This window comes from Cupriavidus sp. CP313 (assembly GCF_054072015.1).
This window is the reverse complement of record NZ_JBSVZB010000015.1, coordinates 56,605-113,861: the sequence shown is the minus strand read 5'-3', so window position 1 is coordinate 113,861 and position 57,257 is coordinate 56,605. Positions and strand designations below refer to the sequence as shown.

Here is a 57,257-nt window from a genome sequence, read left to right as displayed (position 1 = left end):
GGCGTCGTGCACCCGATCATGAAATCGATCGCCAACGCATTCGACTCGGACCCGGCCAAGGGCACTGAGGGCAAGGTCGGCACCTACCTGGCGTTGGTCAACTACCACGCCAACCCGATCTCCTCGGCGATGTTCGTGACCGCCACCGCCCCGAACCCGCTGGTGGTGGACTACATCGCCAAGGCGACCAATCAGAATCTGCATCTGAGCTGGACGAGCTGGGCACTTTGCATGTTGGAGCCCGGCCTGCTATGCATGCTGGTGATGCCGCTGGTGATCTTTGTGTTGTCGCCGCCGGAGCTCAAGGCCACACCCAATGCGGTGGAGTATGCGCACGCCGAAATGGCGAAGATGGGTCCAGTGTCGCCGAAGGAAATGGTCATGATATTCACCTTCGCGCTGCTGCTGCTGCTATGGGCTAACGTTCCGGCGATGGTGTTTGGTCCGTCGCTCACGCTGGACCCGACGGTGGTCGCCTTGGTCGGCCTGTTCGTGCTGATCATCACTGGCACCCTCGACTGGGACGACGTGCTGTCCGAGAAGAGCGCCTGGGACACGCTGATATGGTTTGGTGCGCTGATCATGCTGGCCGAGCAACTGAACAAGCAGGGTGTGATCGGGTGGTTCTCGAAGGGCATGAGCGACGCGATCGTGGCCAGTGGCATTGGCTGGGGTGGCACGGCCGCGATCCTGGTGGCGGTCTTCGTGTTCTCGCACTACCTGTTCGCCAGCACGACCGCGCACATCAGTGCGATGATGCTCGCCTTCCTGACGGTCGGAGTCCAACTGATACCGCCAGAGTATGTGGTGCCGTTCATGCTGCTTATGGCGGCCGGCTCGGCGATCATGATGACGTTGACACACTATGCGACAGGCACCTCGCCGATCATCTTCGGCAGCGGCTATGTCACGATGGGAACCTGGTGGCGCGTCGGTTTTGTGATGTGCGTGGTGGAGCTGCTGATCTTCGCCGTGGTCGGGAGCGTCTGGTGGAAGGTGCTTGGCTTCTGGTGAACACGCAGCCGAACGACGCCCGATGAACCGCTCGTGACCCCGCCTGCGTCGCTCTGAACCCGGAGAAGCAAGATGCCATCCGTAACGTCCGACGGTGTTTCGATCCACTACGAGGTCAAGGGCCAGGGTTCGCCCGTGCTTCTCCTGGCGGGGCTGGCGGGAGTGGGCGCATCCTGGGGGCCGCAGATCGACCTGTTCGCCGGGCATCACCAGGTGATCGTGCCGGATCACCGCGGCACCGGTCAGTCCGAGCGCACCGCGCGCGACATGACGATTACGCAGCACGCGCGGGACATGGCGCGGGTCATCGAGGCAGTCGGGTGTGGGCCGGTCCATGTGGTCGGGTCCTCGACCGGAGGCGCCATCGCGCAGTTGCTGGCGATCCATCACCGCGAACGATTGCGCAGCGCGACCATTGTCTCGTCGATTGCTCGCGCGGACGCGTTCTACCGCCGCCAGTTCGACATGCGGCGACGCATGCTGACCGATTCCGGCCTGCGCGCGTCCACCGAGGCGAACGCACTATTCCTGTTCGACCCGAAATTCAGTCGCGAGCACCCGGAGCAGGTGCAGGCGTGGGTGAACGCTGCATCGGCCGGCACATTCGACCCGGAGATCGGCTTTGCCCGGATCGACATGATCGTAGGACACGACGCCTTCGATGATCTTCCATCGATCACGACGCCGACGCTGGTACTGGTGGGCGAGCGCGACTTCTGCTCCCCGCCGTACTTCTCTGCGGAACTTGCAGAGCGGATTCCGGGAGCGGAGTTTGCCACCCTGGACGGTGGCCACTTCATCTTCCTGGAGAAGCCCGTACTCCTGCACGACACTGTGGAAGCCTTCATTGCCAGGCACGAACGATGATCGGTTCGAGGGCACGGCGGGCATGCGCTTTTACTCTGGCACGCCGCCGCCCGCCTCTGGCTGCGCCGGAGCCGCCCCGTCCTCGCGCAGCCAGACAATAAACTCGGCGCCCTGTCCCACCGCGCTCTCCACGGTAATGCGGCCGCCATAGCGCTCCACCAGTGCATAGCTGATGGAAAGCCCGAGGCCCGTCCCCATCTGCTTCTTGGTCGTGAAGAACGGATTGAACAGGTTGGGCAGGTCGTCTTCCCGGATGCCCTGGCCGGTGTCGCGCACATGCAGCGTCACGCCCTGCCCTTCCCAGTCGCGCGTGCCCAGCGTGAGCGTGCCGCCCTCGGGCATGGCGTGGATGGCATTGGTCAGCAGGTTGACCACCACCTGCTGCAACTCGCTGCGGCTGATGCGTACCTGCCGCGTGGCCAGGCAGTCCAGCTCGACCCGGATCGACGCGCCCTTCAGCATGTGCTGGACCAGGTCGACGCAGCCTGCCGCGACCTCGCCCACGTCCAGGCGCTCCATATTGCCGGCGTAGGCCTCTGGCCGGACAAACTGCAGCAGCCGGTTGGTCAGCAGGTGGATACGCCGCACCTGCTCGTCGATCAGCCTCAGCTCGTGCCGGACTGGCTCAGCAGCCGGGCCAAGGATCTCACGGGCCACGTCCAGGTTGCCCTGGATCACCGCGATCGGATTGTTGATCTCATGGGCCACGCCCGCCGTAAGGTGCCCTGCGACGGCGAGCTTCTCCGACGTGATCAGCTGCTGCCGGGTGGCGCGCAGCTCGGCGTTTGCGTCCTCCAGCTCGCGCGTGCGCTCGGCCACCTTGCGATCGAGCGAGTCCGCCCACTCCCTGAGCTGGTCATTGCGCTGCCGCAGAGCCGACAGCAGCTGGTCGAACTGGCTGGCGAGCTGGCCCAGTTCGTCATCGCTGCGCACCGGGCCCACGCGCGCATCGGCATCGCCCGCCTTCAGCGCTTGCATGGTGCCGACCATCCGCGTCATCGGCGTGAACACGCGCCTGGCCCAGAGCAAGGCCAGCAACGACCCCGCCACGCCCAGCAGCAGGAACAGCCCCACCAGCACCTCAAAAGCCAGGTTCTTCAGCTGGCCGATGGGCCTGGCAAGATAGCCAACATACAGCATGCCGATCCGCCCGCCGCGGCTGTCCACGATCGGCTCATAGGCGCTCATGTACCAGTCGCTGACCACGAACGCCAGGTCCAGCCATTTCTCGCCGCGCAGCAGCACCTTGTCGCGCACCTCGCGGGAGACCCGCGTCCCCAGGGCGCGCTCGCCATGGAACAGCCGCACGTTGGTGGCAATGCGCGTGTCGTCCAGGAACAGGGTCGCCGTGCCCTCGCTGCCACGAGGCAGGGATTCAGGCTGGTAGACCAGCGCATTGATCGTGTCGATGAAGCCGAGGTTGTTGTTCAGCAGCGTGCCGCCATGCAGGATCGCCACCAGCGTTCCCGCCTCGTTAAACACCGGTGCGGCTGCGTGCATCACCATGCCGCGGCTTTCCTGTGTCCTGTCGGTCTGCGCTGCGTTGGTGGTGGGGCGTAGCGCCACCTGTGCGCGTCGGGCAAGCTCGCTGGAAACCGCGGCCAGTTGCGTGGCAGACCACGCGTCCGTGGCGGCGTCCGCGCGGCCGGCGGCGGCGCTGGCGACCACGCGCCAGGCTGCGTAATCCGACCCTGCCGCGCCGGCAGGCGCAGCGGCAAGCAGCCGCCCTTGCGGATCGAGCAACTGCAGGAAATCGAGCCCATGCGTGCGCCGCGCGTCAGCCAGGATCCCGGGCATGGCGCCGCGGCGGCGAAGTCCGTCCACCAGCGCATATGACCTCGCCTCCTGCAGGACACGGTCGCCCACGCCGCCCACCATATGCTCGAAGTACTCGTGGGCGACCAGCAGGTCGCTGTTGACCTTGTAGGCCAGCAAGGCCTGGAACGCGCGATTGCCCCACAACCCCATGATCAGCAGCAGTGCCAGCAGCGCCACCAGCAGCGGCGCGACCACGATGGACACAAGCTTGGCCCGCAGCGAGGCGCGATAGCGGCGCAGCAGCGCAGCCGGGCTCAAGGACGCAGGCCCCACTGCAGGCATTTGCGGTCCAGCGTGCGGCGCGAGATGCCAAGCCGGCGCGCCGCTTCCACCCGGTTGCCGCCCTCGGCCGCCAGCACCTGCAGGATGTGCCGCCGCTCCACCGCCTCCAGCAGCGTGCCGTCGTCGGCCGGCATGGCTGCATCCTCGCGCTCCTCTTCCGGCAGGTTGGCTTGAGCGGGATCGGCCTGGTGCGCCAGCAACTCGACCGGGTATTCGCCAAGGATCAACGCTCGCTCCACCAGGTTGCGCAGTTCGCGCGCATTGCCTGGCCAGTCGTAGCCCTTGAGCACCCGGACCAATGAGGGCGACAGCGGCACCGCGGGCAGTCCGAGCTGGGCCGACAGCTGCTCCGAGAAATGGTCGGCCAGCGGCAGGATGTCTTCCGGCCGCGTGCGCAACGGCGGGATGGCGACGGAGACGACGTCGAGCCGGTAGTACAGGTCCTGCCGGAAGCGCCCGGCGGCGACCTCATTGGCCAGATTGCGGTTGCAGGCCGCCACGATGCGCACGTCCACGGCAATCTCTCGCTCGGTGCCGAGCGGCCGGATGCGCCGGTCCTCGATCACCCGCAACAGCTTGGCCTGCATCGGCAGCGGCAGCTCCGAGATCTCGTCCAGGAACAGCGTGCCGCCGTCGGCATAGAGAAACAAGCCATGGCGCCCCCCGCCCGCGCCGGTGAAGGCACCTTTGGCGTGGCCGAACAATTCGCTTTCGATGATGTCGGGCGCCATCGCGCCGCAGTTCAGCGGCACGAACTGGCCCTGCCGTCCGCTCAGGCGATGCAGCTCGCGCGCCACCACTTCCTTGCCGGTACCGGACTCGCCCGTCACCAGTACCGTCGATGGCATCGGTGCCACCCGTGCCACCAGCGCCATGACCTTCTTCATGGCTTCGGACTCGCCGATGAAGTGCTTGTGGATGGTGTACTTGTCCAGCTCGCGGCGCAGCAGGTAGTTCTCACGCGTGAGCCGGGTCCGGTCGAAGCAGCGCCGGATGGCATTGAGCATCTGGTCGACGCGGAACGGCTTGACGACGAAGTCCGCCGCGCCCGAGCGCAGCGCGGCAATCGCCGTGTCCATGTCGGCGAAGGCCGTCATCAGGATCACATCGGCGGGGTTGCCGGCCGCGCGCAGTGCTTTGAGCCACTCCATCCCGCTGGCACCGGGCAGCGCCACGTCGAGCAGGATCAGGTCGAAATGGCGTTGCTCCAGCAGCGCGGCACCCGCTTCGGCGCTGTCGGCCGTCACCACGCTGCCCACCTTGCCTTCGAGCGCGCGGGACAGGAACGAACGCATGCCGGCCTCGTCGTCCACCACCAGGATCGTGCGGCGCTGCCAGTTGTCGGCTTCAGCGGCGTTGCTTTGTCTTTCGTTCATCACTTTAGGGGTTGCGGGGGCAAGGGAAGAGTCTAGCGACAGTGCGCTATCCGCCTGTATTGGGAGTAAACCGAGCCAGCCCCGCAAACCGCTGCCAGGGATGGACAGTTTGGCCTGCGCAAGGGGCCGCCGCCAGGACATTTTGTCCACGGCTGCGCCGGACGGCCCGGTCTGCGCGCGGCAAGCCATTGACGGCAAACGGAATCCGCCATGGGCATGGCTTTTGCTGAACCACGCACTCCAGCCCATCGCATCACGCGCAAGAAGAGGCTGCCACTTCCAGGTAGGAGACAACTTCATGTCATACCCCGCGCAAGCGCAAACGCCCTCGCAGAAGTCCCAACACGCGTCGCCGTCCCGGCCAACGTCACGCCCGTCGGCCTTCTCCAAGGAAGCCATCATCGCCCGCCCCGGCTTCAACCGCTGGATGGTGCCGCCCGCCGCGCTGGCGGTGCACCTGTGCATCGGCCAGGCCTATGCCTTCTCGGTCTTCAACGAGCCGCTGACCCGGATCCTCGGCGTCACGCAGTCCGCGCCGGGCGACTGGCAACTGACCACGCTGGGCTGGGTGTTCTCGCTGGCGATCTTCTTCCTCGGCATCTCTGCCGCCTTTGCCGGCAAGTGGCTGGAGAAGGTCGGGCCGCGGCGCACCATGTTCACGGCAGCGTGCTGCTTCGGCGGCGGCTTCCTGGTGTCGGCGCTGGGCATCTGGCTGCACCAGATCTGGCTGCTGTACCTGGGCTACGGCGTGCTGGGCGGGATCGGGCTCGGGCTGGGCTACGTGTCGCCGGTGTCCACGCTGATCCGCTGGTTCCCCGACCGCCGCGGCATGGCCACCGGCATGGCAATCATGGGCTTCGGCGGCGGCGCGATGATTGGCGCGCCGCTGTCGGTCGCGCTGATGAACACCTTCAAGAGCGCGACCAGCGCGGGCGTGGCACAGACCTTCCTGGTGATGGGCGTGGTCTACTTCATCTCGATGTCGATCGGCGCGCTCGCCATCCGCATCCCGGCCCCGGGCTGGGCGCCCCCGGGATACGTTCCCACCACCACGGCCCGCAAGATGGTCACGCACGCCCACGTGCACATCGACCAGGCGCTGAAGACGCCGCAATTCTACCTGCTGTGGGTGATCCTGTTCCTGAACATCACCGCCGGCATCGGCGTGCTGGGCCAGGCGGCGGTGATGATCCAGGAAACCTTCAAGGGCAGCATCACTGCCGCAGCGGCCGCCGGCTTCGTCGGCCTGCTCAGCATCGGCAACATGACGGGGCGCTTCCTGTGGAGCTCCGCCAGCGATTACTTCGGCCGCAAGATCACCTATGCCATCTTCTTCGCCTTCGGCGCCGCGCTCTACATGGCGGTGCCGGCCGTCGGCGGGTCCGGCAACGTGGCCCTGTTCGTGGCCTGCTACTTCCTGATCCTGACCATGTATGGCGGCGGCTTCGCCACCATTCCCGCCTACCTGGCCGACATGTTCGGGACGGCCTACGTCGGCGGCATCCATGGCCGCCTGCTGACCGCCTGGGCCGCCGCCGGCATTGCCGGCCCGGCGCTGGTCAACTACATCCGCGAGCACAAGCTGGCCATGGGCGTGCCCAGGTCAGAGGTCTATGTCGACACCCTGCACATCATGGCCGGCCTGCTGGTGGCGGGTTTCGTCTGCAACCTGCTGATCCGGCCGGTGCATGAGCGCCACCACCTGCGCGAAGCCGCCAGCGCAGCCTGAGCGCCACCCCAGCTTCCGATACCAATACACAGGAGACACCACCGTGCAAGACGACCGAACTTTCGGCAAGACGCTGCTGCTGCTCGCGTTCTGGGCCTATGTGCTGATCCCGCTGGGCGCGGGCATCTGGTCGACCCTCGGCAAGGCCATGAAGCTGTTCAGCTGAGCGCTCGCCCTGGCCGTCCGCTGCATCACGATCCGTCAATGCAGCGGGGTCCATCCATGACTGTGATCCCGCGCAATGACGCTATCTGTATTTGCTTTGTGGCGCCTCGCGAGCGCTTCTTCCGGCTCTGCAAACTGAGCTTTAGCGGTTCCGCAAGAACTGTATCCTTCGCGGGCGAGCCGTAGTCCTTACGCTTGTCCGTAGTGTCGCGCGACACGCCGTCGTGCCGGCGGCAACCCCACGGAGAGCACATCGATGCACGGACTCACAGCCCTGGAACTCGCTCGAATCCAGTTCGGATTCACGGTTTCCTTCCACATATTATTTCCCGCCATCACCATCGGGCTGGCATGTTTCCTGGCGTTCCTGGAAGCACGCTGGCTCTACACCAAGGACACGGTGTACCGGACCCTGTACCAGTTCTGGATCAAGATCTTCGCGTTGAACTTCGGCATGGGGGTCGTTTCCGGCCTGGTCATGGCCTATGAGTTCGGCACCAACTGGTCGGGCTTCTCGCAATTCGCGGGCAGCGTCACCGGGCCGCTGCTGACCTACGAGGTGCTGACCGCCTTCTTCCTGGAAGCGGGCTTCCTCGGCGTGATGCTGTTCGGCTGGAACCGCGTCGGGCCGGGGCTGCATTTCTTCTCGACGGTGATGGTCGCGCTCGGCACCATGATTTCCTCCACCTGGATCCTGGCATCCAACAGCTGGATGCATACGCCGGCCGGCTACGTCATCGTTGCCGGCAAGGTGGTGCCGACCGACTGGCTCGAGGTGATCTTCAACCCGTCGTTCCCCTACCGCCTGGCGCACATGGTGATCGCCGCGCTGCTGTCGACCGCACTGTTCGTGGCGGCATCCTCGGCCTGGCAGCTGCTGCATGACCGCGCCGTTCCCGCCGCCCGCAAGATGCTGTCGATGGCCCTGTGGATGGTGCTGATCGCTGCGCCAATCCAGGCGGTGGTGGGTGACGCCCACGGCCTGAACACGCTGGAGCACCAGCCCGCCAAGATCGCGGCGATGGAGGGGCACTGGAACACCGCCGCCAAGGATGACAAGGGCGGCTTCCCGCTGATCGTCTTCGGCATCCCCGACATGGAACGCGAGGAAACCCGCTACGCCATCGAGATTCCGCGCCTGGGCAGCCTGATCCTCACGCACAGCCTTGACGGCCAGATCCGTGGCCTGAAGGACTTCCCCAAGGAAGACCGCCCCAATGCCACGGTGCTGTTCTTCACCTTCCGCATCATGGTTGGCCTGGGCGTGGCGATGATCCTGTTCGGCCTGCTGGGATGGGTGCTGCGCCGCAACGGCGCCCTGTACCGGTCCAAGGCCTTCCTGCGCCTCGCGGTGGTGATGGGCCCCGCCGGCCTGGTCGCGCTGCTGGCCGGCTGGATGACCACCGAGATCGGCCGCCAGCCGTGGGTGGTCTATGGACTGCTGCGTACCCATGATGCCGTTTCCGCGCATGCGGCCGGCCCGGTGGCGCTGTCGCTGGCGCTGTTCGTGGTGATCTACTTCGTCTGCTTCGGCGTGGGCATCCGCTACATGCTCAAGCTGGCCAGCGCCGGCCCCGCCCCCGACGCGCACCCGCACGATGAACCGTCCTACGGCCCCGGCAGCGTCGTTCCCGCCGCCATCGCCGCGGCTTCCACACCCAACCCGATGGCCCGGCACGGCCAGCGCGAATTCTGAGCAGGTGATCAACATGGGTATCAACCTTCCCGTTATCTGGGCCGCCCTGATCTTCTTCGGCGTGATGATGTACGTCATCATGGACGGGTTCGATCTTGGCATCGGCATTCTCTTTCCCTTCGTCGGCGACCGTCATGACCGCGACGTCATGATGAACACGGTGGCGCCGGTCTGGGACGGCAACGAAACCTGGCTGGTGCTGGGCGGCGCGGCCCTGCTGGGCGCCTTCCCGCTGGCCTACTCGGTGCTGCTCAGCGCCTTCTACCTGCCGCTGATGTTCATGCTGATGGGGCTGATCTTCCGCGGCGTGGCCTTTGAATTCCGCTTCAAGGCCAGCGACCGCAGCCGCCCTTACTGGGATGCCGCGTTCACGTGGGGATCGGTAGTCGCCGCCTTCTTCCAGGGCGTGACGCTGGGCGCCTATATCGACGGCATCACCATGGAAGGCACCACCTTCACCGGCGGCGCGCTCGACTGGCTGGCACCGTTCCCGATCTTCTGCGGCGTGGGCGTGGTGATCACCTATGCCTTCCTCGGGGTCACCTGGCTCATCATGAAGACCGAGGGCCGCCTGCAATGGACCATGCTGCGCGTGACCAACGTGCTGACCGGCGTGATGCTGGCGATGGTCGCCGCGGTGAGCGTGTGGACGCCCCTGACCCATCCGGAGATCGCGCAACGCTGGTTCGCGCTGCCCAACCTGCTCTTCTTCCTGCCGGTGCCGCTGCTGGTGCTGGTCTCGGCCTACGGCATCTACCGGTCCCTGCGCAACCACCCGAACGTGTCGCCGTTCCTGTACGCGCTGCTGATGATCTTCATGGGCTATACCGGGCTGGCCATCAGCATCTGGCCCAATATCATCCCGCCGTCGATCTCGATCTTCGATGCGTCGTCGCCCCCGCAAAGCCAGGGCTTCGCGCTGGTCGGCACCCTGTTTATCGTGCCGATCATCCTGGCCTACACCTCCTGGTCCTATTACGTGTTCCGCGGCAAGGTCAAGCGCGGGGAGGGGTACCACTGATGGCCAGGATCCTGCATTCGCGGCTGGCGGCGCGCCTGGGCTGGCTGCTGGCCCTGTGGCTGGCGGGGGTCGGCACGGTCTTCGTCTGCGCCAGCCTGATGAAGCTGCTGATGCGCGCAGCCGGGCTTGCCAACTGAAGCCATGCCGTCCTCAAGCCCGCTCTCCCGTCCCGCGCTGCCCGCGCGCACCGCCGGCGTGCCCGACACGCTCGCGGCAGCCTGGGCGGGGCGCGCCGACCTTGCACCCTGGCTGCATTCGCTGAAGGTGTTTGGCGCGGCGATGCTGGCGCTCTACGTGGCGCTGGCGCTCGGGCTGCCGCGGCCCTACTGGGCCATGGCCACCGTCTACCTGGTGTCCAGCCCGCTGGCCGGCGCCACCTATGCCAAGGGCACCTACCGCGTCTTCGGCACGCTGCTGGGCGCCGTGTGCGCGGTGGCGCTGGTGCCCTGTCTGGTCGACGAGCCCGTGCTGCTGATGGCCGCGATCGCGTGCTGGACCGGCACCCTGCTCTACCTGTCCTTGCTGGAACCGGCGCCGCGCAACTACATCTGCCTGCTGGCTGCCTATACGCTGCCGATCGTGGCGCTGCCGACGGTCACCAACCCGGCCACCGTCTTTGACGTGGCCCTCACCCGCATCGAGGAAATCATCATCGGCATCGTCTGCGCCAGCGTGGTCAGCGCGGTGGTCTTTCCCTCGCGCACCACGCCGGCGCTGGCCGCACGCGCGTCGGCGTGGCTGGACCACGCCTCGCGCTGGATCACCGACGTGCTGGCCGCCGGTGCCAGCGCAGGCCAGCGCCATGACAGCTTCAGCCTGCTGGCCGCCGATATCCTCGCAATGGAAACCCAGCTGGCCCAGCTGACCTATGAATCCGACGGCGCCCTGACCCTGCGGCGCGCACGTGCCCTGCACCAGCGCATGACGGCCCTGCTGCCGCTGGTGCTGGCGCTGGCCGATGCCGCCAGCGCCTTGCGCCGGCATCCGGCGGGCATGCCTGACACCGTCGCGCAGCGCATGCTTGCCACGCTGGCCTGGATCGCCGGCGACGCCGGCGCGTCCCGGCCCCCGCCTTCCTGGTACCCGGCAGGCACCACGCCGGCCGCACCCGCGGACTGGTATGCAAGGCTGGTCGCGGCGACCTGCACCTACCTGGATGCCCTGGGCGATCTCTGGCAAGACTGCCGCCTGCTGCAGGCCAGCCTGCACCAGGGCGGGAGCGAGCCCACCGCGCTGCGGTACCGCGTGGAACCCGCCGGGCAGGCCCGGCACCATGATCACGCGCAACTGTTGTTCCGCGGCGCCACTGCCGGCTCGGCCACCTTCGTCGCGGGCCTGCTGTGGATGGTGTCGGGCTGGGTCGACGGCGCCACCCCGGTCGGCCTGGCCGCGCTCGCCAGCTGCTTTATCGCCACCACCGCGGAGCCGCGGCTGATGGCCGGCCGGGTGATCGCGTGGAGCATCGGCTGTGCGTTGCTGTCCTGGTACTACCAGTTCGTGGTGCTGCAGCTGGCCCATGACTTTGGCTCGCTGGCCGCCCTGCTGTCCGGCCCCTACCTGGTCATCGGCGCCATGACGACGCAGCCGCGCAATGCGCTGTTCGGCGTGTTGCTGGCGGTCACGGCGGCGTCGTTCCCGGGCCCGCAGCACCTGACCGCCGCCAGTTTCGCCGGCATCTTCAACAGCAGCCTGGCAAGCCTGGCGGCGCTGGTGTTCGCGGCCTTGTGGGCGGTCCTGATGCAGCCCTTCGGCCAGCAGCTGGTGGCCTACCGGCTGGCCAGGGCCAACTGGAACGAGATCGCGCTGGCGGCGCACCCGCGCGCGCTGGTCAACAGCGCGCGGCTGCGCGGCCGCATGCTGGACCGGCTGCTGCGCCAGTGGCCGCCATTGACCCGCCGCAACAATGCCAGCGGCAAGCAGGCCGGCAGCGCCGTTGCCGACTTCCTGGTCGAGTCCGCCGCGCTCGCGCTGCGGCGCGCCCCGGCTGGCGTGCCCGCGCCGCGCCGCCGTGCCGTGGAGCGCGTGCTGGCAGGCGTGGCACGCCACTACCGCCAGTGCGCGCGCGCCGGCCATGCCAGCACGCCCGCGCCGGCGCTGGCGGCGCAGATCGACGCGGCCTTCGCGGCGCTGGCCTCGTCGGCGCACGGCAGCCCCCGCACCGCGCTGGCGGCGCTGGCCACCTTGCGGCTGGCGCTGTATCCGCCTACCGAAGGAGAGCCCCATGCACGCCACTGAGTTCGACCTGTACGGCGTCTTCGTGCCGGCCACCGTGGTGTGGATGCTGGCCGCGTTCGCGGTGACTGCCGGCGTGCGCGCCGTGCTCGCCCGGATCGGCTTCTACCGCATCGTCTGGCACCGGTCCTTGTTCAATTTCTCGCTCTATATCCTCGTACTGGGCGCGATCGTCGCGCTCGTCTGGCAGGCCCCATCATGATTCGCAAGCTTTCGCTGCTCGGCCCCGTTGCGGTGACCTTCGCGGCCGTGGTCGCCGCGGCGCTGACCGCCTGGCATTTGTGGCAGTACTACACCGAGGCGCCCTGGACCCGCGACGGCCATGTGCGCGCAGAAGTGATCCAGGTCGCGCCGGATGTCTCCGGCCTGGTCACGTCCGTGCTCGTCGGCGACAACGCCCGGGTGCAACGCGGCCAGGTGCTGTTCGTGGTGGACCAGGACCGCTTCGGCCTGGCCCTGAAACAGGCGCAGGCCGAGGCCGCTTCGGCGCGCGCCGCGCTGGCACTGGGCCGGCGCCAGGCGGCGAACGCGGCCGCCGTGGCCGCTGCGCAGGCGCGCATTGACGAAGCCGATGCCGCGGTGGACGTGGCCAGGCTGAACCTGGCCCGCTGCCGCGTGACCAGCCCGGTCGACGGCCATGCCAGCGACCGCCTGCCGCGCGCCGGCGACTTTGCCACCCGCGGCAAGCCGGCCTTGTCGGTGGTGGCCAGCGGCTCGCAGTACGTGGAGGGCTATTTCGAGGAAACCAAGCTGCCCGCGATCCGCGTCGGCGCCGCCGCCGAAGTGCACATCATGGGCCAGCGCACCCCCTTGCGCGGACATGTGCAGAGCATTGCGCCCGGCATCGAGGACCAGGACCGCGCCATCGGGCCGAACATGCTCCCCAGCGTCAACCCGACCTTCAACTGGGTGCGCCTGGCGCAGCGCATACCGGTGCGCATCGCGCTGGACCAGGTGCCGGCCGGGGCCCACCTGATCGCCGGCCAGACCGCGACGGTCCGCATCCGGGCGCCGCGCGAATGAGGCTCCCAACGCAGCCACACCGGTCCCGCCGGAACTGTTCTGCTTCCGCTCCTGCCGATTTGTGCGCCTGCCGGGCGGCCATCGGTCCCTACCATGGACGGCATGGCATGCGCCATGCCCTACCCCATTGCCCCCGGGAGATTCGCCATGCAAGCAGCGCTTGTGCAAGAAATGCCCGCCGCCCGCAGTTCTGAGGCGCCCGAGCCGAACCACGCATCACCCGCCTGCCGGGACCAGCTGGGCCGTCCGCTGCGCGACCTGCGCCTCTCGGTGATCGACCAGTGCAACTTCCGCTGCACCTACTGCATGCCCAAGGAGCGCTTCGGGCGCGACTATCCGTTCCTGTCGCCTGAGCAGCGCCTGTCCGATGCGGAGCTGCTGCGCATCGTGCGCGCCTTTGTCAGCCTGGGCGTGGAGAAGGTGCGCCTGACCGGCGGCGAGCCGCTGCTGCGCAAGGGCATCGAGTCGCTGGTCGAACGCATTGCCGCCATGCGTACCCTGGACGGCCGGCAGGTGGAAGTGGCCATGACCACCAACGGCAGCCTGCTGGCGCGCAAGGCGCGTTCGCTGCGCGACGCGGGCCTGGGCCGGGTCACGGTCAGCCTCGACAGCCTGGATGACGGCATCTTCCGCGCCATGAACGATGTGGATTTCCCGGTCGGCCGCGTGCTGGAGGGTATCGACGCGGCCTGCGCCGCGGGACTGGCGCCGGTCAAGGTCAACTGCGTGGTCGAGCGCGGCACCAACGACGCGCAGGTGCTGCCGCTGGTCGAACACTTCCGCGGCAGCGACGTCACGCTGCGCTTTATCGAATATATGGATGTGGAAGGCCCGAGCGCGTGGTCGCAGTCACGCGTCGTCCCCTCCGACGAGATCCGCAGCATGGTCGAACGCGCACATGCGCTGCTGCCGGTCACCAGGCGCGACGGCGAAACCGCCAGCAACTACCTGCTGGCGGATGGCAGCCTGAAGCTGGGCTTTATCTCCAGCGTTTCACACCCATTCTGCGGCGATTGCACCCGCGCACGCGTTTCGGTCGACGGCCGGCTGCACCTGTGTCTGTTCGCCACCAGCTCCGTCGACCTGCGCCAGCACCTGGGCACCGCCCGCCCGGATGAAGCCGTGGCGGATGCAGTCCGGCAAGCGTGGCAGGCCCGCGGCGACCGCTACTCAGAGCTGCGCGCGGACCGGCTGGCCAGCGGCAAGCGCCATTACCCGACGGTGCGCATGTCGCTGGTCGGGGGCTGAGCCGCGGGCGCGGCTACCGTTCACTCAGTCAGGATTCGGGAAAGCCTGCGCGGCAAGCTCCGCGCCGGCTGGTGTCAGGCTCGCGTGACCGCGGCCTTCCTCGTCGATCGCCACGTCCGCCAGTCCGGCGGCTTGCAGCTGCGTCAACACGCGCCGCAGCACGCTCATCGGCAGTTGTGCCCGCTTCGCGATCTTGGCGAGCGACCAGGGGCTGCTGCCACCCTCGCGCCCAGCCTGCCACAGGACCTGGAGCGCCGCGACCATGGCGGGATCGATGTCAGCGTCTTGCATGCTAGTGCTCTTCCTCCCCGGGTTCCCGGCTGCGCGCCAGCAGGTGCTGCGCGATCTTGCCCAGCGTCTGCACGGCGGACTCGATGCCGGGCGTCCATTCCGAGCTGTAGTTCAGCCGGATGCAGTTGCCGTAAGTGGCCCCGGGCGCAAACATATGCCCCGGCGCAACGGTGATGCGGTGCTCCAGTGCGGCGTGGTACATCTCCATCGCATCGATGCCCTCCGGCAGCTGCACCCACAGCACATAGCCCCCCGCGGGGCGCGACGTGGTGGTGCCGTCCGGGAAGAACCTGCGCACCGCGGCGGCCATGATGCTGGCCTGCTGCGCATAGGCCTTGCGCACCCGCCGCAGGTGGAAGTCGTAGCCGTCGTTCTTCAGGAACTCGGCAATCGCCAGTTGCGGAATCGCCGGCGTGGTCAGCGTGTTGAGGAACTTGAGCCGCTCCACCGCCTCGCGGTAGCGGCCCGGCAGCGCCCAGCCGATCCGGTAGGCATTGGTCAGCGTCTTGGAGAACGACGAGCAATGCAGCACGATGCCGGCCTTGTCAAACGCCTTCAATGAACTGGGATGGGCCTCGCCGTAATAGAGCTCGCCGTAGACGTCGTTCTCGATGACGGGGATGTCCTTCTCGGTCAGCATGGCCACCAGCGCGCGCTTCTTCTCATCGGGCATCTGGAAGCCGAGCGGGTTCTGGAAGTTGGGCATCACCATGCAGGCGGCCACGCCCTTTTCATCGATCAGCCGCGCCAGCTCGCCGATGTCGATGCCCTCCACCGGATCGGTCGCCACCTCGATGGCGCGCATGCCCAGCCGTTCGATGGCATGGAGCATGGCGTAGAAGGTTGGCGACTCCACCGCGACGGTATCGCCCGGCCTGGCCACCGCCTGCAGGCAGAGGTTGATGGCCTCGGTCGCGCCGATGGTGACGATCACCTCGTTCGGATCGATGGCGTAGCCGTTCTCCAGGTAGCGGCGCGAAATCTGCCGGATCAGCTCGGGGCTGCCGGGCGGCAGGTCGTCGAGCATGGTCCACTTGGCATAGCGGCGCGCGATGTTGTTGGCGTACTGGTTGATGCGCTGCCACGGAAACAGCGAAGGGTCCGGATACGGCGAACCGAGCGGCACGGCATCATCGGAACGGATCGAACGCAGCGTGGAAAGCACCAGCGCGCTGACATCCACCGCCGAGGGCTTGGCACTAGGCCTGGACGGGCGCAGCTCGAACACCGGCTCGCCCGGCCGAGCGCGCACAAAGTAGCCGGACTGCGGCCGGCTTTCGATGATGCCGCGGCTCTCCAGCAAGACGTAGGCCCGGATCACCGTGGTGATGCTCATGCGATGGTGCTGGCTGGTCTGCCGCACCGAGGGAATCCGCTCGCCGGGCAGCAGCACGCCCTGTTGCACCAAAGCCTCGATGTCCGCAGCCAGCTTTTCATATAGTTTCACGCTGCGCTCCCCTTTCCCTTGCGCCCCGCCGGTGCCTGGACCGGCCACCTCGCCGGGCCGCCGTCAGCTGAGCCAACGATGGAGATCATAGTACGGCAGGGGCACATTTTGGAGCTGTCCGGCACATTGGGGTTCGACCCGCACAAAGCCGCTGGCCTGGCCGAGCGCCGACACCGAGGCGGCGCCCTGCTGTGCATTGACCTGCACGAAACTCTCGCGGCCGCCGAGGTTGCCGATCTCGCCCACGCGCCAGAAGGCATCGCCACGGTGCGGGCGCGTGCCGGCCAGCGCCGCCCTGACCCGGCCTACCGGCGGGAACAGCTCCGCACGCCCCTGCAGGCGGCGCAGCAGCGGCGTCACCAGCAGCGCGAAGGTGGCATAGGCTGCCGCCGGATTGCCGGGCAGGCACACCACGGGCTTGCCGCGCAGGCGCCCCACCGTGACCGGCTTGCCGGGCTTCATGTTGACGCCGCGGCAAAGCAGCTCGCCGCCCGCCGAAGCCAGCGCCGCCGCCACCAGGTCGCGCTGGCCGACCGAGGCACCGCCGGTGACCAGCACCAGGTCGGCGTCGGCAGCAAGCTCCCGCAGCATGTCGTGCAAGGCGCGCTCGTCGTCCTGCACATGGCGGTGGCAACTGACCACGGCGCCCATCGACTGCACCAGCGACTCGAGCATCGGGCCATTGACGTCATGCACCTGGTACACGTCGCGCGGCTCGTCGTGCGCCGCCACCTCGTCGCCCGAGGTCAGGATGGCCACCTCCACCAGCCGGCAGACCGTGGCCTCCGTCAGTCCCTGCGACGCCAGGGCGGCAATATGCCCCGCATGCAGCAGGGTTCCTGCCGACAGCAGCAGATCGCCCCGGCGGGCATCCTCGCCCTTGCGCCGGATATGCTGGCCCGCCACGGGCGCCCGCGCGCAGACGACGCCCCGATAGCTCTCCTCGGCATCCTCCAGCGCGACCACGGCATCGGCGCCGGGCGGAATCACGCCGCCGGTGTAGATGCGGATGGCATGGCCGGGCAATAGCGGCTGCGGCTGCGTGCCGGCGTAGACGACCTGCTGCAGCGGCAGGCGGGCGTCAGCGCGACAGTCTTCGCAGCGCACCGCATAGCCGTCCATGGCGCTGCGGTCCGCCGCGGGCGTGTCGATGACCGCGGCCACGTCGCCTGCCAGCACACGGCCGGTCAGCAGGCCCAGCCACACGGTTTCGGTCTGCCGCACGGGCTCCGCGCACATCGCGAAGACCGCCTGCGCCTCGTCAAAGTTCAGCATGCTGCGCCTCCGCGGGTGGCTTCCAATGCGGCGCCGGTGTAGTCGACATAACCATCCTGGCGGCAGAAGCTGAGCAGGCGCAGACCGGCCTGCTCGGCGATGCGGATCGCCAGCGAGGTCGGCGCCGAGATCGTCGCCAGCATCTGGATATTCATGCGCGCCACCTTGCGCACCAGTTCATAGCTGGCGCGGCTGGACAGCAGCACAAAGCCGTCGTCCATCGCCACGCGCTGCATCGCCAGGTGGCCGATCAGCTTGTCCAGGCCGTTGTGGCGGCCCACATCCTCGAACACATGCAGGATCTCGCCGCCTGCATCGCACCAGGCCGCGGCGTGGACACCCCCGGTGGCCTGCATCAGGCGCTGGTGCGACGGCAGCGCCGCGACGGCGCGCTCGATCATCTCGCGCGACGGCGTCAGCCGGGTGGCCGGCTCGGGCATGCGCGCGGGCTCCAGGTCGAGCAGCTCGATGCTCTCGATGCCGCAGACGCCGCAGCCGGTGCGCCCCGCCAGCGTGCGCCGGCGGGCCCGCATGGTGGCAAAGGCGTGCTCGCTGATCTCCATCTGCACCTCGGCGCCGTGCGCGTGCACGCGTACTTCCAGGTCGTGGATCTCCGCATTGTGCCCGACGATGCCCTCGGTCAGCGAGAAGCCGACCGCGAACGCCTCCAGGTCCAGCGGCGTGGCCATCATCACGGCGTGCGAGATGCCGTTGTACACCAGCGCCACCGGGAGCTCTTCCGCCACGTTGTCCGTGGCCGGCTGCACCACGCAGTCCTTGTGCCGCACGATGCTGCGCGCTTCATAGCCTGTGTGTTCGACCAGTTCGGTGCATTCCATGGGGGTCTCTCGTAGAAAATGAATTCAGCGCCTGCTTGCACACAGTCGGTGTGCTCCCCTCTCCCGCTTGCGGGAGAGGGGCCGGGGGAGAGGGCAGGCACTGGCATACCGACGCGCAGTACTTCGTCGACGCTCCGGCCCTCTCCCCCACCCCTCTCCCACTGCGCGGGAGAGGGGAGCGTTCACCAGGGGTAGCGGCTAGCGTTTGCGGCGGTGGTGCACGAACGCAGGATCAGCACGCCACAGCCGCCGGCTGGCGACGGGACGGCGTCAGCAACACCGGCACCGACTTCGACGTGGGCGTGCCGCAGCCATCGCCCGTGCATTCCAGCGGCACCAGCGGATTGGTCTCGGGGTAGTACGCCCCCAGGCAGCCTTGCGGAATGTCGTACTCGACCAGCACGAAGTCCTCGACCTGGCGCTGCACGCCGTCGTCCCAGACACTGGTGATGTCCACGTGCTGGCCCGCCTTCAGGCCAAGCCGCGCCAGGTCAGCGGGGCTGATGAAGACCACCCGGCGCAGGCCGAACACGCCGCGGTAGCGGTCGTCCAGGCCATAGATCGTGGTGTTGTACTGGTCGTGCGAGCGCGTGGTCATCATCACCATCAGCTTGTCGCCATACTTCTGGCGGGCGCGGCTGATGGGGGTGTCCTTGTCGATGCGGTTGACCAGGAACTGCGCCTTGCCCGACGGCGTATGCCAGACCCGGTTGCATGCCGCCGGCGTCAGGTGGAACCCGCCCGGCACCGCCACGCGCTCGTTGTAGCTCTCGAAGCCGTCGATCACCTGCTCGATGGCGTCGCGGATGCGGGCATAGTCCTGCGCATACCAGAGCCAGTCGATCTTCTCCGAGCCCAGCGTTGCCGCCGCCATGCGCGCGACGATGGCAATCTCCGACAGCAGGTGCGGCGACGCCGGCGCGTTCATGCCAAAGGAGATATGGACCATGCAGACCGAGTCCTCGACCGTCACGCCCTGCGCCACGCCGTCCTGCTGGTCGATCTCGGTGCGGCCCAGCGTCGGCAGGATCAGCGACTCCTTGCCGTGCACCAGGTGGCTGCGGTTGAGCTTGGTGGCGATGTTCACGGTCAGGTCGCACTGGCGCAGCGCCTCGAAGGTGCGCGGCGTATCCGGCGTGGCAGTGGAGAAATTGCCGCCCAGGCCGACAAAAACCTTGACCTTGCCCTCAAGCATCGCCGAGATGGTGTGGACCACGTCATACCCGTGCTTGCGCGGCGGCTCGAAGCCGAAGGCGGCCTGCAGGCGGTCCAGGAATTCCTGCTCAGGCTTCTCTTCGATACCCACCGTGCGGTCGCCCTGCACGTTCGAATGCCCGCGCACCGGCAGCAGCCCGGCGCCGGGGCGCCCGATGTTCCCGCGCATCATCATCAGGTTGGACAGGATCTGCACCGTCGGCACGGAATGCTTATGCTGCGTCAGGCCCATGCCCCAGCAGGCGATCACGCGCTTGGCCCGCGCATAGACCTGGGTCAGCGCATCGATATCCTCCTGCGATACACCCGACTCGGCAATGATGTCGGCCCAGCTCTCCGCGCGCAGGTCTTCAACAAAATCGCCGAAGCCGATGGTGTGCTCGCGCACGAAATCCACGTCGATCAGGCGCTCGCGGCCGTGCCGGATGGCCTCTTCGTCGAGTTCGTCCAGGCGCTTGGCCATGCCCTTGATCAACGCAAAGTCGCCGCCCAGCGTGGGCTGCACGAACATCGATGCGATCTTGGTGCTGGAGCCGGTCAGCATCTCCACCGGGTGCTGCGGGCTGGTAAAGCGCTCCACCCCGCGTTCGCGCAGCGGGTTGATCGAGACGATGGTGGCGCCGCGCCGCGCGCACTCGCGCAGCTCGCCCAGCATGCGCGGATGGTTGGTGGCCGCGTTGTGGCCGAACAGCAGGATGGTGTCGGCATGCTCGAAATCATCCAGCACCACGGTGGCCTTGCCCACGCCGATGGTCGGCGGCAGGCCCCGGCTGGTGGCCTCGTGGCACATGTTCGAGCAGTCGGGGAAGTTGTTGGTGCCATAGGCACGCACGAACAGCTGGTAGAGGAATGCGGCCTCGTTGCTGGCGCGCCCCGACGTATAGAATGCGGCCTGGTTCGGATCCGGCAGCGCGCGCAGGTGGCGCCCGATCAGCGCAAAGGCCTCGTCCCAGGCGATCGCACGGTACTTGTCGGTCTGCGCGTCATAGACCATGGGGTGCGTCAGGCGCCCGTGCTGCTCCAGCTCATAATCCGTCTGCGCCATCAGCGACGTCACCGTGTGCTGCGCAAAGAACTCGGGGGTCACGCGCATGCTGGTGGACTCTGCGGCCACGGCCTTGACGCCGTTCTCGCAGAACTCAAAGGTGGAGGCATGCTGCCGGTCCGGCCAGGCACAGCCGGGACAGTCGAAGCCATCCGCCTGGTTCTGCTTGAACAGCATCTTGTACTTGCCACCGGCAACCTTCTCCTTGATCAGGTTGATGGCAACGTACTTCAGCGCACCCCAGCCGGCGGCGGGGTGGGTGTAGGGGGCGATGTGGCCTTTTTCAGGGGTCGGGGAGCTCATTGGCGTGGTGTCCTGTAACGACGGGGGCGCCGTCCGGCGGCCTGCCTGCTGATGGGCGGGGACCGGATCGTTGCGGTGTCACCAGATTAGATTTCACGGGTGCCCCCGGGTACATACAAACAGGCGCTTGCCCGGGGAGCACAGTTGCTTCAGACCAGCGGGAACGTCTTCACCAGGTGCCGCAGCATGCTGTCAGCCACCGGGGACAGGTGCCGGCCGGTCCGGGTGATGATGTGGATGCGGCTATTGTTCAGGATGGGATTGGCCAGCGGCAATGACACCAGTTGCCTGAACTGCGGCTCCTTCAGCGCCACCGAGCGTGCTGTCATGATGTAGCCCAGCCCCATCGCGGCATATTCCCACAGCACCTTGAACGAGTTGGTGACAAGCATCGGCTTCAGGGTGACGTGCTCGTCCAACTCCGCCGCCTGGATATGCTTGCGCACACCAAACGATTCCGTCAGCGCCGCTCCCTGGTGCGGCGCCAGGTCCGCCAGCGTCAGCGCGCGGCGCCTGCGCGCCAGCGGATGGTCCTTGTGCACATGCACGCGGATCGGCGACAGCCGTGAATAATGCGAGCGCAGGCGCACATCGTCGGGCGGCTGAAAGACGAAGCCGATATGCGCCAGGTCCTCCAGGATATGCCGGACCGTTTCATCGGTGCCGGCCACCTGGATGCTGCAGCTCACGTCGGGATGCTTGCGCAGGAAGCCCTGCAGCACGGGCTCTAGCACCAGGTCGACGAAGCCTTCGCCAAAGACCAGCTCCACGTGGCCACGCCGGGCGTTCTTCAGGTTGTTGACCTCGGCCAGGAAGGTATCGTTCAGGTCCTGCTGGCGCCGGGCAAACAGCGCCAGCAGGCGCCCGGCATCGGTGGCGACAACACCCCGCCCCCGCCGCTCAAGCAAGGTCAGTCCGGTATCCTGCTCCAGTTTCGCCACGGCGCGGCTCACCACCGACGGGTCCAGCTCAAGCACCTCGGCCGCGCCGCGCACCGTGCCGGTTTCGATGATCTGCAGCAAGCACAGCGCCCGCTTGCGGTCCAGCACATCTTCCATGTCTTCCTCCTCTGGCTCGCGCCGCCGGCTCAGGACGGCAGCGCGCGGATTCTTCTAATGTTGCAGATTATGCAACGTTTCTCACTCATCATTGTCATGGTTTCGGCAAGCGCCTGCGTGGAGAATGCGGTGATCGACCACGTTCCGATACCGCCATGAACCAGGCCCCGCTTGCCAATCTGCGCCAATCCATCCAGACCCTGTCGCCGGAGTTCGTTGAGATCCGCCGAAAGATCCATGCGCACCCCGAACTGGCCTTTGAAGAGCGCCAGACCAGCGACCTGGTCGCCGGGCGGCTGGCGGCATGGGGCTACGAAGTGCATCGTGGCATGGGCACCACCGGTGTCGTGGGCAAGCTCAGGAAGGGGCAAGGCAGCAAGGCGCTGGGCATCCGCGCCGACATGGACGCGCTGCCCATCCAGGAAAAGACCGGCCTGGACTACGCCAGCACCATCGCAGGCAAGATGCACGCCTGCGGCCATGACGGGCACACGGCGATCCTGCTGTGCGCCGCCAGGTACCTGTCCGAGTCCGCCGATTTCAATGGCACGCTGAATCTGATCTTCCAGCCGGCCGAAGAGAATGAAGGCGGTGCGCTGCGCATGCTGGAGGATGGGCTGTTTGAGCAATTCCCCTGCGACGAGATCTATGCGCTGCACAATTCCCCGGGTCTGCCGGTCGGCCAGGTCGGGGTCATCGCCGGCCCTGCCATGGCCTCGTTCGACCGCGCCACGGTCACGCTGCGCGGCCGCGGCGCCCATGGCGCCATGCCCCATCATGGCATCGACGCCATGCAGTGCGCCGCCAGCATCGTGCTGGGACTGCAATCGATCGTCAGTCGCGAGATCGATGCGCTCAAGTCGGCGGTCATTACCGTGGGCTCCATCCAGGCCGGAACCACCTACAACGTCGTGCCCGATAGCGCGACGATCAAGATCGGCGTGCGCACGCTGGACCCGCAGGTGCGCACGCTGGTCGAAGCGCGCATCAGCGAATTTGTCGCCGCCCAGGCCCAGAGCTTCCGGCTGCAATCCGAGGTCGTCTACGAACGCAAGTACCCGGTACTGGTCAACCATGACGCGCAAACCGAGCGCGCGCGCCAGGCCGCGATCCGGCTGGTGGGCGCGGACAACGTGGTCGAGCGCCCGCCGGTGATGGGCAGTGAGGACTTCGCCTACATGCTGGAGCACCGGCCCGGTGCCTACATCCGGCTCGGCAACGGCCTGGGCGAAGATGGTGGTTGCATGGTCCACAACCCCCTCTACGACTTCAATGACAAGGCCCTGCCTGTCGGTGCCGCATTCTGGGCGCACCTGACGCAAAGCTATCTGGTTTGAACAACTATTCTTCGGGGACATCCACCATGGCTTCACTGAACCGCCGCCGCTTCCTTCAATACGCCGGTCTTTCCGCTGGCACCTCCGTGCTGGCCGCCCTGCCGGCCTTTGCTGCAGATATCTTTCCCGCCAAGTCGCTGTCCCTGGTGGTCCCCTACCCGGCCGGTGGTGCCAGCGACACCTCTGCCCGCATCTTCGGGGAATCCATCAGCAAGAGCGTCGGGCAGCAGGTGATCGTCGAGAACTACGGCGGCGGTACCGGGCTGATCGGCGCCAACAAGGTGCTGGGCGCACCAGCCGATGGCTACACCTTCTTCCACGGCTCGATCAATGAGGTCTTCCTGGCCCCCATGCTCAACCCGGCGGCGCGCTACAAGCCGCAGGACTTCCAGCTGGTAGCGCCCATCAGCGACGCCAACATCGTGCTGCTCGTCAGGAACGGCATTGCCGTGGATACCCTGGACAAGTTCCTGGACTATGCGAAGCAAAGCAAGGGGAAACCGCTGACCTACGCCACGGTCGGCATCGACTCCATCTATCACCTCATGGGCGATGCCCTGGCTGCCCGGCTCGGCGTGCCCTTCCTGCACGTGCCGTACAAGGGAGGCGCACCAGCGCTGCAAGGCCTTGCCGGTGGGGAGGTCGACTTTGCCATCCTGCCCTACCAATCCAGTTTCGACAGCATGCAGCAACAGGGCCGGCTGAAGGTGCTGAGCAGCTTCGCCAAGGCCCTGCCCCCGGCGCTCAAGCATATTCCGCTGATCTCGCAAAGCCGGCTGGTGCCCGACTTCGAGTACTCGATCGGCGGCGGCTACTTCGTCAGGCAGGGCACGCCCGCGAGCCGGGTGGCGGTGCTGCGCAAGGCGATTGGCGAAGCCCTTGGCAAGCCCGAGATCCGGGCCAAGCTGGAAGCCGAGGGACGCACGGTCGCACAGCCGATCGACAGCCAGGAGCAGGCGAATCAGGTCTTCGATCAGTACCTGGGACGTGTCACGCAACTGATCCGGAGCGTGGGCCGCAAGACCAACGCGTCCTGAAGCCTTGTCGCAGCACGCGCCTGAGCTGGCAGTTGTTTAACGGCTGGAGACCGATCAAGCTGCTCGGGCAGACGGTCACGGCCGTGTCGGGCACCCTCGGCCTGCGCACCGAATACGCACATGCGTTCAGTTGCGGCGTGCTACTGCCCTATGCGCGCATCGAGTACCAGCACGACTTCAACGGCCAGAGCAACGCGGGCCTGGCCTATGCCGACCTGTCCGGGGCCGGCCCGGCCCACCCGCGGCACCCCGTCGTCCAGCGCGTTGAGGGCGGCGAACTGCGCGGGGCGCGGGCCTTCTTCGCGCTAGGTCGCCGCGAGGACCGCCGGGGGCCACCGACTGCAGCATCGCAATCTCGCCGCACGCCCGGCGGCATGTAGACCCGATCCCGCCCCGCGCACTTGCTCCAGTCAGGCCGACCTGAATCTTCCCAGCATTTACATAAGAGAGAAATCAGCTAAGATTTTTGCGCGACCCATCGTTCCCGTCGGGTCAGACTTCTTTCCCGGAGTCCGCTGACGCCTCGTTGCCGTATGGCAATGCGGATGTGCAGCGATAGATACGTGGCGTCATGATGCGCGAGGATTGGAGCTTGCGATGGACGAGACCGTGACACATCCTCCCGCCGTCCCATGTTCTGACGGGTTCGCGGCAGGCGTATCAGCGGGATCCGATTGTGCGCGGGAATACCCGGGCGCTGCGCTCGACAAGCCGGCCACGCCGATCGACCGACTCCTGCACGCGGCCATTGCCCGCGCCACCGGCGGCGTTTCGCCAGCCGCCCTGTGGCTGGCGTGGCTGGACTGGGCCTGGCACCTGGCCGGCTCGCCGGGTAAGCAGATGGCACTGTGCCACCGCATCGCGCAACCGGTCAGTCTCGCGGGCCGGCCCGCGCCCCACGTCGAGCCAGACGACCCGCGCTTCGCCCATCCGGACTGGGATCGCTGGCCGTTCCATCTGTTGCGTGACACGTTTTTGCAAGTCGAGGCGTTCTGGCAGGAAGCGACCACCGACCTGCGCGGCGTCTCTCCGCATCATGAGCGCGTCGTCAGTTTTTCGGCCCGGCAATGGACCGACATGCTGTCGCCGAGCAACTGTTGGTGGCTGAACCCCGAAGTGCTGCGGGCGCTGGCCGAGACGGATGGCCGCAACTTCCTCGCAGGCACTTGCCATTGGCTGGATGACCAGCAGAACATCTTCGCTGGCCACCTCCTGCATACCTCCCGGGGGCGATGCGGCCCCCATTGCGTCGGGCGAAACGTCGGGATCACGCCCGGAAAGGTCGTCTATCGCAATGCCTTGATCGAGCTGATCCAGTACGCGCCGCAGACCGCGACCGTCTGGCACGAGCCGGTGCTGATCGTTCCCTCGTGGCTCTTGAAGTATTACGTGCTGGACCTGTCGCCCCACAATTCGCTTGTACGCTATCTAGTCGAGCGGGGGCATACGGTCTTCCTGATCTCGTGGAAGAACCCGAATGCGGAGGCGCGCGACCTCGGCATGAATGACTACCTCGAACTGGGCCTGCTTGAGGCCCTGGCGCAGGTGCGCCGCATTGTTGGCGGGATACCGGTCCACGCCGCCGGCTACTGCCTTGGCGGCACCTTGTTGGCGATCGGCGCAGCGGCACTCGGGCGCGACATCGAGCCCACGTCGCCCCCCCTCAAGACGGTTACGCTGTTCGCCGCGCAGACTGACTTCAGCGAGCCGGGCGAACTTGGCCTATTCATCGATGCCAGCGAACTTGCCTATCTCGACGCGCTGATGTGGGAGCAAGGCTATCTGGACGGGAGCCAGATGGCGAGCGCCTTCCAGCTACTGCATTCGCGCGATCTGGTCTGGTCCCGGTTGACGCGCGAATACCTGCTGGGCCAGCGCACCGAGCAAACCGATCTGATGGCCTGGAACGCAGATACCACGCGCTTGCCTTACCGCATGCATAGTGAAAATCTGCACTGGCTGTACCTGGACAATGATCTGGCCGAGGGCAGGTACTGCGTGAAGGGCCGGCCGGTGGCCCTCGCCGATCTCAAGCCGCCCATCTTTGTCGTCGGCACTGAACGGGACCACGTGTCACCTTGGCGCTCCGTATATAAACTCCACCTGTTGACCCGTACTGAAGTCAGTTTTCTTCTCACCTCGGGTGGACACAATGCGGGCATCGTCTCCGAACCTGGGCATGCCGGACGTCGCTATCGCGTCAGCACGCGGCCCCAGGACGGCCCCTCTTTGAATCCGAACGAATGGTTCGCACGGACACCGGTCTGCGAAGGTTCCTGGTGGCCGTGCTGGCAGCAGTGGCTGGCCGCGCATTCCAGCGAAAAATGCGCTCCGCCACTGTTAGGCGGGGGCACCGTGTTGGAAGATGCTCCGGGCACTTACGTACTCGTACCCTGAGTCCACCCCACGCCAATCGACCCACATCGAGCCATCCGGCGTAGCCTCACGCGACTGCACATCTCGAAGGCCCGCTGCGCCGGCCGCGATGTTTCAGGCCAATCGTCGAGTGGACCGGCCGGCCCCGAAACAGGCCCGCGCCTGATTCAGTGACGTTCCAACGCCGCAGCCAGTCGCGGTGGTGGGCGGTCAGCATGCAATTTACTCCGGATGGGACGGAATCTGGTCGCCTACAAGGGGCCTGGAAGCATGGCGCAGCAAGGGGCTATGCTCAGACCGGACGCTCGCCGATAATCGTGGCTCGCGTAATGCGCCGCACGGCGGGGAAGTAGTCCTGGATGGCGTAGTGCTGCGTGAAACGGTTGTACTTTCCGTGTAATTTGTGGCGGCGGCCGCCTGCAAAGCGGCTTGCAGTAAGGCACGGTGACCTACACCCATTTCCCAAACCAAGGGGGTTCGTAAGCCCCTAAATAATAAGAATTTTTCGTTGACATCGTGGAGCGTCTCGGGCGCGAAGTCAGTGCCGCCGTCAAGGCGCCGGAGATCTCAGGGCGTATAGAGGAACCGGGCGCGGAGCCGGTGGGTAACCTGCCGGCGGAGGCCGATGCCGCACCTTGATGCCAGGCCGCCGCGCCTGCGGCACCGCCGCTTGCTGGGCCAATAGCGCGGCATGCACTAGAGTGATGTCATGTGGACCGCGGGAGGGGCGACATGACCACACGCAGAGCGTTTCTCACGCGCGGAGCCGGGCTGTTAGCCGCCGGCACCGGGCCATTGCTGCTGCCGGCACCGCTTTTCGCGGCGATCGCAGGCATGCCGCCCGAACTGCCTGAAGGCGCGCGGGAATCAGCAGTGCTGGACGCATTGCCGGGCAAGCTGCCGCTCATCAAGCGGACTTACCGGCCACCGAACTACGAAACCCCGCTGGCGTATTTCGGTGAGGCCTTCACCCCCAACAATGCATTTTTCGTGCGTTATCACCTCGCTTCCATTCCCGAGGTGAACGAGGCCGACTGGCGGCTGCGAATTGGCGGAGAGGCCGCCACAAGTCCGTTCGAGCTGACGCTTTCCCAGCTGAAGAAGGACTTCGAACCGTTCGAGGTGGCGGCGGTTTGCCAGTGCTCCGGCAACCGGCGGGGCCTGTTCCAGCCTCACGTGCCTGGCGTGGAATGGGGGCCAGGCGCGATGGGCAATGCAAAATGGCGCGGCGCAAGGCTCAGGGACGTACTAGCCAAGGCCGGGATCGGCAAGGACGCCGTGGAGATTGCCTTCGACGGCGCCGACAGACCCGTGATGGCGCAGACGCCGGACTTCGTCAAGAGCATACCGGCATGGAAGGCGATGGAGGAAAGCGCCCTGATCGCCTACGAAATGAATGGCGCCCCGCTGCCGCACTGGAACGGCTACCCGGCGCGCATCGTCGTGCCCGGCTGGACTGCGACGTACTGGATCAAACACATCGTCTCGATCAATGCGCTGGCCAAGCCCCTGTCCGGGTTCTGGATGAACCCCGCCTATCGCATCCCCAAGGGCAAGTTTCCCCAGGTCGATCGCTTTGTCAGCCAGGAAACCGACGTCAACATGCCGATCACCGAGATGGTGGTGAACTCGCTGCTGACGAGTCCGCTGCCGGGCCAGCGCATACGGCGGGGCGCGGTGCTGGAGGTGAAGGGGATCGCCTGGGACGGCGGTTACGGCATCCATCGCGTGGAAGTCTCGACCGACGGCGGGCGGACCTGGCAAGCAAGCGAGCTTGGGCCGGACCATGGGCGCTATGCCTTCCGGCCCTTCAGCCTGCGGTTCACGCCCGGCAAGAGTGGCAAGCTTGCAGTCATGGCCAGGGCCATCAACCGCGCCGGCGCCACCCAGACGTTCGAGCTGATCCACAATCCCGCGGGCTATCACCACAATGTGGTGCAGCGGATCGAAGTCGAAATCGTGTGAGGGAGATGCCATGAAAGCCATGCTGCTCAGCCTCATCCTGCTGACGGGCAGTGCGCTGGCCGATGAGGCGAGCATCAGGATCAAGGACGGTGCCGGCAAGGACAAAGTCATGGCCAACTGCATCAGCTGCCACAGCATTGACTACATCCCGATGAACTCGGTCTTCCTGGATCGCAGCGGCTGGACCGCCACGGTGAACAAGATGGTCAAGGCGTTCGGCGCCCCGATCAAGGACGAAGACATCCCTCAGATCGTGGACTACCTCAGCCGGTACTATGGCAAGGGATGAGGCGGACGAAGGCGGTCAGGAGGCGAAATGCGCTGCACCAATTGCGGTTTTGCATACCTTGCAGAGGCCATGGCGGTGGCCACCGCAGACCCCACGCGACGCCGTCGGTATACAGGTACTCCATCTCCTTGTGCTCGAGCACAACATCCTCGAGCCTGTCGCTCAGATGCAGGCGCAGCTCTTTGATGTGACCTGTTTTCAAGTGCTTGAGCCTGGCGAACACTGCGCCGGCCTGTTGTCCGCCGCCTACATGGTGCTCGGCGCTGGAAACACTGTGGAGTTCGCCGTCGAGCAAAATGACCATGCCCGCTTTCAACCCGGAAGCGTCAATCATTTGCGTGCCTCTACCCAGTCGCGAGGTAACAGCTTCAGCCTCGCACCTTTGCCGAGCCCGGCCCTCGTTGCCCTACGACATCTAAAAGCCGCTACGGCAACAGACATATCAAGCATGACAATGGACCCGGCCCGATGTGGGCTGACCGCTCCTCTTGGCGACGCACAACCATCGGGCTATGTCGGGGGACACCAATGAGCACACCGTCATGCGCTCGCAGCGTGGCCGGCTGGGTCAGAACTCGACATCCAGTTCCTCGATTTCCTCAGGTTCCTGCCGGGCGGCCTCGATCCATTCCTGCATCTCCGGCATGGCCAGGATGGTCCGACAATAGGCGGCCGATACCTTGTCGAGCTGGACGTCATAGGTCTGGAAGCGGGCGACAACCGGTGCGTACATGGCGTCGGCCATAGAACGCGCGCCAAACAGGTAGGGACCGCCATAGGCCGCCAGGCATTCGCGCCAAATAGTCGTGACTCGATCAATGTCGCTTTGGGCGCGCGACCAGACCTTGAAGCCGGGGTGGTGGGCACGCACGTTCATAGGCAGGGTAGAACGCATCGCGCTGAACCCCGAATGCATTTCGCCACAAATCGAGCGACAGTGCGCACGCGCAACGCGGTCGGCGGGCAGCAGGCCCGCTTGCGGTCGCACTTCGTTCAAGTACTCGGCGATCGCCAGCACGTCCCAGATCCTGACGCCATCATCGTCCAGACGGGGAACCAGCGTCGATGGCGAAAGCAGCAACAGCTCCGCACGGTTTGCCGGGTCTGCCGGCGGCGCCAAAATCTCGTCGAACTCCAGGCCGCTGAACTTCATCAGCAGCCAGCCGCGCAGCGACCATGCGCCATAGTTCTTGCTGTTGATGGTCAGGGTGGTCTTTGACATGACGAACTTCCTATAAAATCAACTCGCACTAATCATGCCGAGCCGCGCCGCGGTTGTGACGGCTCGGGCGCCGGCATGGGGTGGGATGGCGGCGTCTATAAATGCTTTACCAGGCTTACCAAACGGTTGCCGATCTGGCAGCCCCGCTGCAGACGGTCGCCGGCGCGGCGGCCGCTTCCTGCACGTCATCGCCAGAAGGGGCGTCCCAGCGCCGGCTGGCGCGGGAGATCTGCGCCTTCTTCGAATGGCTGGCCCTCGTGCGACTCAGTCATGAGCGGCCACCCTTTGGCATCGATACGGTGCAGCTCAATCACGAGCCGGTGGCGGTGAGCGAAGACGCACTGCATAGCACGCCATTCTGCTCGCTGCTTCATTTTAAGAAGGCGGTATCGCTGCGGCAACCGCGGGTTCTGCTGGTCGCGCCGCTCGCCGGCCACTTTGCCAGCCTCCTGCGGGACACGGTTGCCACAATGCTGCCTGAGCACGACGTCTACCTCACCGACTGGCACAACGCCCGCGATATCCCGCTGTCGCACGGTCCGTTCGGTTTTGACGACTTCGTTGCCCACCTGATGGAATTTCTAGAGCGCCTTGGTCCGGGAATGCATGTTGTCGCGGTCTGCCAGCCGACCGTGGCCACGCTGGCGACCGTTGCTATGATGGCCGAGGACTCGAACCCTGCGGTGCCTCGCAGCATGACGCTCATGGCGGGCCCGAACGATACCCGCATCAATCCCACCCGTGTGGATGAACTGGCGGTGAGCACGCCGCTCGCGTGGTTCGAAAACCATGTGATTGACGTGGTCCCGCTGCGCTTCGACGGGGCGATGCGGCGTGTCTACCCAGGGTTCCTGCAGGTGTGCGCCTTCATGTCCATGCACCTGGACCGGCATGTCGGCTCACTGATCGATTGCTACCAGTACCGTGCGCGGGGCGATACGGCGAAGGCGCAGGCCATCCATGCCTTCTATACGGACTATCTTGCGACGATGGATGTGCCGGCCGAGTTCTACCTGGATACGGTCAGCAGGGTCTTCCAGCAGCACGCCCTGCCCCTCGGCACACTGACGGTGCTCGGCCGTCGCGTGGACTTGCGCGCCATTCGGCACACCGCGTTGCTGACCGTGGAGGGCGAGAACGACGACATTTGCGCCGTCGGACAAACAGCGGCGGCGCTGGACTTGTGCAGTGGCCTGCCGCCGTACCTGAAGAGCGATTATGTCCAGACCGGGGTCGGGCACTATGGCGTGTTTGCGGGCCGCCGTTGGGCGACGCAGATTTACCCGGTGGTCCGGCAGGTCATCCACACGAGCGAAAAATAAGGCGAAGCGGGCCTCGCCAGGCAGCGGAAAGCCGACAAAATCGTCTCGTGAGTGATTCTCGAAGGCGCCCGCTCAGTGTCCCAGTCTGGAACCCAACGATTCCGCTCACTCAGCGTCACCCAAATCCGAGCCGCTTGCCTACTTGCCCTGCAGCATTAGCTATGACTTGGCGCCGTCCAGGGGCCGCATGGTCGACCGCCCCGTCATTCGCGGCGGCGTCGCATGCGCGCTACCTCCTATGGCCGGCTCTGTGGCTGGGTTGTATTGCCGGATCAGGCCATGAATGGATGGGAAGACCTCGGTCTGCCATCGCGGTCCGGAGAACAGATCATAGTGGCCGCATCGGCGTGCCGTAAGGTGTCGCTTGTGGTGGACGGGAACACCCCGGCACAGATCGACCGCCGCCTGGGTCTGCCCGCGGCCGGAAATGTCATCCAGTTCGCCTTCGATCGTGAGCAGCGCGGTGGCGTGAATGTCCTGTGGGCGCACTGGCTGGCCCTGGACATCCCAATCGCCGACGGCCAGGCGGAATTCCTGGAACACGATGCGGATGGTATCCAGATAGAACTCAGCCGCCAGATCAAGCACGGCGTTGTACTCATCGCACAGGCGCCGGTGCGCCTCGGCATGCTTGAGGTCACCCCGTGCGAGATCAAGGTAGTAGTCGCAGTGCGCCCGCACCAGACGGTCCGGGTGCGCCGCCACCAGCCCGGCAAGCTGCAGGAAGCTCGGGTATACCTTGCGACCGGCACCGGGGTAGGGATCCGGTACCACGTGAATCAGGTTCCGCTCAAACCACGTGAGCGGCCGGCGCGCGGCCAGGCGGTCGACCGCGGTGGGATTGCGGCGGGCGTCGATCGGGCCACCCATCAGAATCAGGCTTCGTGGAGTCGGCTCCCCTGCGCTGGCGAGCAGGGAAACGGCTGCCAGTGCCGGTACGGTTGCCTGGCAAATGGCCAGCACATGCAACTGGTCCACACCGATATGACGGATACATGCCTGCACCTCGGCCACGCAATCCTCCAGCGTGAACGGCCCGTCCGCTGCCGGCACTCGGCGCGCATCCTTCCAGTCCGTCACGTACACCACATGCTCGGGCAACAACGTAACTATGAGTTCGCGCAGCAGCACGGCATGATGTCCGGCGAGCGGGGCGCAAACCAGCACCATGGGGTGCTCTGGCGCGGAAGCACTCCTGCCGGGCGCATCTTGCGCGAAGCGCAGCAGACGGCAGAATGGATGGTCCAGCGTCACGTGCTCCACCACAGGGATCGCGTGGCCGTCATGGTCGACCGTCCTGATGCCGAACGCTGGCTTGTCATATGCCTTGCCAAAGCGGTTCAGCATGTCCCAGCCGGCGGCAAAACACATGGCAGGGGGGAACCGGGAGCAGGGGTTGCCCGGCTCGCCAAACACGTTTGTGACGGCCTCCGCCCACGCCGTCCATGGCGCAAGCAGCACGCGCTGATACTCGACGAATGGATACAGCATATGTGCTCCACAACGAGGGCAAGCTCGCGCGGCTCTCACAATCTGACCTGGCTAATGCCATCCAAGGTGGGCAGGAAAGCCGGCTGGGCACGCTGCCACCGCCACGCCCCTGGACAGCGGCAGCGAGCGCCGGCGTCACCATCACGACGCACGGGCTACGACTACACACGCTTCAATATACGTCGGCACAGCATCGCGACAAGGCCAAGCCATGGCGTCGATTGCTTGAAGCTGGTTCGCGGACGAGCGCCTTGCGCCTGTCAGGTCCTCGCGGTATTTGTGGCAGATTCGACGGCTTGTTTTGCCGCAGCCGCGAGCAGGCTCTGTTCGGCTACCTCGACCGCTTGGGTCGCGGTGGTACATCATTTCACACCACTTGCTGGTGGCAGTGAGCACCGAGGCCAGAGCGCCAATGGCAGCTTCCGAACCCGATGGCGCACTCTTCGCAAGGCTGTCAACCAGGTCCTGTATGCGGCGGTTGTGCACTTCAAATTCAGCCCCGGCGGCCTTGGCGTATTCGGCCCGGGTGGTGACGGCGCTGCCGGAGGGACTTCAGAGGCCGAGTGCCCTCGGCCCCTCCGGCCAGCGTGACGGACCGTTGGCCGGCGCGGCGTGCGCAGCGTCGATGGGTGGATTGCGTGCGCCGCGCTTGACGCCGATCGACGGACCCGCATCACCTGTGCCAGCCACCATTGGACCCACGCGGATGGCGGCGGACGCCAGCGGTCAAGGCAATGCCATGGCCTATGCGCAAAGGGTCTCCCCCAACTACGTTCCCCGAAACATGAGAGTGTTCTTCCACCACCCCAGATCGTGGAAGGCGATGACCGTGACCGCATCTGGGACGCGCCCGCGCATCCCTACACGCGCCAGCTGCTGGCAGCCATGCCACAGATCGCGGCGGCGTGACGCGGGGCGCCGGGGCAAGCCCGGCGCCATCCCGCCAGCTAGCGCCGGTGGTCGAACCGCCGCGCCAGCCGTTCGCCCGCAACCTGCACCAGCGTGACCAGCACCACCAGGATCGCGATCACGTGGAACATCACGGCGGTTTCGTAGCGTTCGTAGCCATAGCGGATCGCCAGGTCGCCCAGCCCGCCGGCACCCACCGCGCCCGCCATCGCCGACGAACCGATCATGGCGATCACGGTCACGGTGGCGCCGCCGATGATCGCGGGCATCGCCTCCGGCAGCAGCACGTGGCGCACGATATGCCAGCGGCGGCATCCCATGGCCCTGGCCGCCTCGACCAGCCCCGGGTCGATCTCATTGAGCGCAACCTGCGAGATGCGCGCGAAGAACGGTATCAGGTGGGCGCTCAGCGGCACCACCGCGGCCCACGTGCCCATGGTGGTGCCGACGATCATGCGCGTGACCGGCAGCATCGCGACCAGCAGGATGATGAAGGGAATCGAGCGGAACATGTTCACCAGCACCGACAAGGTCCGGTGCAGCCGCGGCCGTGGCGCCAGGCCGCCGGGAGCGGTCACGGTGAGCACGAGCGCCAGCGCCATGCCGGCGGCGAACACCACGGCGCACGCGCTGGCGGTCATCAGCAGGGTCTCGCCCAGCGCCTTGAAATACTTGTCAGCCATTGGCAGCAGCACGATGTGCAGTCTCCTGTCTGGTTGTGTCCGGCACGGCGGCCATGCGGTGCCGCAATGGCCGCAGCAGCGCGATGGTGGCTTCTGCGTGCGGTTCGGCAAACACCTTCCAGACGGGGCCATGCTCGATGACGTGGCCGTGGTCGAGCACCAGCACGCGGTCGCAGGCTTCACTGATCACCGCCATGTCGTGCGTGATCAGCACCACGGTCAGCCCCAGCCGCTGGTTGATGTCGCGCAGCAGCGCCAGGATCTGCTCAGTGGTCTCCGGGTCCAGTGCGGAAGTGGCCTCATCGCACAGCAGGATCTCGGGCCGGTGCACCAGCGCACGGGCGATGCCCACGCGCTGCTTCTGCCCGCCGGACAGCATCGCGGGATAGGCGCGCGCCTTGTCGGTCAGCCCGACCAGCTCCAGCAGTTCCATCACACGGACCGCGATCTCGTGGCGCGGCACACCCGCCACGCGCAGCGGTAGCGCGACGTTGTCGAATACGGTCTTGGCCGACAGCAGGTTGAAATGCTGGAAGATCATGCCGATCCGGCGCCGCAGCGCCACCAGGCCGTTCTCGTCCAGCAGGCCGATATCGGCGCCGTCGATGCTGACGTGGCCGGTGTCGGGGCGCTCCAGCATGTTGATGGTGCGCAGCAGCGTCGACTTGCCGGCGCCGCTGCGTCCGATGATGCCGAAGCGCTCGCCGCGGCCAATGGTGAAGGAAATATCGGCCAGCGCGGGGGCGCCTGCCCCCGCGTAGGTCTTGCCGATCCCCGCGAACACGATATGCGGCCCAGGTTCGCGCAACGGTAGGACAGCGTGCATGCTGGCTCGTCAGAAGGCAGGGATCACGGAACCCTGGTATTTGGTCTGGATGAACTTGCGCACCTCGTCGGACTGATAGGCCTTGACCAGCCGCGCGACCCACGGCGAGCCCTTGTCCTGCTCGCGCACGGCAATCACGTTCACGTACGGGTTGTGCTCCTTCTTTTCCACCGCGATGCCGTCGCGCGTGGCGATCAGGCCGGCCTGGTACGCAAAGGTATTGACGATGGCGGCCGCATCGACGTCTGGCAGCGCGCGCGGCAGCACCACCGAGGCGCTTTCCACGAACTCCAGCTTCTTCGGGTTGGCCGTGATGTCGGCCAGCGACGCCGTGCCGGTATAGGGATCGAAACCATCCTTGAGCTTGACCAGCCCGTGGTCACGCAGGATCACCAGCGCGCGCGTCTGGTTGCTCGGGTCGTTCGGGATGCCGATGCGCGCCCCATTGGGCAGCGCCTCCAGCGACTTGACCTTGCGCGAATAGAACGCAATCGGCGAGATCAGCGTATCACCGACATTGACGATCTTGTAGCCCCGCTGCCTGATCTGGTCGCGCAGGAACGGGATGTGCTGGAAGGCATTGGCATCGAGGTCGCCATTGTTGAGGGCCTCGTTGGGGCTGGCGGTGCCGGTGATGACGATGGTCTGGACCTTCAGCCCCTGCTTGTCGGCAACGCGCGTCACTACTTCCCAGATTTCTTCGTCGACCCCGCCGCGAACGCCGACCTTGAGTGGCCGGTCGCTGGCTTGCGCGTGGGCGGTGCCGATGGAGAACGTGGCAAGCGCCGTCAGCGCGGCGAGTGCGAGGGTGGCAAGGAAAGGGCGTCGTGTCATGGCAGGCTGGGCAGTGATGAGGAAGCACCAGTCTATGAAACGCCCCTTGCCCAGTCCACGAAGGAATACGACGTAGCAAATGCGGACTTCTGCTTACGCCGCAGCCTGCGCCGGTACCCGTCCCGCGGGCCGTTCGAGGCCCAGGTGCGAGCGCAGCGTGGTGCCCGCGTACGCAGTGCGGAAGATGCCGCGCCGCTGCAGGATCGGCACCACGCCATCGACGAAAGCCTGCAGCCCGTCGGGCAGCGCATCGGGCATCAGGTTGAAGCCGTCGGCGGCACCATGGCGGAACCAGTGTTCGATATCGTCGGCCACCTGCTCCGGCGTTCCCACGATCACGCGATGTCCGCCGCCGCCCGCCAGCTCGCGGATCAGCGCGCGCACAGTCAGGTTCTGGCGCTGCGCCACCGCCACGGTGGCGCGGAAGAAGGTGTGGTTGCCGTTGGCCGGCAGCGCCAGGTCATCTGGCAGTGGCACGTCCAGGCTCAGTCGTTCCACAGGAATGCCCAGTGTGCCGGCCAGCCGCACCAGGCTGTAGTCCCATGGAATCAGGTCGACCAGCTCGTCGCGGCGCTGCCGCGCCTGCGCCTCGGTGGCGCCGATGATGGTGGTCAGCCCCGGCAACACCTTGACCGCGTGCGGGCCGCGCCCCAGCGCTTCGGCACGCGCGTTGATCTCGCGCTTGTAGGCCAGCGACTCCTCGAACGACTGCGACGCGGAGAACACCGCCTCGGCATGCCGCGCGGCCAGCTCGCGCCCGTCGCTGGAGCCGCCAGCCTGGAACAGCACCGGATGGCCCTGCGGCGGCCGCGGCAGGTTCAGCGGGCCTTGCACGTCGAAGAAGGTGCCATGGTGGGTCACCGGCTGCAGCCTGGCGGTATCGACAAAGCGCCCGCCGTGCTTGTCGCCGATCAGGGCATCGTCTTCCCAGCTGTCCCACAGCGCCTTGACGAGATCCGTGAACTCGTCGGCACGCGCATAGCGCTGCCCGTGGTCCGGCGGCGCGGCGCGGCCGAAGTTGCGTGCCGAGCCGGCATCCGCCGTGGTCACCACGTTCCAGCCCGCGCGGCCGCCACTGACATGGTCCAGCGTGGCAAAGCGCCGCGCGATGTTATAGGGCTCGTTGTAGCTGGTGGAGGCCGTGGCCACCAGTCCGATATGCGTAGTCGCCGCGGCGACGCAGGCCAGCAGCACGGTCGGCTCCAGCGCCGTGATCGGCCGGAAATGGATCTGATCGGCAATCGACGCATTGTCGGCCAGGAAGATCGCGTCGAACTTTCCCGCTTCAGCGATGCGTGCCAGGCGGACGTAGTGCTGCACGTCCACGAACGCACGCGGGTCGCTGGCGGGCAGGCGCCAAGCCGACGGCACGAAGCCGGAATGGAGCGCGTTGATGTTCAGGTGCAGCTGGCGCGGCGGTGAGCTTGCTGTCATCGTTCGTCTCCGGCGCCTCAGAACACCCGGCCTTCGGTCAGGTGGGTGGTGTCGCCGTTCAGGTGGTAGGCGCCGACCACGCGCGCCTTGTGCAGCAGCGGGTTGTGGCTGAAGATCGTGCGCAGGTTGCGCCAGTGCCGGTCAAAGTTGTGCTGCCTGGCGGTGGCCGAGGCGCCGCCGGCCTCGAACATGCGCTCGGCCACGTGCAGCGCCAGCTTGCTGACCACCAGCTGGGTCTGCGCGGTGGCGAGCGCGCCGGCCAGGACCAGCGCTTCGGCGTCTTCGGAGCGTGCCAGCAGCGCGTCGGCCGAGCGGTCCAGTGCGCGCGCATTCTCACGCACCAGTGCGTCGATGGCATGGCTGTGTGCGGCCAGGTCGCCGATCACCTGCTGGATGAAATGGTCTTCGCGCGCCGAGGATGCCGGGCTGTGCAGCACCGGACGGCCATGGTCGCGCACATAGCGCAAGGCATCGGCCCAGGCATTGCGCACGATCCCCGCCGCCACCGCCACCAGGTGCAGCTGGCGCAGCGCGCCGCAGTGACGGCCGACCAGCGTGCTGTTGGCGCGCCGCGTCACTTCATCGGCGAGCACCTGCACATCGTCCAGCACCAGGCTGCCGCTGGCGGTCATGCGCTGGCCCATGCCGTCCCAGTCGTCAACGACGTTGAAGCCGGGGCGATCGGTCGGGATGATGATGGAGGCATCGGCGCCGTCGGCATCCTTCACATTGATGCGGGCGTAGTCGGCAAAGGCGGTGCCGGTGGAGTAATACTTCTTTCCGCTCAGGCGGTAGTGCTCGCCGTCGCGCCGCAGCGCCGTGGTGATTTCACCGGGACGCGACGTGCCGCGTTCGGTGGAGGCACCGCCAAAGATCGCGCCCGCAACGATGCGCTGCACCTGCAGGTCATTGAACGCCGAACGCGGCGCCAGGCGCAGCGATTCGGTCTGGTCGAAGTGGATGCGCAGCGCGTGTGCGACGTTCGATTCCTCTGCGGCAATCGCGGCAATGACCTCGAACAAGTCGGCCAGCGAGCCGCCCAGGCCACCCTGCTCCACCGGGAGCCGGAGCACGCCAAGCCCGGACTCGCGAAACAGCGCGAAGGCCTCATAGGGCAGCAGCCGCCGTGCCTCGCGGGCGGCCGCGTCGATGCCAATCTTCTGCGCCAGCGCCGGCACGGCGTCCAGCGCGGCGCGCAGCGCGTGCCGCGCATCGAAGTCCAACGGGGCATTCATGGATGATTCCTTCCTTGCGGATGAGCAGGCTCACAAGATAGGAAACCCTGCATCACACGGGAACGAATGAATGCCTATATCGTTATCTGCCACGCTTCGAGTCCAGGTCGAAAATCTCGGAAGGCGCCATGGATGCGCTCGCACGGTAGTCCCATGGACCTACAGCCGACTCCGGAATAAGTGCTATTAAGTGCACTCACGAATAAATCTGTAGAGATCACTACATAGTTGATCCACACTCTACAAGCCCTTAGTATCGGCCCATGGAACCAGCTCAGGAACTGTGGACCCTCCTCGTCATCAGCCTGCCAACCAAGGGCGCTACTGCCCGGATGCGCATCTGGCGAGCCCTCAAGGCACTAGGCTGCGCCGCACTGCGCGACGGCGCCTATCTGTTGCCGACGGCAAGCGCGCAAAGCGCTCAACTACGTGAACTGGCCGATGAAACCATCCAGGAAGGCGGCCAGGCCTGGCTGCTGAACGTGCGCGCGCAAGATCCGGCGGAGGCTCACGCCTATCGGACACTGTTTGACCGCACGGCCGACTACGCCGGCTGGCTGGCCGCCCTCTCCGAAGACCGCAAGAGCTTGTCCGGCCAGGATGAAGCCGGGATCGCCCGCCTGCTGCGCCGGCACGGCCGTGCCTTTGATGCCATCGCCGGGACCGACTTCTTCCCCAACGGGGCATCGGCCAACGCTGCGTTGCAATGGCGGGACTTCAACAGTGCGGTCGAAACCCTGCGCTCGCCGGGCGAGCCCCAGCCTGCAAGCGGCGGGATCCCGCGCCGGGATCCCGCCCAATACCAGGGGCGCAACTGGGCAACGCGGCGCCACCTGTGGGTGGACAGGGTTGCCAGCGCGTGGCTGGTCCAGCGTTTCATCGACCCGCATGCGCGCTTCCTGTGGCTGGAGCATCCCGCGGACTGCCCGGATGATGCGCTGGGCTTCGACTTCGACGGCGCCGCCTTCACGCATGTGGGCGACAAGGTTTCATTCGAAGTGCTGCTGGCCAGCTTCGGCCTGGACGCCGACCGCGGACTGGCCCGCCTGGCCAGCATGGTCCACGCCCTGGATATCGGCGGGGCCCAGGTGCCCGAAGCCAGCGGGTTCGAAGCCGTGCTTGCCGGCGCGCGCGAGCGCCTGGCGGATGACGACGCCCTGCTGGCCGAAATCGGCCGTACCCTCGATTCCCTTCATGTGCATTTTTCCGGAAAGCGATAGCACCATGCCCCTGAGGTCCACGACATGAGCAACGTCTCGCAGGCCCCAACCCCTCCGGCCGCGCTCACGGAACGGCCGCGCTACACCCTCTGGCAGCTGGTCGGCTACATGCTGCGCCTGGGCACGCTCGGCTTCGGCGGTCCGGTGGCGCTGGCTGGCTATATGCATCGCGACCTGGTGGACCGGCGCCAGTGGATCACCGACGCCGACTACAAGGAGGGGCTGGCCCTGGCACAGCTGGCACCCGGCCCGCTGGCCGCGCAGCTGGCCATCTATCTGGGCTATGTCCACTACCGGATCGCGGGCGCGACGCTGGTCGGGATCGCGTTCGTGCTGCCGTCATTCCTGATGGTGCTGGCGCTGGGCTGGGCCTATGTGCGCTTTGGCGGCCTGACGTGGATGCAGTCCGTGTTCTACGGCGTCGGGGCCGCGGTGATCGGCATCATTGCGATCAGCGCGTACAAGCTCACGACCAAGAGCGTGGGCAAGGACCGCCTGCTGTGGGCGATCTACCTGGTGCTTGCCGCGGTCACGGTGGTCACCGAATCCGAAATCGCATGGATGTTCCTCGCGGCCGGGCTGCTGGTGTGGTTCTGGCGCGCCCCGCCAAAATGGCTGCGCCAGGGCGGCCTGCACGCGGCCGCGGCGACACAGCTGCCCCTGGCCGGCGGCGTGGCCGGCACCATTGACTGGCCCCTGCTGGCGCAGATTGCCGTGTTCTTTGCCAAGGCGGGCGCCTTCGTGTTCGGCTCGGGGCTGGCCATTGTGCCGTTCCTGTACGGCAGCGTGGTCACCGACTTCCACTGGCTCAATGACAAGCAGTTCGTGGATGCCGTGGCGGTGGCCATGATCACGCCCGGCCCGGTGGTGATCACCGTCGGCTTTATCGGCTACCTGGTGGCCGGCTTTCCGGGCGCGTCGGTTGCGGCGCTGGCCACCTTCCTGCCGTGCTACCTGTTCACCGTCCTGCCAGCTCCCTACTTCAAGAAATACGGCAAGCTGCCCGCCATCCTGGCCTTTGTCGATGGCGTGACCGCTGCCGCGGTGGGAGCCATCACCGGCGCGGTGATCGTGCTGGCCAGGCGTTCGATCGTGGATGTGCCGACGGTGCTGCTGGCGCTTTGCACGGTGGCGCTGCTGCTCAAGTTCAAGAAGCTGCCCGAACCCGTGATCGTGGCCGGCGCGGCGCTGATCGGCCTGGTGGTCTATCCGCTCATGCATCACTGAGGGGAGTACCGCGCCGAGTCTATGAAATCGCTTTGCGGTCTCGGGCGCACAACCGGCCCACTGCCGTGGTGGCCGAAGCCACTTGCGATGGGCAGCTTTGGGGAATCTAATCCTAGGGAGGAGGCGTCCCGAGGAGGGCCCCATGGCGCAATGCACAAAATGCGGATCTGAGAACCCCGTAGGCGCCAGTTTTTGCCAACAATGCGGCAGGTCCCTCATCCGCCAATGCCGGCGCTGCGGCTACGCCGTGCCCCCGGGGGCACGCTTCTGCAGTTCCTGCGGCGAACCCTGCAGCGATCTGGCACCAGCTGCGCCCACCTCGCCTGTCACCTACACGCCGCCCCATTTGGCCGAGCGCATCCGGAGCGAGCAAGCAGCGCTGGAAGCCCGCGGCGAGCCCGCTGGCGAACGCAAGACCATCACTGTCCTGTTCGCGGACATGGCGGGCTCGACCGCACTGATCCATGACCTGGATCCGGAGGAAGCACACCGCCTGATCACGCCAGTGATCGAACTGATGATGGAGGCGGTGCACTACTACGAAGGCTACGTCGCCAAGTCGTTGGGCGACGGCATCCTGGCGCTGTTCGGCGCACCGATCGCCCATGAGGACCACCCCCAGCGTGCGCTTTACGCCGCGCTGCGCATGCAGAAGGCGATGCAGCGGCACAGCGACCGGCTCAGGCTGGAACAAGGCATCTCGCTGCAGATCCGGGTCGGCATCCACACCGGCGAGGTGGTCGTTCGCTCGATCCGCAAGGACGACCTGCACACGGACTATGACCCGGTCGGCCACACCATCCACATTGCCTCGAGGATGGAGACCATGGCCGCCCTCTCGTCCATTTTCGTCAGCGAATCCACCTACAGGCTTGCGGAAGGATACTTCGCGTTCAAGCCACTGGGCGTTGCCCAGGTCAAGGGCATTCCCATGCCGCTGGCTGTCTATGAACTGACCGGAACCGGGCCGCTGCGCACACGCCTGCAGGTGGCGGCGCATCGCGGCCTGGCGCGCTTCGTGGGGCGTGAGGCCGAACTGGAGACGCTGCAACGGGCACTGGAACGGTCCGCGGCCGGCCAGGGCCAGATCGTCGCAGTGGTTGGCGAAGCCGGGGTCGGCAAGTCGCGGCTATTCCACGAGTTCAAGGCACGCTCGCCCGGCAGTTGCCTGACGCTGGAAACGTTCTCGGTGTCCCACGGCAAGGCCTTTGCCTACCTCCCGCTGATCGAACTGGTGAAGAACTATTTCCAGATCGAATCCCACGACGATGAACGGCGGTACCGGGAAAAGGTTGCAGGCCGGGTCGTGATGCTCGACCGGACACTGGAGGACGTGCTGCCGTACCTGCTCCACCTGCTGGGCATCAGCGAGCCCGGTTCGGCATTGCCGAACATGGATGCCCGGATCCGACGCCAGCGCACGTTCGAGGCGATCACGAGCCTGCTGTGCCGCGAGAGCCGGAATCAGACGCTTGTTCTGTTGTTCGAGGACCTGCAATGGCTGGACAGTGAAACCGAGGCCTTTCTGGATGTCCTCATCGACCGCCTTCCTGGCGCCAGGATCCTGCTGCTGCTGAACTATCGGCCCGAGTACCAGCACGGCTGGGGCCAGAAGGATTTTTACATTCCGCTGCGGCTGGATCCATTGGGCCAGGCTGAGGCCCGGCAACTGCTCGCCGCCCTCCTTGGCGACGATCCCGCGCTGATGCCCCTCAAGGGCCTCATTCTGGAAAAGACCGAGGGCAATCCCTTCTTTATGGAAGAGGTGGTGCAGACCCTGTGCGAGGAGAAAGCCCTGCTGGGCGAGCCCGGCCATTACCGCATCGAGAAGACGCCCGCCGCGCTGCATATCCCGACAACCGTACAGGGCGTACTGGCCGCCCGCATCGATCGGCTGTCCCGTGCCGGGAAGGACTTGTTGCAGACCCTGGCCGTGATCGGAAAGGAATTTTCCCTGAGCCTGGTCCAGCGGGTTGTCGCGCAGCCGGATGACCAGTTGCGCCCTCTCCTCGCCCAACTGGAGTTGGCGGAGTTCATTTATGAGCGGCCAGCATTCCCCGATATCGAATACACGTTCAAGCATGCGCTGACCCAGGAGGTGGCCGGCAACAGCTTGCTCACCGAGCAACGCACAACGCTGCACCAACGCACGGCCCAGGCGATCGAAGCGCTCTTCCAGAATCAGTTAAAAGACCACTACAGCGAACTGGCCCGGCACTACAGCCTTGGCGGCAACGATCCGAAGGCGGTGGAGTACCTGCAATACACCGGACAGCAGGCCGTGCAGCGGTCTGCCTATCACGAGGCGATCAGCCACCTGAATGCCGCGTTGGTACTGCTTGGCCGGCAGCCCGAGACCCCGGAACGTGCTCGCCAGGAGCTCGCGCTGCGGCTTGCCATCGGGCCGGCCTTGACTGCCGCCAGGGGCTTTGCCTCATCCGAGGTGGAAGCGACCTACAGCCGCGCCTTGGCACTGTGCGGCCCGGCCAGGGACACACCAGAGCTTTTTCCGACGCTGGTCGGGTTGCGCACCTACTTCTCCCTGCGTGCAGAGCATGCGAAGGCCTGCGAACTAGGGGAGCAACTGCTGCACCTGGCCGAGCAAAAGAAAGATCCGGAGTTGTTGGGCGAGGCCCATGTCTCGCTTGCGACGACCTCGTATTACCTGGGCAGATTCAGTATCGCGCATGCCCACGTGCGTGAAGCGCTTGCGCTCTACGGCGCAGGATCGCATCACACCCACCTGAATGTCCATGGCGTGGATCCGGAGGTACGCGCCCTGTCGACTTCGGCCCTGGTCCTCTGGAGCCTTGGCTATCCTGACCAGGCCAGCAAGAGCGCGCAGGACGCGCTTGCGCTGGCACGGCAGCTGTCCCATCCCTTCAGCCTTGCGCATGCCTTGTGCCAGACGGCAGAACTGCACCACTTCCGCCGCGAGCCCCAACTCACGCAAGAATACGCCGAGGCAGCCATCACGCTCTCGACCGAGCAAGGTTTCCCGCTCTGGCTTGCGTGGACGACCATCCTTCGCGGTTGGGCGCTCACCGAACAGGGGCAGCCTGAGCCAGGCATCGCGCAGATGCGCGAGGGGCTGGCGGCCTACCACGCTACGGGGGCGGCGTTGGGGCATTCGCATTTCCAGTGCCTCCTGGCCCATGCCTACGGACGCCAGGGACAATTACAGTCAGGCCTGAGCGCGCTTGCCGAGGCAAAAGACGCGGTGGACAAGACCGGGGAACACTATTGCGAAGCTGAGTGGCACCGCATCAAGGGTGAGCTGATACGGCAAGGACAAAGTTCGCCGGGTCTCAGGCCTGATGGCAATGCGGAAGCGGAAGCGGAAGCTTGCTTCCACAAGGCGATCGACATCGCGCGTCAGCAACATGCCAGGTCGTTCGAATTGCGGGCTGCCTTGAACCTGGCGCACCTGTGGCGGCAGCAAGGCAAGGTGGAACTCGCCACACAGTTGTTGGCCGGCATCAAGGCTGGATTCACCGAAGGCTTCGACAGCGCTGACATGCGGGACCTGGTGCTTGCCTGACGTTGACGCCATGCCAGCCTCCCGGTCAGGAACCACCGGCTTCCCCACGATCCTGTTTGGCGCTTTCGATCGCCACAACTTCGGCGACCTGCTGCTGCCGCATGTGATGCGAAGCCTGATCGGGCAGGCCAACCCATTCTACGGGGGCCTGGCCGAGCGCAACCTGAGAATCCATGGCGGCCATCGGGTCCACACCCTGGCGCGGCTGGCAGCCACCGTGGGCGACAGCGCCGTCGATGTCATCCATGTGGGTGGCGAAACCCTGACCTGCTCGCTCTGGGAGGCGGCCGTGATGCTGCAGCCTCCCGAGCAGGCCCGGGCGGTGGTGGCGCTGCTCGATGCCCGGCCGCACGAGCGGACGGTCTGGGCCCAGGCGCAGCTGGGCCTACGGGACCTGGTCCCCTACCTGTTGCCGGCCGGCATCTTTGCCAACGTCCGGCGTGTCATTGTCCACGCCGTCGGCGGCATTGCACTTGGATCGGTTGAGCCTGCCATGCGGGCCGAGGTGGTGGCCAAGCTCGGGGCCGCCACCAGCGTCGGGGTACGAGACCATCAGACCCGGGCCATGCTCGCGGAGAACGGCATTGCCTGCCGCCTGGAGCCCGATCCGGCCGTGCTGGTGGCCGAGCTGTTCGGCCCCTGCATCCGCCGGCGCGCCCGCCAGGGCGAGTGCGCCCGCATCGTGTCAGGGTTTTCGGGCGGATACCTGGCCGTGCAGTTCAGCGCGGATTTTGGCGACGACGATACCCTTTCTCAGCTGGCGGCCCAGCTCGAACGTATCGCCCGGACCAGGACCCTGGGCCTGGTGCTGTTTCGCGCCGGCGCCGCGCCCTGGCACGACGACCTGGCTTGCTACCAGCGCCTGGCGGCACGGCTGCGCGGCACGCCTGTGGTCGTGTTCGACTCGCTCAATCTGTGGGATATCTGTGCGCTGATTGCGCACAGCCAGGCCTTTGTCGGCAGCAGCCTGCACGGCGGCATTGTCGCCGGCGCCTTTTTCCTGCCACGGCTTGGCCTGCTCCGGGCCGCACAACCTCCTGGCACCAGCAAGCAAGTCGCCTTTGCCGCGGCCTGGGGCGCGGCCGGGGCGCCGGCCGCGGTGACCGTTCAGAATCTTGCGGCCGGCCTGGACGAAGCGATGGCAACCCAGACCGCGCAGCGTAGGGAATTGGCCTGGGAATGGGCCAAGGCATGCAGGACCGCATTCCAGCTGGTTCAGGAGAGCTAGCGCGATCGAATCCTCCCGCGAGGCATGGCTAGTGCTATCGGCACATCGCCATCAGCTGTACCCACGCCGGCGCAAGAGCCGGCTCGAGCCACGCTGTCAGTGCCACCACGCACAGTCCCGCCAGGCTGAGCACCGACAGCCATATGCCGTGCTTCAAGCGATCATCTGGTCGTTCTGCCATGCGCGCTGCGCATGGCAAGAGGGCCGGAGATCGTGCTGTAATGGCGTATCGCGAATCTGCCAGGAGGCCATCGCATGTCCGTTCCGCTCGTCCGACTGTTTCCGCTCGACCTGCTCAAGGGCTTCGTCGCCGTCGGCCGACGCATGAGCATTACGCAGGCAGCGGACGATCTGTGCCTGACGCAGTCGGCGGTAAGCCGGCAGATCCACGCGCTGGAGGAGCAGCTGAACGTGTCGCTGTTTGTGCGCAAGCATCGCGGCGTGGCCTTCACTGCCGAGGGCGAACGGCTGTTTCGCAGCGCCGACAGCGCGCTGCAGCAGCTGCAGGACGTGGTAGCCGAGGTGCGCCGCAACGAGGGCCAGCGGGCCGTCACGGTCACCGCCAGCATCGGCGTGACCGGCTTGTGGCTGCTGCCGCGGCTGGGGAACCTGCAGAAGACGCATCCGCATCTGGATGTGCGCCTGTCCGCCAGCAACCGTATCAGCGACCTGCGTGCCGAGGGCATCGACCTGGCCGTGCGCTATTGCCGCGACGCCGCGGCGCCGCCCGATGCTGTGCGCCTGTTCGGCGAAAACATCGCCCCGGTCGCCCATCCATCGCTGGTGGCCGGGGTCGCCCAGCACGACGAGGCGCTGCTCCAGCTGCCGCTGCTGGAATTCGACGATCCCCGTCCGTGGCTGCAATGGCGCAGCTGGCTCGAGCCGCGCGGCTACCGCCAGGCGAGCCAGCACGGCATGCTTCGCTTCAATCAGTACGACCAGGTCATCCACGCGGCGCTGGCGGGACAGGGCGTCGCACTGGGCCGGCTCGAGTTGGTGCGGCCCCTGATCGATGGCGGCCAGCTGGTGATCGTGCCGACGGCGCTACAAGCACCGCCGAGCCCCAACGCGTACTGGCTGGTCCATGCCTCCGCCCATCCGCGCGAGGACGTCAGGTGCGTAGCCGAGTGGATTTGCCAGGAAGCCGCACACACCGTCAGGACACGCGCGAGCCCCGTAGCCACCTGAGCCAGGGAAAGCCGGCACGGCGCTGGTGTGGCGGCGCTTCGATCCTGCACAACACGGGGCCGGCCCCGTGCAGCGCCGCCAGAAACACGTCGGCGTCACCATCCAGCCGATAGCGCTCGCCAGGTGCGAGCAGGACGTCCGGGGACGGCCTGTCCCGTGCTTCGAACGTCAGCCACAGGCTGCCGCCGCGGCAGACCAGTTCCGCGCCGGCCCGCAGTCGCAGGCGCAGGCATTCCGCTTCAAGGCAAAGGGTGTATGGCATGAAAGGCTCCGGTGAGCCATTTCATTGTGGGAGCCGGCGTCGCGGCTTGCCATGAGCATTGCGTCGGCCAGCCATGCGTTACCCGATCGCATACGGCCCGACAAAGCCACCGAGATTGCCGAGTCCCCGGTAAACGAAAAGGCGGGCTTCCGAAGATGCCCGCCCGTTTTGCCGCTAAACGCCTGCGTACCTGTCCGTCAGGCTGGCACCTGCGTCCCCGCCGCCGCCTTCTCCTTCGAGAAAAGACTCCTGGAGGTAGCAACATGGTTGGCCAGCACCGGCCGCAAGACCATGATCGCCAGGAAGGCCGCGGTCAGGTCCATGGCCGCAACCGTGTAGAGGACCGTCGACCAGGTGCCGCTCGCCTCCATCATCAGGTTGCCGACCGGCACGAACAGTGCGCCGATGCCCTTGGCCGTGTAGAGCACGCCGTAGATCTTGCCGATGTGCTTGGTGCCGAAGGCATCGCCGGCCAGTGCCGAGAACAGTGAGTAGACCTCGCCCCAGGCCAGGAACACCACGCCCGACAGGATCAGGAAGGCGTACGGGTTGCTGCCGAAGTAGCCGAGCGCGATGATGCCAAGGCCTTCCAGGGTGAAGGCGATGACCATGGTCTTCTCACGGCCGATGTTGTCCGAGATCCAGCCGAACAACGGACGCGAGATGCCGTTCATGATCCGGTCGAGCATCAGCGCGAGCGGCAGTGCGGCCATCACGAAGAAGTGCAGGTCGACCTTGAACTCCTTCACGCCCAGGTCCTTGGCGATGACGCCAAGCTGGGCCACGGCCATCATGCCGCCGGTGACGACCAGGATGAACATCACAAACATCAGCCAGAACAGCTTGGTGGACATCGCTTCCTTGAGCGTGTAGTCGCGCGTCGCCTGGACCAGCTTCTGCGATGCCCTCACCTCGGTACCCTTTGGTGCGCGCAGGAACCACGCCGCGACAAAGGCGAGCCCGCCCTGCAGCAGGCCGAAGAACAGGAAGGTGTGCTGGAAGCCCTGCGACTCGATCATGGCCGCGATGGGCAGGATAGTCGCCGCAGAACCGGCGCCGTAACCGCCCGCGGTCAGGCCCACCGCAAGGCCACGGCGGTCCGGGAACCACTTGAGCGCGTTGTTGATGCAGGTGGCGTAGATCGAGCCCACGCCAAGGCCGCCAACGGCTGCGCCGACGTAGAAGCCCATCAGGGTAGTGGCCTGCGAGTTGATGCACCACGCCGCGCCGATGAAGACCGCGCCGAAGGCGACCATCATGCGCGGGCCGAACTTGTCGATGAAATAGCCTTCGATCGGGGCCAGCCAGGTCTGCACAAGGACGAAGACGGTGAAGGCGATCTGGATGCTGGCGCGCGACCAGCCGTAGGTGCCCTGGATTTCAGGGACGAACAAGGTCCAGGCGTACTGGATATTGGCGGTGGCGATCATGCAGACCACACCGACAAACAATTGCAGCCAGCGTGTGCCTTCCGGGACCTGGCGATTAGCGCCCAGCGCTGCCGATGGATTACTCATTTGCGCGCTCCTTGAATCATTTGACCATTCAATTGCGGGGGTGCGGGCGGGTATGCGGACGCGCTGCGCCTCTGCATAAGGGTGGCTGCTGGCATTTCATGTCTCCTGTGTCATTGGCATTTATTTGCCTCTTATTCCGACGCCGACCTGAGGTCTCCGCCCTCACCTCTCTCAAGTTCGGAGTGGCGATGGGATACACAGTATGTGATATATCAAGTAAGTCAAGCGAAAGGGATGGCAGGGTTTTCACTGAATTTATGACGGGGAAGGATGGGTGCCGGATATTCACGCTGGATATGCATCATCGCCCCCGGCAAAAGGCGTCGCCAGGAACCACCCGACGACCATGAATCCCTTTGCTGGAGCCACTTCCAGGCGCATCGTTGCCGATAGATGAGGGTTCGTTTTGAATGGATGAGGAAAAGGACTTAAATCTCATCATTACGAATTTGTCATGCTTGGAAGTCGATCCTCCCGGCCAGCCAGCATGATTACGAAAATGTCATGATTACAGAAATGTCATGATTTTGACTGCACCAAGTGATGAGCGAAATAAATCAGAGCGATTAATACGATATAAACAGCACGCACGCGCCCCAAAAAAAAAATGCCCGCAGGCAAGCCTGGCGGGCGTAGGCATGATGCGTGACATCAGCCGCAGCATGTAGATGCAGTTATAGGCGATTATTCGAGCCAGATAAATAAATAAAAACGCTTAGTGCGGGATGGCGACCAGAAACTCTCGAAAACCCTGACGGATTTACCGAAAAACCCTGAACGCCATTTGGGCCGATTCAGAAGATGGCATTTTTGTCATGATGTGTTTCGATTTGCAGGCGACCAGATGCACGGCTGCCCGGGTCGGAAGGCAAGCACTGTAGACAAGATCGTCCAGGCTGCCCGTGAGAGTAGATAAAACGGTAAGTGCTGTAGAACTCCTGGAAGCCCGGCGACCAGGTTGCCCATCCATCGCTATAGATAGAATGGAAAGCATTTGGCCGCCAAGTAGATGTTTCGGTAAATTCTGTAGAAATTCTGGTAAGCTCCGAGCAAACCGGCACCCAAGAATTGCGACTTCATATGTCTCATGCGCCACTAGGCTACGACGCGCTTATCCGCAAGTTCGGGTTGCGCGTCCCGCCGCTGCGCTCGACGTCCGCCCTTGCCGACAAGACCGGGGTCCTCAGCACGCACACCGGACCGGACGGCACCACGCGCACCGTGTACCCAAGGAACCGCTACCGCGGCGGCGACACGACCGTGGACCACCTGACGTTCGCGCTGAAGAAGGAGCAACTGGACCTGACCGTGCTGGCGGCGCTGTTCGAGCATGCGCAAGCGGTGCAGGCCGTACGGGAGTGGCTGGCGGCCACCCCGACCTCCCGTTATGCGAGGCTGAGCGCGTTCTATGCCAAATGGCTTGCCGGGGCGCAATTCGACTACAAGCTGCCGGCCGGGGCGCCCAGGGTACTGGCGCTGGACGAGACCCGGTACCTGACCGGCCCGGCAACGCCGGACCTGCAGTTCGGCATCCAGAACAACCACCTCGGCCCGGCCGCGTTTTGCCCCCTGGTGCGCCGCACCGAGAAGCTGGCGCAGCACATTGCCGCCGACCTCCCTGGCCGCGTGGCCGCGGCCATCAAGCGACTCGAGCCAGAGTTGCTGGCGCGCGCGGTGGACTACCTCTACCTCGCGGAAACACGATCGACCTACTCCATCGAGCACGAGATCCCCGATAACCAGCGGGTCGCCAAGTTCAGGCGACTGCTGGAATACGCCGGCAATCCAGCCCCGCTTACCGAAGAGCAGCTGTGCGAGTGGCAGAACGAAATCATCTCGGGGCTGCGCGCCGAATTCGCCTACCGCGACAAGCAGAACTGGCTGTCCCGCGGCGGGCGCATGCGCAACATCGCGGACTACATTCCCCCGCCGCCCGGGCAGCTTGGCGCGATGATGGACGGGATTGCCGCGGTGGCGGGCCTGGTCGAAGCACAGGCGGCAAACCCGATCGTGGCCGCGGCGTGCGTATCGTTTGGCTTTGTCTTCGCCCACCCGTTCTACGACGGCAACGGCCGGCTCCATCGATTCCTCATCCACCATTTGCTGCGCCAGGCCGGGGTCACGCCCGATGGCGTAGTGTTGCCGGTGTCGGCGCGGATGCTCAAGCAAATCGATACCTATGCCGCCCTGCTGAAGTCCTATTCGGCCCCGCGGACGGCCCTGCTCAACTACGCGCTGGATTCGGACAGCGGCACGATCCTGATCAAGTCGCCACAGCCCGGCTGGCTTTACGCATCCTTTGATGCGACCGCGCTGTGCGAATTCGTCTTCGAATGCATCGAGCAGTGCGTCGAGCAAGACCTTGCGCAGGAGATCCAGTACCTGCGCGCTTACGATGCCAGCGTCACACGCCTGGAGAGCTGGCTCGACCTGCGCCAGTCACGCCTGTCGAATCTGATCGACCTGATCGTCCAGAACCACGGCGAGCTGTCCAGGCGCAAGCGCAAGCTGTTCGAAGACATCACGGACGACGAGCTCGCCCGCATTGAAGCCGTCGTGCACGACGAATTCACGGAATACCTCGAGCTCCACGGCAGCCGCTGAAGCGGCGGCACAGCGTTGGCACTGCCCGGTGGCCGCCACCAGGCGGCGGCTGCGGCGCCACTCTGTATCGCTCTGTATCCCGGGCCGCGGCAGACATGAAAGATTGCACGGATGCCGGGAAGCGGAAACAGCCGGGATACGTGCGGACGGTGGAATGCGTCTATTGCCAAGACCGGGAGTTCTCCGCCATGTCCATCGTCGCCATCCATCCGCCGCCCTGCCCCTGCCATCGTGCCTGCCACGGCACCGCGCACGCCAGCGGGAGCCGCCCATGATCGACGCTGTCCTTGCCTTTGCCGCCGGCGTGCTGACCATTGCCTCGCCCTGTGTGCTGCCGGTGCTGCCCATGCTGCTCGCCGGCTCGGTGGGCGAATCCGGCCGGCTGCGCCCGCTGGCAATCGCGCTTGGCTTCGTCAGCGCCTTTTCCGCGCTGGGCATCGTCTTCGGCGCACTGTCCAGCGCCTTCACCGAAGCCCCAGGCGTGGTGCGCAACGCGGCCATCCTGTTCCTGCTGGGCGCCGGCCTGGCGCGGCTCTGGCCGGCGGGCTTCGAGCGCCTGACGGCCCCGTTCGCCGGCGTGGTCGACCGCCTGGCGGGCGCCGGCGGCCGGACCGGCACCGGCGTGGCCGGCGGCTTTGTGCTGGGCATGACGCTGGGCGCGGTGTGGACCCCGTGCGCCGGGCCGGTGCTGGCGTCGATCCTCGCGCTGGTGGCCAAGGCGCAAGACCTGTATCGCACTGCCGGCCTGCTGGCGCTGTTCGCGGCTGGCGCGGCCATTCCGATGCTGGGCATTGCCTATGGCGGCCAGTTCGCCACCACTCACGTGCGCCGGCTGGCGCGTCACACGCACCGGCTGCAGCAAGGCTTCGGCGTGCTGGTGGTGGCGACCGCCATTGCCATGTACTTCCAGTACGACACGCTTGCCGTCGCCTGGCTGACCTCACTTTTCCCTGCCTCCCAACCTGGAGCCTGAACCATGCACCGCTTCCTTCGTACCCTGCTGGCCACCACCGCCATCGTTACCGCCCAGCATGCCGCCGCCGCCCCTGCCGACTATGGCAAAGCGCCGGAATTCACCGGCATCGACAAGTGGCTCAACTCTGAACCGCTGACCGTTGCCGGACTGCGCGGCAAGGTCGTGCTGGTCGATTTCTGGACCTATAGCTGCATCAACTGCATCAACACGCTGCCCCATGTGCGGCAGTGGTACGACAAATACCGCGACAAGGGCCTGGTTGTGGTCGGCGTCCACACCCCGGAGTTCCCCTTCGAGAAGTCCACCGCCAACGTGCAGGCAGCGCTCAAGCGCTTCGATATCCGCTACCCGGTCGCGCAGGACAACGCCTATGCCACCTGGAACGCCTGGCGCAACCAGTACTGGCCGGCGCTCTACCTGGTCGATGCCAATGGCACCGTGGTCTACAAGCACTTTGGCGAAGGGAACTACGCCGATACCGAAGCGGCCATCGAGAAGGCGCTGGCCGGGCGCAAGTAAGGCTGGCACACCGCTTCCATTGAGCGCGGATGGCGAGCGAGCCTGCCGCGCCCCGGGCCGTGCTCTCAGGCACGGCCCAGCGCTTGGAACCTGTCTCGGGTTCCAACACCCATCCGAGCCGGTTTCCCGGCACACCCGACGAAAATTCAGATTCCTCCACAATCTGTTGTTAATGCGAATCATTACTATTACAATTCTCGGAGTTCTATTACAGCACATTAAGCACATCATTACGTTCGCCTGACCATAACCATGCAAACCGCAACACGCTCAGTCACCCTGGCGGGGCCGGCCGGCCGCTGCCGGGTACGTCCGCTCGCTCTTCTTGTGGCCGCCATCGGCGCGGGCACTCCTCTGCTGTCCGAGGCGCAGGCAGTGGCCGCCGCGTCCGCCGTCGCGCAAACCGGCACATCCGGTGCGGGCACAAAGCAGGACGGCCCGCCGGCCAAGGCCGACGGCGGCGAGCTGAATGCGGTGGAGGTCAGGGTCGATCGGATCAAGAGCGACCTCGTCAGCCCGACGCGCCAGGTGACGGTGCTGGAACGCGAGGAAATCGAGGAGCTGAAGGTGGGTTCCAACAATCTCGCGACCATGCTCAGCAAGCTGATCCCGGGCATGGCGGACTCCAGCCGCACGGTCACGGACTTTGGCCAGACGCTGCGCGGCCGCGGCACGCTGATCCTGGTGGATGGCATTCCGCTCAACACCAACCGGGATTCGGCGCGCAACCTCGCCACCATCGATCCCAGCAATATCGAGAAGATCGAGATCATGCGCGGCAGCAGCGCAATCTACGGCGCCGGCGCCAACGGCGGCATCATCGCGATCACCACGCGGCCTGCGGGCGGCCCGCCCAGCGCGGATACCACCATGACGCTGGGCACCCCGCTGACGCGGCTGAGCAAGGAGGGGCTCAGCACCAATATCCAGCAGCACTTCTCCGGCAGCCAGGGGCCGCTCGACTACGCGTTCCACCTGGGCGCGCAACATATCGGCAGCCCCTATGACGCCCACGGCCACCGCATCGCGCCGGAGCCGAGCCAGGGTGACCTGTTCGATTCCAACGTTTACAACGTGAGCGGCAAGCTGGGCTGGCGCATCGACAGCCAACAGCGCATCGAACTGAGCGTGAGCCAGTACCAGGCAAAGCAGAACACCGACTACGCCTCCGATCCGTCGGTGGCCAAGCTGCCGCCTGGCACCGCGGCCGCGCGCGCGATCAAGGGGCTGCAGCTCGAAAACCAGAACGAGCTGCGCAACACCGTGGTCAACCTGGGCTACCAGAACCTGGACCTGCTCGGCAGCACCGTATCCACCCAGATCTACTACCGCGACTACTTCACCCGCTTCCCGCCGTTCGATGCGCGCGCGGTGGCCACGCGCGGCGGCAACGTGGACCAGGTCAGCCAGAACAGCGACGTGTTTGGCGGGCGCCTGACCATCAGCACCCCGCTGGGCGCCGACAAGAAGACCAAGCTGCTGTGGGGCGCGGACTACAACCAGGAGCGCAGCGACATGCCGCTCGATGTGTTCGATCCGCGCGCCTATGACCAGAGCGGCGGCCTGGTCTTCAACAAGACCGGCTCGCTGACTTACATGCCGCCGCTGACCACCCGCAGCGGTGGCGTCTTCGGCCAGCTGCAGCACAAGTTCAACGAGCAGTGGTCGATGGAGGGCGGCGTGCGCTATGAGCGCGCCAATGCCAGCTTCGACGACTTTGTGCCGCTGTCGCAATCGAAGGTCAGCAACCCGGTCGCGGTCAAGGGCGGCACGGTCAACTACGGCGCCTGGCTGTTCAATATCGGCGGCGCGTACGCGCCGGTGAAGAACCAGGAGTTCTACGCCTCGTTCGGCCAGGGCTTCCAGTTGCCCGATATCGGCCTGCAGATCCGCAATGCGCGCCCGGGCTTCAATATCAATTCGTCCAGCCTGGAGCCGGTCAAGACCAACAACTATGAGATCGGCTGGCGCGGCGCGTTCGGAAATACGCTGGCGACCCTGGCGCTGTTCTACACCACCTCGCAACTGGGCGACGTGCAGAGCTTCAACAACGGCCTGATCCTGACCCGCACCAAGGAGCGCATCGCCGGCGTGGAAGCCTCTGCCGACTACCTGAGCGACAGCGAGACCTGGGGCGCGGGCGGCACGTTTACCTGGATCAACGGCCGCGAGCAGCCGCAAGGCAGCAGCAGCTTCCAGAACATGACCGGCTATCGCATACCGCCGCTGAAGCTGACCGCCTATGTCCAGTACCGGCCGATCAGCACGTGGAGCAACCGCCTGCAGGTGACCTACTACGGCGGCCGCGACTACCGGCTCAACGACCAGAACAGCTTCGGGCGGCGCGAGGTCAGCAGCTACACCACCGTCGACCTGATCAGCCGCTACCAGGTCAGCAAGAAGGACACGATCACGGTGGGGATCGAGAACCTGTTCAACCGCTACTACTACCCGTTGTACAGCCAGCTGATGCGCAACAGCAATAACACCAGCCGCCTGCCGGCTGCGGGCATCACGCTGACCGCGATGTACCAGCACCGCTGGTAAAGCAGCCGCCGGACGGCGATGGCCTTGTCGGGACCATCGTCGTCCGGCATTTTTTTAAACTCAGATGTAAATAATTCTCATTTACACAGTGATACAACTTGCCCGGCGCAGGATGCCGGCCAACATCGAATGAGGGGTAAGCCATGGTTTGCAGCAGCATCATCGAGAGTATCGGCGGGACACCCGTGGTCCATCTGCGCCGCCTGTTCGGCGACACCGGGGCCGAGGTTTTTGCCAAGCTGGAGCTATTCAATCCCGCCGGCAGCGTCAAGGACCGCCCTGCGCGCTACATCATCGAAAAGGGCCTCGCCGAAGGCACCATCGGCGCCAACGCCCATATCGTCGAAAGCTCGTCGGGCAACCTGGCGATCGGGCTGGCCATGGTATGCCGCCTGAAGGGGCTGCGCTTCACCGCCGTGGTCGACCCGAAGATCTCGCAGACCAACCTGACGATCCTGCGCTGCTATGGCGCCGGGATCGAGCTGGTGACCGAGAAGGACAGCCAGGGCGGCTACCTGGAAACGCGCATCGCGCGCGTGAAGCAGATGCTGCGCGAGCTGCCGGATGGGGTCTGGATCAACCAGTACGGCAATCCGCGCAACTGGGAAAGCCATTACCACGGCGAAGGCGAGGAAATCCTGCGCCAGCTCGACCGGCCGGTCGACATGCTGGTGCTCGGCGTCAGCACCTCGGGCACGGTGCATGGCATCGCGCGCCGGCTGCGCGAGGCGTGGCCCGCGCTGAAGGTGGTGGGCGTGGACGCCGCCGGCTCGGTGCTGTTCGGGCACCCGCCGGCCAGCCGCGAGTTGCCGGGCATCGGCGCGAGCCGCGTGCCGGAGCTGCTGTGCCGCGAAGAAATCGACCAGGTCATCCATGTGGACGACCACGCGGCGGCCCTCGGCTGCCGGCGCCTGCTGGCGCAGGAAGGCATCTTTGCCGGCGGGTCGTCCGGCGCGGTGGTTGCCGCGATCGGACGCCTGCTGCAGGACCTGCCGCGCAGCGCACGCCCGCCTCGCATCCTCACCCTGTTTCCTGACCGCGGCGAACGCTATCTCGACACCGTCTACGACGACGCGTGGCTGGAACGCGTCGCCGCCATCCATCGCGCGCGCACGGCTTCGGCTGCCGCGCAATCGTCCATCCCTGCACACGGAGTGACCGCATGAACGCCCCCATCCAGACCCCCGCAGCCGAGCTGCGCTACCTCAGCCGCGCCGACCTGATCGCCCTTGGCGCCGACCATTCCGACGCCTTCGTGCAGGCCATTGCCGAAGGCCTGGCGCTGCATGCGCGCGGCGAATGCGTGCAGCCGCTCAAGCCCTACCTGCGCTGGACCGGCGCCGACCATATCGCCGACCGCATCATCGCGATGCCCTGCTACGTCGGCGGCGACAACCCGGTCGCCGGCATCAAGTGGATCGGCAGCCGCCAGCACAACCCGCAGCGCCACGGCCTGGAGCGCGCCAGCGCGGTGATCGTGCTCAACGACGCCCAGACCAACTACCCGGTCGCCATCATGGAAGG

48 protein-coding genes and 3 pseudogenes (2 of these 51 only partly in view) are annotated in these 57,257 nt (G+C 66.0%); 31 read left to right on the top strand and 20 right to left on the bottom strand.

Annotation, left to right across the window (positions count from 1 at the left end):
* Positions 1-1,014 carry the 3' portion of a DASS family sodium-coupled anion symporter gene (locus ACW4E8_RS20730; RefSeq protein ID WP_456806307.1) on the top strand. Its footprint begins 492 nt before the window's first position, so the window shows 1,014 of its 1,506 coding nt (coding positions 493-1,506); its start codon lies off the left edge, out of view; the stop codon is at positions 1,012-1,014.
* A 72-nt stretch (positions 1,015-1,086) separates the two neighbouring features.
* Positions 1,087-1,881, top strand: coding sequence for an alpha/beta fold hydrolase (locus ACW4E8_RS20725; RefSeq protein ID WP_456806247.1), 795 nt, complete (start codon positions 1,087-1,089; stop codon positions 1,879-1,881).
* Positions 1,882-1,911: 30 nt separating this feature from the next.
* Here the strand turns inward: ACW4E8_RS20725 and ACW4E8_RS20720 are convergent, their stop codons facing one another.
* Together ACW4E8_RS20720 and ACW4E8_RS20715 are read right to left on the bottom strand one after the other, a co-directional pair.
* On the bottom strand, positions 1,912-3,981 hold the full coding sequence (locus ACW4E8_RS20720) for a sensor histidine kinase (RefSeq protein ID WP_456806246.1): 2,070 nt from the start codon (positions 3,979-3,981) through the stop codon (positions 1,912-1,914).
* Positions 3,954-5,357: a sigma-54-dependent transcriptional regulator gene (locus ACW4E8_RS20715; RefSeq protein WP_456806245.1), complete on the bottom strand. Its 1,404-nt coding sequence runs from the start codon at positions 5,355-5,357 to the stop codon at positions 3,954-3,956. The genes ACW4E8_RS20720 and ACW4E8_RS20715 overlap by 28 nt, the downstream gene beginning before the upstream one ends.
* Positions 5,358-5,655: 298 nt before the next feature.
* Here ACW4E8_RS20715 and ACW4E8_RS20710 point away from each other — a divergent pair, with 298 nt between their 5' ends.
* The 9 genes from ACW4E8_RS20710 to moaA all read left to right on the top strand — a co-directional run bounded on the left by ACW4E8_RS20710 (position 5,656) and on the right by moaA (position 14,471).
* Positions 5,656-7,086: an L-lactate MFS transporter gene (locus tag ACW4E8_RS20710; RefSeq protein WP_456806244.1), complete on the top strand. Its 1,431-nt coding sequence runs from the start codon at positions 5,656-5,658 to the stop codon at positions 7,084-7,086.
* 43 nt (positions 7,087-7,129) lie between these two features.
* Positions 7,130-7,252, top strand: coding sequence for an MFS transporter small subunit (locus ACW4E8_RS20705; RefSeq protein WP_010809255.1), 123 nt, complete (start codon positions 7,130-7,132; stop codon positions 7,250-7,252).
* 255 nt (positions 7,253-7,507) lie between these two features.
* A complete protein-coding gene (locus tag ACW4E8_RS20700) occupies positions 7,508-8,947 on the top strand; it encodes a cytochrome ubiquinol oxidase subunit I (RefSeq protein ID WP_456806243.1) in 1,440 nt (479 codons plus the stop codon).
* Positions 8,948-8,960: 13 nt separating this feature from the next.
* Positions 8,961-9,968, top strand: coding sequence for a cytochrome d ubiquinol oxidase subunit II (gene cydB, locus ACW4E8_RS20695; RefSeq protein ID WP_456806242.1), 1,008 nt, complete (start codon positions 8,961-8,963; stop codon positions 9,966-9,968).
* Positions 9,968-10,105 (top strand): DUF2474 family protein, encoded by a 138-nt coding sequence (locus ACW4E8_RS20690; RefSeq protein ID WP_084187397.1) that lies wholly within the window; start codon positions 9,968-9,970, stop codon positions 10,103-10,105. Before cydB ends, ACW4E8_RS20690 begins: the two co-directional genes overlap by 1 nt.
* Positions 10,106-10,109: 4 nt before the next feature.
* Positions 10,110-12,203, top strand: coding sequence for an FUSC family protein (locus tag ACW4E8_RS20685; RefSeq protein WP_456806241.1), 2,094 nt, complete (start codon positions 10,110-10,112; stop codon positions 12,201-12,203).
* The gene (locus ACW4E8_RS20680) at positions 12,190-12,402 is read left to right on the top strand and encodes a DUF1656 domain-containing protein (protein ID WP_018313632.1); all 213 of its coding nucleotides are present in this window, start codon (positions 12,190-12,192) and stop codon (positions 12,400-12,402) included. The genes ACW4E8_RS20685 and ACW4E8_RS20680 overlap by 14 nt, the downstream gene beginning before the upstream one ends.
* Positions 12,399-13,223 carry an HlyD family efflux transporter periplasmic adaptor subunit gene (locus ACW4E8_RS20675; protein WP_456806240.1) on the top strand — a complete coding sequence of 275 codons (825 nt, stop codon included), beginning with the start codon at positions 12,399-12,401 and terminating at the stop codon, positions 13,221-13,223. Before ACW4E8_RS20680 ends, ACW4E8_RS20675 begins: the two co-directional genes overlap by 4 nt.
* A gap of 147 nt (positions 13,224-13,370) precedes the next feature.
* A complete protein-coding gene (moaA, locus tag ACW4E8_RS20670) occupies positions 13,371-14,471 on the top strand; it encodes a GTP 3',8-cyclase MoaA (RefSeq protein WP_456806239.1) in 1,101 nt (366 codons plus the stop codon).
* A 24-nt stretch (positions 14,472-14,495) separates the two neighbouring features.
* Here moaA and ACW4E8_RS20665 read toward each other — a convergent pair whose 3' ends face one another.
* The 6 genes from ACW4E8_RS20665 to ACW4E8_RS20640 form a co-directional block, all read right to left on the bottom strand.
* The gene (locus ACW4E8_RS20665; RefSeq protein WP_456806238.1) at positions 14,496-14,762 is read right to left on the bottom strand and encodes a transcriptional regulator; all 267 of its coding nucleotides are present in this window, start codon (positions 14,760-14,762) and stop codon (positions 14,496-14,498) included.
* 1 nt (position 14,763) lies between these two features.
* Entirely contained in the window at positions 14,764-16,209 is a 1,446-nt protein-coding gene (locus tag ACW4E8_RS20660; RefSeq protein ID WP_456806237.1) for an aminotransferase-like domain-containing protein, read from the bottom strand.
* A gap of 63 nt (positions 16,210-16,272) precedes the next feature.
* Positions 16,273-17,484, bottom strand: a complete 1,212-nt coding sequence (locus ACW4E8_RS20655; protein ID WP_456806236.1) for a molybdopterin molybdotransferase MoeA — start codon at positions 17,482-17,484, stop codon at positions 16,273-16,275.
* Positions 17,478-18,323 (bottom strand): formate dehydrogenase accessory sulfurtransferase FdhD, encoded by an 846-nt coding sequence (gene fdhD / locus ACW4E8_RS20650; RefSeq protein ID WP_456806235.1) that lies wholly within the window; start codon positions 18,321-18,323, stop codon positions 17,478-17,480. The genes ACW4E8_RS20655 and fdhD overlap by 7 nt, the downstream gene beginning before the upstream one ends.
* Before the next feature lie 232 nt (positions 18,324-18,555).
* A complete protein-coding gene (locus ACW4E8_RS20645) occupies positions 18,556-20,886 on the bottom strand; it encodes an FdhF/YdeP family oxidoreductase (protein ID WP_456806234.1) in 2,331 nt (776 codons plus the stop codon).
* A gap of 149 nt (positions 20,887-21,035) precedes the next feature.
* Positions 21,036-21,944 carry a LysR family transcriptional regulator gene (locus ACW4E8_RS20640; RefSeq protein WP_456806233.1) on the bottom strand — a complete coding sequence of 303 codons (909 nt, stop codon included), beginning with the start codon at positions 21,942-21,944 and terminating at the stop codon, positions 21,036-21,038.
* A 155-nt stretch (positions 21,945-22,099) separates the two neighbouring features.
* On the opposite strand from ACW4E8_RS20640, the gene ACW4E8_RS20635 reads away from it, so the two are divergent.
* From ACW4E8_RS20635 to ACW4E8_RS20620, 4 genes and pseudogenes are all read left to right on the top strand, one after another.
* Positions 22,100-23,281, top strand: a complete 1,182-nt coding sequence (locus ACW4E8_RS20635) for a M20 aminoacylase family protein (RefSeq protein WP_456806232.1) — start codon at positions 22,100-22,102, stop codon at positions 23,279-23,281.
* 26 nt (positions 23,282-23,307) lie between these two features.
* Entirely contained in the window at positions 23,308-24,318 is a 1,011-nt protein-coding gene (locus ACW4E8_RS20630) for a tripartite tricarboxylate transporter substrate binding protein (RefSeq protein ID WP_456806231.1), read from the top strand.
* A gap of 65 nt (positions 24,319-24,383) precedes the next feature.
* Positions 24,384-24,698, top strand: a pseudogene (locus ACW4E8_RS20625) (autotransporter domain-containing protein); the annotation flags it as partial.
* 217 nt (positions 24,699-24,915) lie between these two features.
* Positions 24,916-26,715, top strand: coding sequence for a PHA/PHB synthase family protein (locus tag ACW4E8_RS20620; protein WP_456806230.1), 1,800 nt, complete (start codon positions 24,916-24,918; stop codon positions 26,713-26,715).
* A gap of 271 nt (positions 26,716-26,986) precedes the next feature.
* Here the strand turns inward: ACW4E8_RS20620 and ACW4E8_RS20615 are convergent.
* Positions 26,987-27,079 (bottom strand): annotated as a pseudogene (locus tag ACW4E8_RS20615) (taurine dioxygenase); the annotation flags it as partial.
* A 128-nt stretch (positions 27,080-27,207) separates the two neighbouring features.
* Between ACW4E8_RS20615 and ACW4E8_RS20610 the strand changes: the two are divergent.
* From ACW4E8_RS20610 to ACW4E8_RS20600, 3 genes and pseudogenes are all read left to right on the top strand, one after another.
* Positions 27,208-27,333: pseudogene (locus ACW4E8_RS20610) on the top strand (tripartite tricarboxylate transporter substrate binding protein); the annotation flags it as partial.
* A gap of 93 nt (positions 27,334-27,426) precedes the next feature.
* Complete coding sequence (locus ACW4E8_RS20605; RefSeq protein ID WP_456806229.1) at positions 27,427-28,659, top strand: molybdopterin-dependent oxidoreductase; 1,233 nt, start codon at positions 27,427-27,429, stop codon at positions 28,657-28,659.
* 10 nt (positions 28,660-28,669) lie between these two features.
* Positions 28,670-28,948, top strand: a complete 279-nt coding sequence (locus ACW4E8_RS20600) for a c-type cytochrome (protein WP_456806228.1) — start codon at positions 28,670-28,672, stop codon at positions 28,946-28,948.
* Here the strand turns inward: ACW4E8_RS20600 and ACW4E8_RS20595 are convergent.
* Together ACW4E8_RS20595 and ACW4E8_RS20590 are read right to left on the bottom strand one after the other, a co-directional pair.
* Positions 28,923-29,282: a hypothetical protein gene (locus tag ACW4E8_RS20595; RefSeq protein ID WP_456806227.1), complete on the bottom strand. Its 360-nt coding sequence runs from the start codon at positions 29,280-29,282 to the stop codon at positions 28,923-28,925. The two genes, ACW4E8_RS20600 and ACW4E8_RS20595, sit on opposite strands and share 26 nt — an antisense overlap.
* Before the next feature lie 234 nt (positions 29,283-29,516).
* Entirely contained in the window at positions 29,517-30,170 is a 654-nt protein-coding gene (locus tag ACW4E8_RS20590) for a glutathione S-transferase family protein (RefSeq protein ID WP_456806226.1), read from the bottom strand.
* Between the two features lie 101 nt (positions 30,171-30,271).
* Here ACW4E8_RS20590 and ACW4E8_RS20585 point away from each other — a divergent pair, with 101 nt between their 5' ends.
* Entirely contained in the window at positions 30,272-31,492 is a 1,221-nt protein-coding gene (locus ACW4E8_RS20585) for a polyhydroxyalkanoate depolymerase (protein WP_456806225.1), read from the top strand.
* Between the two features lie 159 nt (positions 31,493-31,651).
* Here the strand turns inward: ACW4E8_RS20585 and phaZ are convergent, their stop codons facing one another.
* Complete coding sequence (phaZ, locus tag ACW4E8_RS20580) at positions 31,652-32,983, bottom strand: polyhydroxyalkanoate depolymerase (protein ID WP_456806224.1); 1,332 nt, start codon at positions 32,981-32,983, stop codon at positions 31,652-31,654.
* An 813-nt stretch (positions 32,984-33,796) separates the two neighbouring features.
* Here phaZ and ACW4E8_RS20575 point away from each other — a divergent pair.
* Positions 33,797-33,892 carry an ABC transporter ATP-binding protein gene (locus ACW4E8_RS20575; protein ID WP_456806223.1) on the top strand — a complete coding sequence of 32 codons (96 nt, stop codon included), beginning with the start codon at positions 33,797-33,799 and terminating at the stop codon, positions 33,890-33,892.
* Between the two features lie 38 nt (positions 33,893-33,930).
* Here the strand turns inward: ACW4E8_RS20575 and ACW4E8_RS20570 are convergent, their stop codons facing one another.
* From ACW4E8_RS20570 to ACW4E8_RS20550, 5 genes are all read right to left on the bottom strand, one after another.
* Positions 33,931-34,587: a methionine ABC transporter permease gene (locus ACW4E8_RS20570; RefSeq protein ID WP_456806222.1), complete on the bottom strand. Its 657-nt coding sequence runs from the start codon at positions 34,585-34,587 to the stop codon at positions 33,931-33,933.
* A complete protein-coding gene (locus ACW4E8_RS20565) occupies positions 34,568-35,401 on the bottom strand; it encodes a methionine ABC transporter ATP-binding protein (protein ID WP_456806221.1) in 834 nt (277 codons plus the stop codon). The genes ACW4E8_RS20570 and ACW4E8_RS20565 overlap by 20 nt, the downstream gene beginning before the upstream one ends.
* Positions 35,402-35,410: 9 nt before the next feature.
* Positions 35,411-36,235 (bottom strand): MetQ/NlpA family ABC transporter substrate-binding protein, encoded by an 825-nt coding sequence (locus tag ACW4E8_RS20560; protein WP_456806220.1) that lies wholly within the window; start codon positions 36,233-36,235, stop codon positions 35,411-35,413.
* Positions 36,236-36,328: 93 nt separating this feature from the next.
* A complete protein-coding gene (locus tag ACW4E8_RS20555) occupies positions 36,329-37,669 on the bottom strand; it encodes an LLM class flavin-dependent oxidoreductase (RefSeq protein ID WP_456806219.1) in 1,341 nt (446 codons plus the stop codon).
* Positions 37,670-37,686: 17 nt separating this feature from the next.
* The gene (locus ACW4E8_RS20550) at positions 37,687-38,904 is read right to left on the bottom strand and encodes an acyl-CoA dehydrogenase family protein (protein ID WP_456806218.1); all 1,218 of its coding nucleotides are present in this window, start codon (positions 38,902-38,904) and stop codon (positions 37,687-37,689) included.
* Between the two features lie 263 nt (positions 38,905-39,167).
* Between ACW4E8_RS20550 and ACW4E8_RS20545 the strand changes: the two genes are divergently transcribed.
* From ACW4E8_RS20545 to ACW4E8_RS20530, 4 genes are all read left to right on the top strand, one after another.
* Complete coding sequence (locus tag ACW4E8_RS20545) at positions 39,168-40,124, top strand: chromate resistance protein ChrB domain-containing protein (protein ID WP_456806217.1); 957 nt, start codon at positions 39,168-39,170, stop codon at positions 40,122-40,124.
* Positions 40,125-40,148: 24 nt separating this feature from the next.
* Positions 40,149-41,351: a chromate transporter gene (locus ACW4E8_RS20540; RefSeq protein WP_456806216.1), complete on the top strand. Its 1,203-nt coding sequence runs from the start codon at positions 40,149-40,151 to the stop codon at positions 41,349-41,351.
* Between the two features lie 142 nt (positions 41,352-41,493).
* Positions 41,494-44,892: an adenylate/guanylate cyclase domain-containing protein gene (locus ACW4E8_RS20535; RefSeq protein WP_456806215.1), complete on the top strand. Its 3,399-nt coding sequence runs from the start codon at positions 41,494-41,496 to the stop codon at positions 44,890-44,892.
* Between the two features lie 10 nt (positions 44,893-44,902).
* Positions 44,903-46,120 (top strand): polysaccharide pyruvyl transferase family protein, encoded by a 1,218-nt coding sequence (locus ACW4E8_RS20530; RefSeq protein WP_456806214.1) that lies wholly within the window; start codon positions 44,903-44,905, stop codon positions 46,118-46,120.
* Between the two features lie 34 nt (positions 46,121-46,154).
* Here the strand turns inward: ACW4E8_RS20530 and ACW4E8_RS20525 are convergent, their stop codons facing one another.
* A complete protein-coding gene (locus ACW4E8_RS20525; protein ID WP_456806213.1) occupies positions 46,155-46,301 on the bottom strand; it encodes a hypothetical protein in 147 nt (48 codons plus the stop codon).
* Positions 46,302-46,375: 74 nt separating this feature from the next.
* Between ACW4E8_RS20525 and ACW4E8_RS20520 the strand changes: the two genes are divergently transcribed.
* A complete protein-coding gene (locus tag ACW4E8_RS20520) occupies positions 46,376-47,308 on the top strand; it encodes a LysR substrate-binding domain-containing protein (protein ID WP_456806212.1) in 933 nt (310 codons plus the stop codon).
* On the opposite strand, the gene ACW4E8_RS20515 is transcribed toward ACW4E8_RS20520, so the two are convergent.
* The gene (locus tag ACW4E8_RS20515; RefSeq protein WP_456806211.1) at positions 47,277-47,570 is read right to left on the bottom strand and encodes a DUF2917 domain-containing protein; all 294 of its coding nucleotides are present in this window, start codon (positions 47,568-47,570) and stop codon (positions 47,277-47,279) included. The two genes, ACW4E8_RS20520 and ACW4E8_RS20515, sit on opposite strands and share 32 nt — an antisense overlap.
* A 197-nt stretch (positions 47,571-47,767) precedes the next feature.
* Positions 47,768-49,087, bottom strand: coding sequence for an oxalate/formate MFS antiporter (gene oxlT / locus ACW4E8_RS20510; protein ID WP_456806210.1), 1,320 nt, complete (start codon positions 49,085-49,087; stop codon positions 47,768-47,770).
* Positions 49,088-50,167: 1,080 nt separating this feature from the next.
* Here oxlT and ACW4E8_RS20505 point away from each other — a divergent pair.
* From ACW4E8_RS20505 to sbnB, 6 genes are all read left to right on the top strand, one after another.
* On the top strand, positions 50,168-51,691 hold the full coding sequence (locus tag ACW4E8_RS20505; protein ID WP_456806209.1) for a Fic family protein: 1,524 nt from the start codon (positions 50,168-50,170) through the stop codon (positions 51,689-51,691).
* Positions 51,692-51,962: 271 nt separating this feature from the next.
* Positions 51,963-52,664 (top strand): cytochrome c biogenesis CcdA family protein, encoded by a 702-nt coding sequence (locus ACW4E8_RS20500; protein WP_456806208.1) that lies wholly within the window; start codon positions 51,963-51,965, stop codon positions 52,662-52,664.
* Between the two features lie 3 nt (positions 52,665-52,667).
* Positions 52,668-53,186, top strand: coding sequence for a thioredoxin family protein (locus tag ACW4E8_RS20495; RefSeq protein ID WP_456806207.1), 519 nt, complete (start codon positions 52,668-52,670; stop codon positions 53,184-53,186).
* Positions 53,187-53,438: 252 nt separating this feature from the next.
* Positions 53,439-55,733: a TonB-dependent receptor gene (locus tag ACW4E8_RS20490; protein ID WP_456806206.1), complete on the top strand. Its 2,295-nt coding sequence runs from the start codon at positions 53,439-53,441 to the stop codon at positions 55,731-55,733.
* Positions 55,734-55,876: 143 nt separating this feature from the next.
* Positions 55,877-56,899, top strand: coding sequence for a 2,3-diaminopropionate biosynthesis protein SbnA (sbnA, locus tag ACW4E8_RS20485; protein WP_456806205.1), 1,023 nt, complete (start codon positions 55,877-55,879; stop codon positions 56,897-56,899).
* On the top strand, positions 56,896-57,257 hold the beginning of the coding sequence (gene sbnB, locus ACW4E8_RS20480; protein ID WP_456806204.1) for a 2,3-diaminopropionate biosynthesis protein SbnB. The gene runs 667 nt beyond the window's last position; 362 of the gene's 1,029 nt are visible here — the first part of the coding sequence; the start codon lies at positions 56,896-56,898; its stop codon lies beyond the right edge, outside the window. The genes sbnA and sbnB overlap by 4 nt, the downstream gene beginning before the upstream one ends.

Excerpts from the sequence above, each read along its gene's own strand:
- ACW4E8_RS20725 (WP_456806247.1), top strand. The coding sequence starts at position 1,087 with ATGCCATCCGTAACGTCCGACGGTGTTTCGATCCACTACGAGGTCAAG.
- ACW4E8_RS20720 (WP_456806246.1), bottom strand. The coding sequence starts at position 3,981 with ATGCCTGCAGTGGGGCCTGCGTCCTTGAGCCCGGCTGCGCTGCTGCGC.
- ACW4E8_RS20715 (WP_456806245.1), bottom strand. The coding sequence starts at position 5,357 with ATGAACGAAAGACAAAGCAACGCCGCTGAAGCCGACAACTGGCAGCGC.
- ACW4E8_RS20710 (WP_456806244.1), top strand. The coding sequence starts at position 5,656 with ATGTCATACCCCGCGCAAGCGCAAACGCCCTCGCAGAAGTCCCAACAC.
- ACW4E8_RS20700 (WP_456806243.1), top strand. The coding sequence starts at position 7,508 with ATGCACGGACTCACAGCCCTGGAACTCGCTCGAATCCAGTTCGGATTC.
- cydB (WP_456806242.1), top strand. The coding sequence starts at position 8,961 with ATGGGTATCAACCTTCCCGTTATCTGGGCCGCCCTGATCTTCTTCGGC.
- ACW4E8_RS20690 (WP_084187397.1), top strand. The coding sequence starts at position 9,968 with ATGGCCAGGATCCTGCATTCGCGGCTGGCGGCGCGCCTGGGCTGGCTG.
- ACW4E8_RS20685 (WP_456806241.1), top strand. The coding sequence starts at position 10,110 with ATGCCGTCCTCAAGCCCGCTCTCCCGTCCCGCGCTGCCCGCGCGCACC.
- ACW4E8_RS20680 (WP_018313632.1), top strand. The coding sequence starts at position 12,190 with ATGCACGCCACTGAGTTCGACCTGTACGGCGTCTTCGTGCCGGCCACC.
- ACW4E8_RS20675 (WP_456806240.1), top strand. The coding sequence starts at position 12,399 with ATGATTCGCAAGCTTTCGCTGCTCGGCCCCGTTGCGGTGACCTTCGCG.
- moaA (WP_456806239.1), top strand. The coding sequence starts at position 13,371 with ATGCAAGCAGCGCTTGTGCAAGAAATGCCCGCCGCCCGCAGTTCTGAG.
- ACW4E8_RS20665 (WP_456806238.1), bottom strand. The coding sequence starts at position 14,762 with ATGCAAGACGCTGACATCGATCCCGCCATGGTCGCGGCGCTCCAGGTC.
- ACW4E8_RS20655 (WP_456806236.1), bottom strand. The coding sequence starts at position 17,484 with ATGCTGAACTTTGACGAGGCGCAGGCGGTCTTCGCGATGTGCGCGGAG.
- fdhD (WP_456806235.1), bottom strand. The coding sequence starts at position 18,323 with ATGGAATGCACCGAACTGGTCGAACACACAGGCTATGAAGCGCGCAGC.
- ACW4E8_RS20645 (WP_456806234.1), bottom strand. The coding sequence starts at position 20,886 with ATGAGCTCCCCGACCCCTGAAAAAGGCCACATCGCCCCCTACACCCAC.
- ACW4E8_RS20640 (WP_456806233.1), bottom strand. The coding sequence starts at position 21,944 with ATGGAAGATGTGCTGGACCGCAAGCGGGCGCTGTGCTTGCTGCAGATC.
- ACW4E8_RS20635 (WP_456806232.1), top strand. The coding sequence starts at position 22,100 with ATGAACCAGGCCCCGCTTGCCAATCTGCGCCAATCCATCCAGACCCTG.
- ACW4E8_RS20630 (WP_456806231.1), top strand. The coding sequence starts at position 23,308 with ATGGCTTCACTGAACCGCCGCCGCTTCCTTCAATACGCCGGTCTTTCC.
- ACW4E8_RS20620 (WP_456806230.1), top strand. The coding sequence starts at position 24,916 with ATGGACGAGACCGTGACACATCCTCCCGCCGTCCCATGTTCTGACGGG.
- ACW4E8_RS20605 (WP_456806229.1), top strand. The coding sequence starts at position 27,427 with ATGACCACACGCAGAGCGTTTCTCACGCGCGGAGCCGGGCTGTTAGCC.
- ACW4E8_RS20600 (WP_456806228.1), top strand. The coding sequence starts at position 28,670 with ATGAAAGCCATGCTGCTCAGCCTCATCCTGCTGACGGGCAGTGCGCTG.
- ACW4E8_RS20595 (WP_456806227.1), bottom strand. The coding sequence starts at position 29,282 with ATGATTGACGCTTCCGGGTTGAAAGCGGGCATGGTCATTTTGCTCGAC.
- ACW4E8_RS20590 (WP_456806226.1), bottom strand. The coding sequence starts at position 30,170 with ATGTCAAAGACCACCCTGACCATCAACAGCAAGAACTATGGCGCATGG.
- ACW4E8_RS20585 (WP_456806225.1), top strand. The coding sequence starts at position 30,272 with ATGCTTTACCAGGCTTACCAAACGGTTGCCGATCTGGCAGCCCCGCTG.
- phaZ (WP_456806224.1), bottom strand. The coding sequence starts at position 32,983 with ATGCTGTATCCATTCGTCGAGTATCAGCGCGTGCTGCTTGCGCCATGG.
- ACW4E8_RS20565 (WP_456806221.1), bottom strand. The coding sequence starts at position 35,401 with ATGCACGCTGTCCTACCGTTGCGCGAACCTGGGCCGCATATCGTGTTC.
- ACW4E8_RS20560 (WP_456806220.1), bottom strand. The coding sequence starts at position 36,235 with ATGACACGACGCCCTTTCCTTGCCACCCTCGCACTCGCCGCGCTGACG.
- ACW4E8_RS20555 (WP_456806219.1), bottom strand. The coding sequence starts at position 37,669 with ATGACAGCAAGCTCACCGCCGCGCCAGCTGCACCTGAACATCAACGCG.
- ACW4E8_RS20550 (WP_456806218.1), bottom strand. The coding sequence starts at position 38,904 with ATGAATGCCCCGTTGGACTTCGATGCGCGGCACGCGCTGCGCGCCGCG.
- ACW4E8_RS20545 (WP_456806217.1), top strand. The coding sequence starts at position 39,168 with ATGGAACCAGCTCAGGAACTGTGGACCCTCCTCGTCATCAGCCTGCCA.
- ACW4E8_RS20540 (WP_456806216.1), top strand. The coding sequence starts at position 40,149 with ATGAGCAACGTCTCGCAGGCCCCAACCCCTCCGGCCGCGCTCACGGAA.
- ACW4E8_RS20535 (WP_456806215.1), top strand. The coding sequence starts at position 41,494 with ATGGCGCAATGCACAAAATGCGGATCTGAGAACCCCGTAGGCGCCAGT.
- ACW4E8_RS20530 (WP_456806214.1), top strand. The coding sequence starts at position 44,903 with ATGCCAGCCTCCCGGTCAGGAACCACCGGCTTCCCCACGATCCTGTTT.
- ACW4E8_RS20525 (WP_456806213.1), bottom strand. The coding sequence starts at position 46,301 with ATGGCAGAACGACCAGATGATCGCTTGAAGCACGGCATATGGCTGTCG.
- ACW4E8_RS20520 (WP_456806212.1), top strand. The coding sequence starts at position 46,376 with ATGTCCGTTCCGCTCGTCCGACTGTTTCCGCTCGACCTGCTCAAGGGC.
- ACW4E8_RS20515 (WP_456806211.1), bottom strand. The coding sequence starts at position 47,570 with ATGCCATACACCCTTTGCCTTGAAGCGGAATGCCTGCGCCTGCGACTG.
- oxlT (WP_456806210.1), bottom strand. The coding sequence starts at position 49,087 with ATGAGTAATCCATCGGCAGCGCTGGGCGCTAATCGCCAGGTCCCGGAA.
- ACW4E8_RS20505 (WP_456806209.1), top strand. The coding sequence starts at position 50,168 with ATGTCTCATGCGCCACTAGGCTACGACGCGCTTATCCGCAAGTTCGGG.
- ACW4E8_RS20500 (WP_456806208.1), top strand. The coding sequence starts at position 51,963 with ATGATCGACGCTGTCCTTGCCTTTGCCGCCGGCGTGCTGACCATTGCC.
- ACW4E8_RS20495 (WP_456806207.1), top strand. The coding sequence starts at position 52,668 with ATGCACCGCTTCCTTCGTACCCTGCTGGCCACCACCGCCATCGTTACC.
- ACW4E8_RS20490 (WP_456806206.1), top strand. The coding sequence starts at position 53,439 with ATGCAAACCGCAACACGCTCAGTCACCCTGGCGGGGCCGGCCGGCCGC.
- sbnA (WP_456806205.1), top strand. The coding sequence starts at position 55,877 with ATGGTTTGCAGCAGCATCATCGAGAGTATCGGCGGGACACCCGTGGTC.